The sequence below is a fragment of the Streptomyces sp. NEAU-sy36 genome (assembly GCF_013423905.1).
GTDB lineage: Bacteria > Actinomycetota > Actinomycetes > Streptomycetales > Streptomycetaceae > Streptomyces > Streptomyces misionensis.
In genome coordinates, this window is sequence record NZ_CP058977.1 from 6,684,223 (window position 1) to 6,740,704 (window position 56,482).

The following is a 56,482-nucleotide window of genomic DNA, read 5'->3' on the forward strand; positions in this document are numbered from 1 at the left end:
TGATCGACGCGTCGGTGAGCGCGATCTCGTGCGCGCAGCCGCCGTCCTCGTCCGGGAGGATCTCGTCGAGCAGTACGGTGTCGACCCGCATCCAGTCGAGGGCGCGGTGGTGGTCGATGGAGAAGTGCCGCACGCCCGAGTAGCGGATGCGCAGGCCCTCGTCGTGCTTCCACCGGTTGGGCGCGAACTCCAGCACCAGCACGCCGCTCTTGTCGGTGGCCGGCCGGATCGCGGCCAGCTCCAGGTCCTTCACGCAGCGGGTGGCGGACGGGATGTCGTAGTGGCCGGGCGCACAGGCGAAGGCGCGGGCGCCCGGCGGCAACCGGGCGCCGAGGCGCGGGAGTTCGTCCAGGTAGGCGCGCGGGTCGAGGAAGAAGCCGTGGTCCTGCCAGACGGCCGTGACGTACTTCATCGGCAACCTTTCGAGGTGCGAGGCGGTCGTTCCCGATTGTCCCCGGTGACGCCCTCGGCGGTCTCCTGCCCCCTGGGCGCTCAGTCCGACGTGCGGTCGGCGAGGAAGGCCGCGGCGATCAGGGCCGCGGTGAGGACCAGGGCCGTGTTGGCGGCGACGGCGGTACGGATGCCGGGGAGGATGCCGGAGGCCCCCGTGGCGATCGCGCTCATGACCGGGGTGCCCATGGTGATGCCGATCTGCTGGCTCATGGTGGCCAGTCCGGTGGCCATGCCCTGCTCCCGGTCGGGCAGACCGCTCGTGGCGGTGACCATGAAGCCGACGATGAGCATCATGTTGCCGACGCCGCCGACGAACGTCGCGGGCAGCAGCAGGGCGAGGCTCCGCGTGCCGGTGCCCAGGGCGAGCAGGGCGGCGGTCGCGGCGGCTTGCACGAGGGCGCCGCTGATCAGGGTCGTGCGTGTGCCGGCGCGGGCGATCACGCGGGGCGCGACGGTGCCGCCCAGGACCGTGCCCAGCCCCAGCACACCGAAGGACAGGCCGGCGGCCAGCGGCGAGAAGCCGAGGACCCGCTGGAGGTAGAGGGTCAGCAGGAAGACCAGGGAGGTCTCGGTGACGAAGGCGAGGACACCGGCGGTGTTGCCCCAGGCGACGGTGCGCCGGCGCAGCACCCGGACCGGGACGAGGGGCGCTGACGCTCCCCGTTCGACGAGGTAGAAGGCGACCAGCAGCACGACGCCGGCGGCCAGGACGAGCGGCGCCGCGGGGTCGCCCCAGCCGTGTTCGCCGGCCCGGGTGAAGCCGAGCACGACGGCGAGCAGGCCGAGGGTGACCGTCAGCGCGCCGGGCAGGTCCAGCCGGGGCCGCACCTCGGGCCGGGACTCGGCCAGGACCATGGGGGCGATCACCAGGACGGCCGCGGCGACGGGCACGTTGATGAAGAACGACCACCGCCAGGACAGCAGATCGGTGAGCACCCCGCCGAGGACGGCGCCGGTGGTGAAACCGGCCGACATCAGCGCCCCGTTGAGCCCGAGCGCCTTCTGCCGCAGCGGTCCCTCGGGGAAGGCCGTGGTCAGCAGGGACAGCCCGGCCGGGGTGACGGCCGCGGTGGCCAGGCCCTGGAACACCCGGGCCACGACGAGGACTTCGGGTCCGGTCGCCAGTCCCCCGGCCAGCGAGGCCAGCCCCAGCACGGCCAGGCCGCCCAGGAACAGCCGGCGCCGCCCGAACAGGTCCGCGACCCGCCCGAACAGCAGGGTGAACCCGGCCGCGGGCAACGCGAACGCGGTCGCGATCCACTGGAGGCCGGCCAGCGGGAAGCCCAGCCCCCGCCCGATCACCGGAAGGGCCACGTTCAGGATCGAGAAGTCCACCGCCAGCATGAACTGCGCGACCAGCAGCACCACCAGCGTCAGCCGCATCCGCGACGTCAGCCGCCCGGGCCCCGGATCTCCCGGGCCACCAGGCGGCACCGACCGTTCCACCACACCATCGACGACAGACATGGGATTCCCTCCGACAGGCCACGACGGCTTCGACGGAAGGAATCCTGCGACCGTGCGCGCCTGCTACCCAGCCCCCGAAGAGGACTGGTCACGCGCTGGGTGGTCACGCCATGACCACCCGGCGCGGGAAGCACCCGGCCACCGCCGCCGTTGCACCCTGGGCACGCCGCACGTCACCGGACTCACTGGAAGGCACCGCATGCCCGACTTCTCCGAGTTGAGCGACTTCCTGCGCAGCCGCCGCGCCGCACTGACCCCCGAGGAGATCGGGCTGCCGCGGCTGGCGGAGCGCCGCCGGGTTCCCGGGCTGCGCCGTGAGGAGGTGGCGCTGGCGGCCGGTCTGAGCGTCACCCACTACACCCGGCTCGAACAGGGCCGCGCCCAGCAGGTCTCCGACTCCGTTCTCGACGCGATCGCCCGCACCCTGCGCCTGACCCCGGACGAGTACGGCCATCTGATGGACCTCGCCCGACCGGAACCGGCCGCCTCCCGCCGTCCCCCGACGCCCCGGGCCGCCCGCGCCGACCAGGGCATCCGCCGGCTCATCGACAGCTTCACGGACACCCCCGCCCTCGTCCTCGACCGGCGCAACGACGTCCTCGCCTGGAACGCCATGGGCCGGCTCCTGCTGGCCTCGCACCTGGACCTCGACGCCCCGGACCACCCCGCGCGGCGCCCCAACCTCACCCGGATGCTGTTCCTGGACGAACGCACCCGGGCGCTCTACCCGCGCTGGCAGGAGGAGGCCCAGCTCGCCGTGGCGTCACTGCGGCTGGTCGCCGGCCGCCACCCGCAGGACAAGCAGCTCGCCGGACTCGTCGGCGAACTGACCGTCAACAGCGAGGAGTTCGCCCGGCGCTGGGCCAAGCACCCGGTGCGCACCTGCGTCGCCGGCACCAAGGAACTCGACCATCCGCTGGTGGGCTCCCTGGAGTTGTCCTTCCAGAGCCTGCTGGTGCCCGGGCCGTCCGACCAGCGCGTGATCGCCTACACGGCCCGCGCCGGTTCCAGTTCGGAGGCGGGCCTGCGGCTCCTCGCCGCCACCCTGCTCACAGACCCACGATCTTGTTCCACCGGCGAGCGAAGTCCACACGCTCCGCGGAGGTGATGTCGCGGGCGATGGCGAGGCGGGAGCGCATGGTCTCGTCGGGGAAGATCAGGGGGTTGTCGGCGAGGGCGGCGGTGTCCTTGTCCGGGTCGGCGGCGAGGACCTCCTTGGCGGCCGGGACCGGGCAGACGTAGTTGACCCAGGCGGCCAGCTCGGCGGCGACCTCGGGCTGGTAGTAGTAGTCGATCAGCCGCTCGGCGTTGGCCTTGTGCCGGGCCCGGTTGGGGATCATCAGGGAGTCCGACCACAGCTCGGCGCCCTCCTCGGGGACGACGAAGCGGATGTCGGGGTTGTCCGCCTGGAGCTGGATGACGTCGCCCGAGTACGCCTGGCAGGCCAGGACGTCGCCGCTGACCAGGTCCTTGGTGTAGTCGTTGCCGGTGAAGCGGCGTATCTGGCCGCGGCCGACCTGCCGTTGCACCTCGTCGCAGACCTCGTGGAAGTCGTCCGCGGTCCATCGGGTGATGTCCACGCCGTTGCCCTGCATCAGCAGCGCGAAGGACTCGTCCAGTCCGGAGAGGAGGGTGACCCGGCCCTTGAGGTCGCTCGCCCACAGGTCCTTGACGCCGCGGATCTCGCGGCCGAGCTTCTTGTGGTTGTAGGCGATGCCGGTGATGCCCGACTGCCACGGCACGGTGAACCTGCGGCCCTCGTCGAAGGCGGGCGAGCGCAGCAGCGGGTCGAGGTGCCTGGCCACGTTCGGCTGGTGGGCCCGGTCCATCTCCTGCACCCAGCCCAGCCGGACGAACCGCGCGCACATCCAGTCGCTGATGACGATCAGATCGCGGCCGGTCGACTGGTGGTTCATCAGCGCGGGGCTGATCTTGCCGAAGAACTCGTCGTTGTCGTTGATCTCCTCGACGTACTCCACCCGGATCCCGGCGTTCTTCTCGAAGGCCTCCAGGGTGGGCCTGCGGTTCGGGTTCTTGTCGTCGGTGTCGATGTACAGCGGCCAGTTCGCCCAGGTCAGCCGGTGGTCGGTGGCCGAGGTGTCGGTCACCGAGCGGTCGCCGGGGCGGACGTAGGCGGCGGGCACCCCGCAGCCCGCCAGGGCGCCGAGCGCGGCGGTGCCGCCGAGCGCGCGCAGCAGGGAACGGCGGGAGAGGGAGGTACGAGAGGAAGTCTGGGGCACCCCGGAAGGATGCCGTCCCCGTGTCCGGGCACACAATCGACGCTGCGTCGAGCCGGACCGGCCCTGCCCGACACGTTGTCGATCATCCGGGAAACGGCGCGGCCCCCGCGGGCGGGCTCAGCGCCTGCCCGCGGGGGCCACATCGTTCAACGCCTCGGCGAACCGGGGGACTTGGTGCGCGGCCGACCGCCGCGCGCCCGCGGCCGGTGACCGGCCGGACCCCGGCGGGACGTCACGCGTCCAGCGACGTCATCACGTGCTTGATCCGGGTGTAGTCCTCGAAGCCGTACGCCGAGAGGTCCTTGCCGTAGCCGGACTTCTTGAACCCGCCGTGCGGCATCTCGGCGACCAGCGGGATGTGCGTGTTGATCCACACGCAGCCGAAGTCCAGCTTCTTGGACATCCGCATCGCGCGCCCGTGGTCCTTGGTCCACACCGAGGACGCGAGGGCGTACTCGACGCCGTTGGCGTACTCGACGGCCTGGTCCTCGTCCGTGAAGGACTGGACGGTGATGACCGGTCCGAAGACCTCCTTCTGGATGATCTCGTCGTCCTGCTTGAGGCCGGAGACCACGGTCGGCGCGAAGAAGTAGCCCTTGTCGCCGACCCGCTTGCCGCCGGCCTGGACGCGGGCGTGGGCGGGCAGCCGCTCGATGAAGCCCTCGACCTGCTTGAGCTGGTTGGCGTTGTTCAGCGGGCCGTAGAGCACGTCCTCGTCGTCGGGCTGGCCGGTCTTGGTGTCCTCGGCCGCCTTGGCGAGCGCGGTCACGAACTCGTCGTGGATCGACTCGTGGACGAGGACGCGGCAGGCCGCCGTGCAGTCCTGGCCGGCGTTGAAGAAGCCCGCCATCGAGATGTCCTCGACGGCCTTGGCGATGTCGGTGTCCTCGAAGACGACGACCGGGGCCTTGCCGCCCAGTTCCAGGTGGACCCGCTTGAGGTCCTTGGAGGCGGACTCGGCGACGGACATGCCGGCGCGCACGGAGCCGGTGATGGAGGCCATCGCCGGGATGTCGTGCTCGACCATCATGCGGCCGGTGTCGCGGTCGCCGCAGATGACGTTGAAGACGCCCTTGGGCAGCACCGAGCCGATGATCTCGGCGATCAGCACCGTGGAGGCGGGAGTGGTGTCCGAGGGCTTGAGGACGACCGTGTTGCCCGCGGCGAGCGCCGGGGCGAACTTCCACACGGCCATCATCATCGGGTAGTTCCACGGCGCGACCTGGGCGCAGACGCCGATCGGCTCGCGGCGGATGATCGAGGTCAGCCCCTCCATGTACTCGCCGGCCGAACGGCCCTCCAGCATCCGCGCCGCACCGGCGAAGAAACGGATCTGGTCGACCATCGGCGGGATCTCCTCGGAGCGGGTGAGCCCGATGGGCTTGCCCGTGTTCTCCACCTCGGCCGCGATCAGCTCCTCGGCGCGCTCCTCGAAGGCGTCCGCGATCTTCAGCAGGGCCTTCTGGCGCTCCGCGGGCGTGAGGTCGCGCCAGGCCGGGAAGGCGCGGTCGGCGGCCGCCATGGCCGCGTCCACGTCCGCCTGTCCGGACAGCGGCGCGGTCGCGTACGCCTCGCCCGTCGCGGGGTTGACCACCTCGGTGGTCCGTCCGTCGGCGGCGTCCCGGAACTCACCGTCGATGTAGTTGCGCAGACGACGCAGCTCGGTGCTCACTGCCGGCCTCCTGATCTGGTTCGAGGGTTCGAGCTGACCAGCACGGACAACCGCGAGGCTGTCCAGACGCTGAGACACCCCACCCTAGTCGGCGCCCCCACGTTTTCAACACCCCCGACGCACTCACTTCTGCGAAATCCGCAAGCTTTCATCTCTCAAACAACGAATTTCATCGATCGGGGCTTGCAAAACTGACGAGACCTCGTGCAGAGTGACCACGTGGCCAGTCGAAGCGCAGACCAGAGGGACTCGTCCCGCGAGTCCAGGAACGGCACCCCCCAGCTGGATGCCGTCTCCCTCGCCATCATTCAGCAGCTCCAGGAGGACGGCCGCCGGCCGTACGCCGCGATCGGCAAGGCCGTCGGTCTGTCGGAGGCGGCCGTGCGCCAGCGCGTCCAGAAGCTGCTGGACCAGGGCGTGATGCAGATCGTCGCCGTCACGGACCCGCTCACCGTGGGCTTCCGCCGGCAGGCCATGGTCGGCATCCACGTCGAGGGCGATGTCGAGTCGATCGCCGACACGCTGACTGACATGTCGGAAGTCGAGTACGTGGTGATGACCGCGGGCTCGTTCGACATCCTCGCCGAGATCGTCTGCGAGGACGACGACCACCTGCTGGACGTCATCAACAAACGCATCCGGGCGCTGCCCGGCGTGCGCTCCACCGAAAGCTTCGTATACATGAAGCTGAAGAAGCAGACCTACATGTGGGGAACCCGATAACCGTGACCCAGAAGGACCTCAGCCGCACCGCGTACGACCACCTGTGGATGCACTTCACCCGCATGTCCTCGTACGAGAACTCTCCCGTCCCGACCATCGTCCGGGGCGAGGGCACCTACGTATTCGACGACAAGGGCAAGCGCTACCTCGACGGTCTCGCGGGCCTGTTCGTGGTCCAGGCCGGGCACGGCCGCACGGAGCTCGCCGAGACCGCGTCCAAGCAGGCCCAGGAGCTGGCCTTCTTCCCGGTGTGGTCGTACGCCCACCCGAAGGCCGTCGAGCTCGCCGAGCGCCTCGCGCACCACGCCCCGGGCGACCTGAACAAGGTCTTCTTCACCACCGGCGGCGGCGAGGCGGTCGAGACCGCCTGGAAGCTGGCCAAGCAGTACTTCAAGCTGACCGGCAAGCCCACCAAGCACAAGGTCATCTCCCGCGCGGTCGCCTACCACGGCACCCCGCAGGGCGCCCTGTCCATCACCGGCCTGCCGGCCCTGAAGGCCCCCTTCGAGCCGCTGGTACCGGGCGCGCACAAGGTGCCCAACACCAACATCTACCGCGCGCCGATCTTCGGTGACGACCCGGAGGCCTTCGGGCGCTGGGCCGCCGACCAGATCGAGCAGCAGATCCTCTTCGAGGGCCCGGACACCGTCGCCGCGGTCTTCCTGGAGCCCGTGCAGAACGCCGGCGGCTGCTTCCCGCCGCCGCCCGGATACTTCCAGCGCGTGCGCGAGATCTGCGACCAGTACGACGTGCTGCTCGTCTCGGACGAGGTCATCTGCGCCTTCGGCCGCCTGGGCACGATGTTCGCGTGCGACAAGTTCGGCTACGTCCCGGACATGATCACCTGCGCCAAGGGCATGACCTCGGGCTACTCCCCGATCGGCGCCTGCATCGTCTCCGACCGCCTGGCCGAGCCGTTCTACAAGGGCGACAACACCTTCCTGCACGGCTACACCTTCGGCGGCCACCCGGTCTCCGCGGCCGTCGGCCTCGCCAACCTCGACCTGTTCGAGCGCGAGGGCCTCAACCAGCACGTGCTGGACAACGAGGGCAACTTCCTCCAGACGCTCCAGAAGCTGCACGACCTGCCGATCGTCGGCGACGTCCGCGGCAACGGCTTCTTCTACGGCATCGAGCTGGTGAAGGACAAGGCCACCAAGGAGTCCTTCAACGACGAGGAGACCGAGCGCGTCCTGTACGGCTTCCTCTCCAAGGCGCTGTTCGACAACGGCCTGTACTGCCGCGCCGACGACCGCGGCGACCCGGTCATCCAGCTCGCCCCGCCGCTGATCTCCAACCAGGAGACCTTCGACGAGATCGAGCAGATCCTGCGCGCGACCCTCACCGAGGCGTGGACCAAGCTGTAATCAGCTGACGGTGTGACCGCGACCGGCCCCGGAGCCGTCCGTTCGAGTGAGAACGGCGGCCCGGGGCCGTGTGCTGTCCGGCCACCGTGCGGCGGCTGCCTAGCGTTCCAGTGACCGATCGGCCCTGCCTTCGTTCCCCCGTACGGGGGAACAGGCACGGGAAAACGGATCAGAACCGAGGTGTACGCCCATGGAGGCTCCGCCGGACAACGACGTGCTCTGGGCACGCTCCCTGCACTTCACGCACCCCGACGGCTCCCCCGGACTCGCCGGGGTCTCGCTCGCCGTGCGGGAGGGCGAGATCCTCGCCGTCAGCGGGCCCCGCGGCAGCGGCAAGACGACCCTGCTGCGCTGTCTGTCCGGGCTGGTGCCGGTCCGCGAGGGCGAGGTGTGGTTCAACAGCACCCCCCTGCACACCCTCGGCCCCGCGTCCCGCGAGCGGCTGCGCCGGGACCGCTTCTGCTGGATCGGCCCCGAACCGGGCCTGGTGCCCGAGCTGAACGCCTGGGAGAACGCCGCGCTGCCGCTGATGCTGCGCGGCACCAGCCGCCGCCGGGCCAAGACCACCGCGCTGGAGTGGCTGGAGCGGCTGGACGTCGGCGAGATCGCCCGCAAGCGCCCGCACCGGCTGCGGCAGGCCGAACGCCAGCGGGTGTCGATCGCCCGCGCGCTGGCCCCGGCGCCCACGGTGCTCTTCGCCGACGAGCCGACCGCCCCGCTGCACCGCGCCGACCGGGGCCATGTGCTGCGCACCCTGACCAGCGCCGCCCGCTCGCACGGCATCACCGTGGTCCTCGCCACCCACGACCCCGAGACGGCCGCGCTCGCCGACCGCACGGTGAACCTGCTGGACGGGCGGCCGGTGCGGACCGTACACCTGCCGGAGGTCCCCGACGCGGAAGGCCGGGCCGCGTGCTCGATCTCCGTCTGACCCGAGCGGCCCGGCCCGCCGTCCAGCTGCGCCGCCTGCTGGTGGCGGCGGCCTCGGCGGGCACCGGGTTCCTGCTGCTGTCCTGCCTCGGCTACGCCCTGCGCCACCCCGGCGCGGCGGGCGCGGGGGCGCTGCGGCTGGCCTGGTGCGTGGTGCCGGTCGCCGCCACGGTGTACCTCGCGCTGGCGGTCGCCCGCACCGACCCCGGCACCCGGCCGCGCCCCGGCCTGTCCGCCCTCGGACTCGGACCGGCCCGCCTGATGGCGATCTCCTGCCTGGCCACGGCCCTCGCCACCGCCCTCGGCTCCACGGCGGCCCTCCTGCTCTTCCTGCGCCTGCGCGGCGATCTGCCGGGCATGCGGTCCGCCGGTGCGAGGGCCGCGTTCCTGGCGGCCGGGGAGCCCCTGCCGCTGCCCGCCGTCCTGACCCTGCTGGCGGTCGTGCCGGTGGTGGCCACGGCGGCGGTCGCGGTGGTCCTGCGGCCCAGGGACCCGCAGCCGGTGCGCCGGCCACAGCGCAGGTACCTGCCGTTCGGCCGGTCCGGGCCGGCACCGGTGCGCACCGGTGCCACCGTGCCCGCGCCGGGCCCCGCGGAGGGCGTCTCCCCGGCACCGTCCGACCAGGCCGGCTCCGAAGCCCCCGCACCGTCCCCCACCCTGGCCGAGAAGGCCGTCCTGCCCGGCCTGCCCTGGGCCGTCGCCCTGCTCGCCGCCGGCCTCACCGCCCAGGCGTACGCCGGCCGCACTCCCCCCGCGCACGCCCCCACCATCGCCACGCTCCCCGGCGAGGCCGTAACGGTCCTGCTCGGCTGGGTCCTCACCGCCGTGGGCCTCGTGCTGGCCGCCCCCGGCCTCACCCACCTGTGCGGCCGCCTCCTCCAGTGCGCCCGCCCCGGCGCGCTCCGGCTGCTCGCGGGTCGCGTCCTGATGGCGGAGGCCACCAGGATCGGCCGTCCCCTCGGCGTGGTGTGCGCGGTGGCCGCCGCCGGCTACGCGACGACCACCCTGTACGACGCCCCCGCCCGGGCCTTCGGCCCGCTGAGCGCCCTCGGTGCGCTGGTCGTCGCCGGCTGCGCCGTCGCCACCCTGCTGACCTCGGCGGTGGAGGCGCGCCAGGGCCGGGCCGAGACGACGGACGCCCTGCTCCGCCTCGGCGCGCCCAGCACGGTGCTGCGCGGCGCCGCCGCCCTGCGCGCGTTCGCCCTCCTGGTCCTGTTCACCCCGCTCACCCTGGCGATCGCCGTGCTGGCGGCCTTTCCGCTGACCCACTGAGAAGCCGCGGGAAAAAATCTCCCGGGCACCGATGAGTTCCGTCGCGGCCGGGTGTCTACCCCTGCGAATCGAACAACGTGCGACCCGGGAGACGACGCCATGTCCCAGCAGATGATCTTCGTGAACCTGCCCGTGAACGACCTCGACGCCTCGAAGAAGTTCTTCACCGAGCTGGGCTACACGATCAACGCGCAGTTCAGCAACGAGAACGCCGCCTCGGTCGTGATCAGCGACACCATCGTCGCGATGCTGCTCACCCGGCCGTTCTACGCGACCTTCACCAAGAAGGAGATCGCCGACGCCACGACCACCAGCGAGGTGCTGATCTGTCTGAGCGCCGAGAGCCGCGAGAAGGTCGACGAGCTGGTCGGCAAGGCGCTCGCGGCGGGTGGCACGGAGAGCGGCCCCGCCCAGGACCAGGGCTTCATGTACGGCCGTGCCTTCGACGACCTCGACGGCCACACCTGGGAGATCATGTGGATGGACCCGGCCGCGATCGAGGGCTGAGCCGCTCCCTAGCATGGGCGGGTGCACCCGACACCCGCTCCTCCGTCCCGCGCCGCCCACGGCCGTGAGATCGCCTCGCTCGCCGCGTTCGACCAGGTGGCCGCCGAGCGCGGCTCGCTCGCCGGATGCCGCGTCCAGGCCGTGGACCTGACGGACCGTACGAGCGCGCTGCTGCGCCTCGACACCGCGGACGCCGTCTTCCTGGGCTGCCCGATGGCGCCGGAGGCCGCCGCCCGGGTCCGCGCGGCCGACGCCCTGGTCTTCCCGCCCGTACCCGGTCTGCCCTTCGACCCGTACCGGGGCCGCCCGTACACGCCGGAGGAGTTGTTCGCGTCGCTGGAGGAGGGGTACGAGGCGACGCCGGACGCGCGGGCCCACGCCTGGTCCCGGCGGACGACGGGGGACGGTGACGTCTTCGCCTCGATGCTCCGCGCGATCCACGACGACGCGGTCTCCGACGCCCTGGACGAGATCCTCGACGGCTGCCGGGTGGTCGGGGTGATGGGCGGCCACGCGACGGAACGGGGCTCGGTCGAGTACGCCGGTGCCGCGCGCCTCGGCCGGTCGCTGGCCCGCGCCGGGTTCACGGTCGCCACCGGCGGCGGTCCCGGCGCGATGGAGGCGGCGAACCTGGGCGCCTACGCGGCCCCGTTCGCGAACTCCATGCTGGAGGAGGCGCTGGTGCTGCTCGCCAAGGCGCCCTCGTTCAGGCCGTCGGTGACCGAGTGGGCGCGGGCGGCCTTCGAGGTCCGCTCGCGCTGGCCCGGCGGCGGCACCTCGGTGGGCATCCCGACCTGGTTCTACGGCCACGAGCCGCCGAACCCCTTCGCCGCGCACATCGCCAAGTACTTCGCCAACGCCACCCGGGAGGACGGCCTGCTGGCCCGCTCCACCGCCGGGGTGGTCTTCCTGCCGGGCGCCGCCGGGACCGTGCAGGAGATCTTCGAGAACGCGACGCCGAACTACTACGAGTCGCTCGGCGAGCCGAGGCCGATGGTGCTGGTGGACCGGGACCACTGGACGCGGGAGCTGCCGGCCTGGCCGCTGCTGCGCTCCCTCGCCGCGGGGCGGGCGATGGAGTCCCGCATCGCCCTCGTGGACGGCATCGACGAGGCACCCGACGCGCTCGTGCGGCTGAGCGGGTGACCGCCGGGCCCGCCTCCGGAAGACCGGAGCGGGCCCCGTCGTCCGCCGGCTCAGCCGAAGCTGGCCTGCTCCAGCCAGCGGTCCAGCACCTCGCGCTCGCCCACGACCTCCAGGCCGGGCGAGTCCGGCGGCAACCTGCGGTAGAAGGCGAGCAGCACGGACGTCAGCGGGCCGCGCAGGGCGACCGTCGCCTTCTCGTGGCCGCGCCGCCAGGACACGCCCTCGTCGCCGACCTCGACCAGCCACTCGGCGTGCAGCGCCGGATCGGCGTCGGTGGCGTGCAGATGGATGCTGCGGGCCGGTCCGCGCAGCCCTGTGGCCCACTCGCGCGCCCCGGTGCGCTGCGCCCACTCCACCAGTTCCAGCCACTCGTCCAGCGCGTCGGCGGCGATCTCGGGCGCGACCTCGTAGGGCACCTCGACGCTGAGCGCGGCGTCCGCGCGGTGGACGGTGATCTCATGGGCCATCCGGCGGGCCCAGAATCCACTGGTGTTCACACCGGTCCAGGTCCAGACCTTGGTCTCGGGGCCCGCCTCGCGCAGCGCGCCGACGATCAGTTCCCCGGTCTCCGCCAGCCAGGCGTCCAGCGCCGCCGGGTCGCCCTGCGCCTCGGGACCGCCGCCGAGCGGGACCTGGCCGGGCGGGATCATCTCCTGGGCCTGCGTCCGCACCATCGTGCCCGCCCAGCGCAGCGCGCCGCCCATGTGCCGCACCAGCTGTTCCAGCGACCAGTCCGGACAGGTCGGCACGCGGGCCGCCAGATCGGCTCCGGAGGTGACCATTTCCCTCAACTGGCTTACCTGGTGGGCGATTTCGTCACAGTAACGTTCGTGTGAGAGATACGTCATGGGCTCACCCTAGGCGGCGGACCCTCACCCCAGCACGACGATTTCGGCCGCGTCGAACTCCGCGCCCACCACGTCACCGGCCGCCGGCGCCTCCCGCAGCGCGCAGGCCGCCTCCAGGCGCGGGCCGCCGCCCTCGGGCTGGAGGTGCACGGCCACATGGGTGCCCTTGAAGGTGCGGGCGGTCACCGTGCAGGGCAGCCCGGCGTCGGCCGCGGCCAGCCGTACCCCGGCGGGCCGCACCAGCAGCGACCGGCTGCCCTGCGGCACGCCCTCGGGCACCGGCAACTTGCCCCAGGGGCTGTCGGCGACGGTCCCGGCGACGGTCGCCTCCGTCACGTTCTCGAAGCCGAGGAAGCGGGCGACGAACGCGTCGGCGGGCCGCTGCCAGACCTCCAGGGGCGTACCGGACTGCGCGACGCGCCCGTCACGCATCACCACCACCCGGTCGGCCAGCGCGAACGCCTCGCCCTGGTCATGGGTGACGGCCAGCACGGTCGTACCCAACCGGCCGAAGAGTTCCCGCAGTTCGACGACCAGCCGTTCCCGCAGCGAGCGGTCGAGCTGGCCGAGGGGCTCGTCCAGCATCAGCAGCCGGGGCCGGGGGGCGAGCGCACGGGCGAGGGCGACGCGCTGCTGTTCGCCGCCGGACAGCCCCGCCACCGCCCGCCGGGCCGCCCCGGGCAGCCCGACCAGTTCCAGCAACTCCCCGACCCGGCCGTCCCGTTCGCCCTTCGCCGCGCCCTGCATGCGCAACCCGAAGGCCACGTTGGCGCCGACGTCCCGCTGCGGGAAGAGCTGGTGGTCCTGGAACATCAGGCCCACGCCCCGCCGGTGCGCCGGCACCCCGCCCTGGTCGCGCCCGGCGAGCGACACCCGCCCGGCGTCCAGGGGCTGCAACCCCGCCACCACCCGCAGCAGGGTGGACTTGCCGCTGCCGCTGGGTCCGAGCACGCACACCACCTCGTGCTCGGCGACCTCCAGGTCCACCGCGTCCAGCACGGCCCGACCGCCGAAGCGCACGGTCGCACCCTGGAGACTCAGCATCAGAACTCCCCCGTCCGGTCGGTGCGCAGCCGCTCCAGGATGAGCAGGGCGGCGGCGCACACCACCATCAGAATGGTCGAAAGGGCCATCGCCTGGCCGTAGTTGAGGTCACCCGGGCGACTGAGCAGCCGGGCCACGGCGACCGGCAGGGTCGGGTTGTCGGGCCGGGCGATGAACACGGTCGCCCCGAACTCGCCGAGCGAGACGGCGAACGCGAACCCGGCCGCGACCAGCAACGCCCGCCGCACCAGCGGCAGATCGACCTCCCGCCACACCTGCCAGGGCGAGGCGCCGAGCACGGCCGCCGCCTCCCGCAGGCGGGCGTCCACCGCGCGCAGCACCGGCAGCATGGTGCGCACGACGAAGGGGGCGCCGACCAGGGCCTGGGCGAGCGGCACCAGGATCCAGGACTGGCGCAGGTCCAGCGGCGGCTTGTCGAGGGCGATCAGGAAACCGAAGCCGACGGTCACGGCGGAGACGCCGAGCGGCAGCATCAGCAGCGCGTCGAAGCCCCGCACCAGCCGGCCGGCGTCCCGGCGGGCCAGCGCCGCGGCGGCGAGGGCGCCGACGACCACGGCGATGGCGGTGGCGGCGACGGCGTACTGGAGCGAGGTCCACACCGCGTGCACCGGCGCCACCAGGAACGTACCGCCGTCGGTGCGGGTCAGCGCCCGGTAGTAGCCGAAGCCGGGGGCGTCCAGGGAGCGCCGGACCAGCACGGCGAGCGGCAGCACCAGGAGCAGCGCGATGGTGAGGAGGACGCCGGCGAGCAGCGCCCGCTGTCCGGCGCCGCGCGGCCGGCGGGCGGTCACCTTGGGGTCGACCAGGCGCAGAGCGGTCTCGCGGCGCCGTACCGTCCAGGCGTGCACGGCGAGGATCGCGCCGACCGCGGCGAACTGGACGAGGGTGAGGACGGCGGCCGTGGACAGGTCGAAGACCTCGGAGGTCTGCCGGTAGATCTCCACTTCGAGGGTGGAGAAGGCGGGGCCGCCGAGGATCTGGACCACGCCGAAGGAGGTGAAGGTGAACAGGAAGACCATCAGCGCGGCGGCGGCCACCGCGGGCGCGAGGGCGGGCAGCGTCACCTGGCGCCACGCCCGCAGGGGTGAGGCGCCGAGCATCCGCGCGGCCTCCTCCTGCCGGGGGTCGAGCTGCGCCCAGAGCCCGCCCACGGTGCGCACGACCACCGCGTAGTTGAAGAAGACGTGCGCGAGCAGGATCGCCCACACCGTGGTGTCCAGTCGTACGCCCCACAGGTGGTCGAGCAGCCCGCCGTGGCCGACCAGCGCCAGGAAGGCGCTGCCGGCGACGACGGTGGGCAGCACGAACGGGACGGTGACGACGGCCCGCAGCACCTGCTTGCCGGGGAAGTCGAGGCGGGCGAAGACGAACGCGGCGGGCAGCGCGAGCAGCAGGGTGAGCGCGGTGGAGGCGAGCGCCTGCCAGCAGGTGAACCAGAGCACGTGCCGGATGTCCGGCTGGGCGACCACGTCCGCGATCCGCCCGAACCGCCAGCCGCCGTCGGCCCTCAGCCCGCGCGCCACGATCGCGGCGACGGGCCAGGCGAAGAACACGGCGAAGAACGCGACGGGCAGGGCCAGCAGCCCCAGCCGCGCCGCGCTCCCGCGCGACCCCCGCCTGCGGGTGGTCACTTCAGTACGAGCGACGTCCACGCCTTGACCCACTGATCACGGTTGGCGGCGATCTTGTCGGGCGCCATGGTCTCGGGGTGCTCGGCGGCCGGACCGTACGCGGTGAAGTCGGCGGGCACCTTGGCGCCGGCCACGACCGGGTAGACGAACATGTTCAGCGGCATGTCCTCCTGGAACTCCTTGGAGACCAGGAAGTCGAGGAACGCCTTGGCGCCCTTGGGGTTCTCGGCGTTGGCGAGCAGCCCGGCGAACTCGACCTGCCGGAAGCAGGTGCCGCTCGCCACGCCGGTCGGGGCGGTGGCGGGCCGCTTCTTGGCGTAGATCACCTCGGCGGGCGGCGAGGAGGCGTACGACACGACGAGCGGCCGGTCGCCGCCGGCCTTCCTGCCCTCGGAGGACCCGGAGAACTCCTGGTAGTAGGCCTGCTCCCAGCCGTCGACGACCTTCACGCCGTTGGCCTTGAGCTTCTTCCAGTAGCCCGGCCAGCCCTGGTCCCCGAACTGCGCGGCGCTGCCGAGCAGGAAGCCGAGGCCGGGCGAGGAGGTGGCCGCGTTCTCGGTGACGAGGAGGTTCTTGTACCGCGGCTCGGCCAGGTCGGCGAAGGACCGCGGAGGCGCGAGGTGGTGCCGGTCGAAGTAGGCCTTGTCGTAGTTGACGCAGATGTCGCCGTAGTCGACGGGCGTGACGCGGTGCTTGGCCCGGTCCAGCTGGAACTGGGCCCCGACCTTGTCCAGGCCCTTGGCGGTGTACGGCTGGAACAGGCCGTTGTCGAGGGCGCGGGACAGCAGGGTGTTGTCGACGCCGAAGAGGACGTCGCCCTGGGGGTTGTCCTTGGTCAGGATGGCCTTGTTGACGGCCTGTCCGGCGTCGCCGTCCTTGAGGACGCGGACCTTGTACCCGGACCGCTTCTCGAAGTCCTTGAGCACGCTCTTGGACACGGCCCACGAGTCGTGGCTGACGAGCGTGACGGTCTTGGAGTCCGCGGCGCTCTGCCCGGTCGAGCCGCACGCGGACAGCGTGACCAGGCCGAGCCCGACCGCCGCGGCCACGAAGGTCTTCTTGTGCACTTGATGGTCCTCCTGGGTTGGCCAGGAAGAACGCGGCCCTGTCCGGAATGTCCGGACAGGGCGCAACAGCTTGAGTAGTGACCGAACTTCCTACCCAGAATGACCTGGGCGAGGTTCAGAGGGTCTGCGGCCTGACTGCCGCACTCTCAGCGCTGTGGCGCTCCCCTGTCGGAATATGAAGATGTGATGGAACGGGCCCAGATTACCGCTCGGTGGCCGCGAGCTGGCCACACGCTCCGTCGATCTCCTGTCCACGGGTGTCCCGGATGGTGACGGGCACACCGTGCGCGGCGATCGCCTCGACGAAGGCCTTCTCGTCCTCCGGCCGGGAGGCGGTCCACTTCGAGCCCGGAGTGGGGTTCAGCGGAATGAGGTTCACGTGCACGGGCCGGCCCTTGAGCAGCCGGCCGAGCCGGTCGCCGCGCCAGGCCTGGTCGTTGATGTCGCGGATTAGCGCGTACTCGATCGACAGCCGGCGCCCGCTCTTCTCGGCGTACTCGAACCCGGCGTCCAGCACCTCGCGCACCTTCCACCGCGTGTTCACGGGGACCAGGGTGTCGCGCAGCTCGTCGTCCGGGGCGTGCAGCGAGATGGCCAGCCGGCACTTGAAGCCCTCGTCGGCGAACCGGTGGATGGCCGGCACCAGCCCGACGGTGGAGACGGTGATCCCGCGCTGCGACAGCCCGAGCCCGTCCGGCGCCGGATCGGTGAGGGCGCGGATGGCTCCGACGACCCGCTTGTAGTTGGCGAGCGGCTCCCCCATCCCCATGAAGACGATGTTGGACAGCCGCGCGGGCCCGCCGGGCACCTCCCCGTCGCGCAGCGCGCGCATCCCGTCCACGATCTGGTGGACGATCTCCGCGGTGGACAGGTTCCGGTCCAGCCCCGCCTGCCCGGTCGCGCAGAAGGGACAGTTCATCCCGCACCCCGCCTGCGAGCTGATGCACATGGTCACCCGGTCCGGGTACCGCATCAGCACGGACTCCACGAGGGTGCCGTCGAACAGCTTCCACAGCGTCTTGCGGGTGGTGCCCTCGTCGGTCGACAGATGCCGGACGACGGTCATCAGCTCCGGGAACAGCGCCTCGCGCAGCTTCTCCCGCGAGCCGGCCGGAATGTCCGTCCACTGCTCCGGGTCGTGCGCGTACCGCGCGAAGTAGTGCTGCGACAGCTGCTTGGCACGGAACGGCTTCTCACCGATCCGGGCCACCGCTTCCTTGCGCTCGGCAGGCGTGAGATCGGCAAGGTGCCGCGGCGGCTTCTTGGCTCCGCGCGGCGCGACAAAGGTGAGTTCTCCGGGCTTGGGCATGGTGGTACCAGTGTCGCAGATCCACCGAGGTGGCCCGGGGCCCGGCGGTCGCCGGGGCCGGCGGCGGGCCGGGCGCCCCTGCCTTTTGACTTCGAGTACTTGAAGTTCCTACGGTCGACGAAGTGAGTGCACGAACCGCCCAGCGCACATACACGATCAAGGAAGTGGCCGTCCTGACCGGGCTTCCGGCCAGCACGCTGCGCTACTACGAGTCGATCGGGGTGATCGCCCCGATCAGTCGCGGTGCGAGCAGCAAGCACCGGATCTACGACGAGGACGACCTGGACCAGCTGATGTGGGTCGCCTGCCTGGCCGCCACCGGCATGTCGGTGAGCGACATGCGGCAGTACGTGGCGAACGGGCAGCTCGGGCCCGCCGCCGCGGGCGAGCAGATCGAGCTGCTCGCGGAGCAGGAGCGGCGGCTGGCACGCGAGGCCGAGTACATCGCCCTGCGCCGGCGGTACGTCCGCCTGAAGATCGACTACTGGGGAGCGGTCCAGTCGGGCGACGACGCCCGCGCCCGGACGCTGTCGGAACAGGCGCGCACGCTCGCCGACGAGCTGAAGCGGGCCAGGAAGCAGTAGCCCCGCCGCGCGCCGCGCGGTCCCGCCCGGCTGCCCGCCGGACGCGGGCGCGGCCGCCGCGTGCGCACTCACACGCCCCCACCCACCCCACACCCCCCACGACACCGAAGACGAAGGAACGCTTCTTCATGCGCGTCAACGCCTACGCCGCACCCGCCGCCGGTCAGCCCCTTACCCTCACCACCATCGAGCGCCGGGACGTCGGACCCAACGACGTACTGATCGAGATCGAGTACGCCGGCATCTGCCACTCCGACATCCACACCGTCAACGGCGACTGGGGGCCGCAGCCCTTCCCGGTCGTGCCCGGCCACGAGATCGTCGGCATCGTCACCGAGGCCGGATCCGCCGTCACCCGGCACCGCGTGGGCGACCGCGTCGGCGTCGGCTGCATGGTCAACTCCTGCGGCGAGTGCGCCAACTGCCAGGCCGGTGACGAGCAGTACTGCGTCAAGGGCATGGTCCCCACCTACGCCGGCACCGACCGCGACGGCACCACCACCCAGGGCGGCTACTCCACCCACGTCGTCGTCGACGCCGACTACGTCCTCTCGGTCCCCGAGAGCCTCGACGCGGCCGCCGCCGCACCGCTGCTCTGCGCCGGCATCACCACCTACGCCCCGCTGCGCCGCTGGGGCGCCGGCCCCGGCAAGAAGGTCGCCGTCGTCGGGCTCGGCGGCCTCGGCCACATGGCCGTCAAGATCGCCCACGCCCTCGGCGCCGAGGTGACCGTGCTGTCGCAGTCGCTGAAGAAGCGGGAGGACGGCCTCCGCCTCGGCGCCGACCACTACCACGCCACCTCGGACCCCGGCACCTTCGAGCAGCTCGCCGGCCGCTTCGACCTCATCGTCAACACCGTCAGCGCCGCCATCGACCTGAACGCCTACCTCGGCCTTCTCGCCGTCGACGGCACGCTGGTCAACGTCGGTGCGCCGGCCGAGCCGCTCAGCCTGCACGTCATGACGCTCATCGGCGGCCGCCGCTCCTTCGCCGGGTCGCTGATCGGCGGCATCGCCCTGACCCAGGAGATGCTCGACTTCTGCGCCGAGCACAACATCGGCGCCGAGGTCGAGGTCGTCCCCGCCGACAAGGTCAACGAGGCGTACGAGCGGGTGCTGGCCTCCGACGTCCGCTACCGCTTCGTCATCGACGTCAAGACCCTCGCCTGACCGGCCGGCGCGCCACCGGCACCGCGCGAGCCGCGGGGCCGGTGGCGCGTCACCGCGGGGCCGGCCTGATCATGGCGAAGGGGGCGCCCTGCGGGTCGGCGACCACGGTCATCCGGCCGGCCGTCATGTCGAACGGCGGGGCGAGGACCGTGCCGCCGCGTTCGACGAGGGCGTCCACCGTGGAGTCCACGTCGTCGACCGCGAAGTACGCCAGCCAGTGGGGCGGGGTGCCCGGCGGGTCGTCGGCGAGCCGGGTGGCACCGCCGACCGTGCGGCCGCCGGCCCGCAGCTCCCAGTAGGAGTCCGTGCCCTCCATCGGCATGATCTCGATGCCGAACGCCTCGCCGTAGAAGCCGGTGGCGGCGGGCACGTCGCTGGTGTGCAGCTCGTTCCAGATCAGCGCCCCGGCCTCGTTGACCACCCCGGCGCCGAAGAACTCGCCGGGCTGCCAGACGCCGAAGACCGCGCCCTGCGGATCGGCGGCGATCAGCATCCGGCCGAGTCCGCCGACGTCCGTCACCGGGACGAGCAGCGTGCCGCCCGCGGAGACGATCGCGTCCTGGGTGGCCTGGGCGTCCGTCGTGGCCAGGTAGGAGGTCCACACGGTCGGCGGCTCCTGCGCCCCCTCGGGCGCGTGCTGCGGGGCGATGCCGGCGACGGGCCTGCCGTTCAGCTCGCACACCGCGTAGCCGCCGTACTCGGCCGGGCCCGCCTGGCCCTGCCAGCCCAGCAGGTCGCGGTAGAAGTCCAGGGCGGCCTGCTGGTCGGGCGCCATCAGATCGACCCAGCACGGGGTGCCGGCCGGGTACGGCTCGGTGACTTCGGGCATCTCTCGCACTCCCTCGCTGGGGGCCGGGCCAAGGGCCGCTCTGCCCACCATCGTGTCGCCGAACGCGGCCTCCCGCCTCTCGTGGGCGGGGTACGCCGACGGGCCCCCGTCCTGTGCCAGGACGGGGGCCCGTTCGGGTGTAACGCGGCGGGTCAGGAGCCGACGAAGAGGACCAGCAGCAGCCAGACCACCGGGGCCGTGGGCAGCAGGGAGTCCAGCCGGTCCATGATGCCGCCGTGACCGGGCAGCAGCGTGCCCATGTCCTTGATGCCCAGATCGCGCTTGATCATGGACTCGCCGAGGTCGCCCAGGGTGGCGCTGGCCGCGACCGCGAGGCCCAGCAGCAGACCCTGCCACCAGCTGCCGCCGTCGATCAGGAACTGCAGGCACAGCGCGCCCGCGACCATCGAGAACAGCACCGCGCCGAACAGACCCTCCCGGGTCTTGCCGGGGCTGATCCGCGGGGCGAGCTTGTGCTTGCCGAAGCGCCAGCCGACGGCGTACGCGCCGGTGTCGCTGACCACGGTGAGGATCAGGAAGGTCAGGACCCGCCAGGGGCCGTCGTCGGCGGTCAGCAGCAGCGCGACGAAGGTGGCCAGGAACGGCACGTAGAACGCCGCGAAGACACCGGCCGTGACGTCCTTGAGGTAGCCCTCGGGTGGCTCCGTCATCCGCCAGACCAGGACCGCGAGCGCGGTGAGCGCCATGGCGACCCAGGCGCCCTCGGCACCGCGCACATAACCGGCGACCACCATCGCCGCGCCGCCGACCGCGAGCGGCACGAGCGGCGCCTTGATCTCCTTGCGCTCCTGGAGCCTGCTGGTCAGCTCCCACAGGCCGACGACGACCGCGACCGCGATCACGCCGACGAAGACGGCCTTGACGATGAACAGCGACGCGATGATCACCACGCCGAGCCCGACGCCGACCCCTATGGCCGCGCTCAGGTCCCGGCCCGCGCTCTTCTTCTGCGGCGCCGGCGGCTGCTGCGTGGCGTCGGGCATGGGCTCCGGATTCTGGATCGGGCTCGGGGCCGGGGGCGGCTGGGGCGCCCCGTACGGGGGCTGGGGCGTCCCGTAGGCGGCCCCCGGGTCGCCGTGCGGCTGCTGCCGCGGCTCGTACGGCGGCTGCGCTCCCGGTGCGGCCTGCGTCCCGTGGGGGTCGTACGGCTGCGGCGGTGCCGACGGGTGCGGGGTGCCGTACCCGGGCTGCTGCTCGTACGGCGGCTGCGTCCCGTAGGGGGGCTCCGCGCCGTACTGCGGTGGTGTTCCGTACTGCGGCTGCGGTTCGTCCCGGAACAAGGGGCCGCTCAGCCGAGCGGCCCCCCGGTCGTCGTCCTGGTCTCCGCCATACGCGGGTACGTCGGGCACGATGGGCATGGGGCGCGTCTGCTGCGCCTCGGGCGCATCGTACGCGGGACCCGCCGGGGCGGCCCCGCCCTGGACGGGCCCACCGTCGGTGGGCCCCCAGTAGCCGGCCTGCCCCGCCGTCGGCGGCGCCCCCCAGGAAGAGTCGCTCATCAGACTTCGAGCAGCTCCGCTTCCTTGTGCTTGAGCAGCTCGTCCACCTGGGCGACGTACTTCGCCGTCAGGTCGTCGAGCTCCTTCTCCGCACGGCGGACCTCGTCCTCGCCGGTCTCCTTGTCCTTGACCATCTTGTCGAGGGCGTCCTTGGCCTTGCGGCGCACGGAGCGGATCGAGACCTTCGCGTCCTCGCCCTTGGTCTTGGCGACCTTGATGTACTCGCGGCGGCGCTCCTCGGTCAGCTCCGGGAACACCACTCGGATGATGTTTCCGTCGTTGCTGGGGTTGACGCCCAGGTCGGAGTCGCGGATCGCCTGCTCGATGTTGCGCAGCGCGCTCTTGTCGAACGGCGTGACGACCGCCATCCGCGGCTCCGGCACGGAGAACGAGGCCAGCTGGTTGATCGGCGTCAGGGCACCGTAGTAGTCGGCCACGATCTTGTTGAACATCGCCGGGTGCGCACGGCCGGTGCGGATCGCGGCGAAGTCCTCCTTGGCGACCACGACGGCCTTCTCCATCTTCTCCTCGGCCTCGAGGAGGGTCTCTTCGATCACCACTTGCTCCTGCGTGTCTTGAGTAAGGCCCGGCTGCGGTTCCTCGGTGGTCCGGCGGCCGGCTGCGTCGCGTCTTCTTCCTGCACGGTTCCCGACCGGCAGGACATTGTCCATCCCCCGGCCAAGGTGCGTCCCGTCCGTCCCTCGGACAGGTGCCGTACCCGGGCGACGGGGGGCGTTCCGGTCAGTCCCGGCTGCCCTGGTCACCCACCAGCGTGCCGATCTTCTCACCCTTGACGGCACGGGCGATATTGCCCTCCGCGAGAAGCTCGAAGACGAGGATCGGGAGCCTGTTGTCGCGGCACAGCGTGATGGCGGTGGCGTCGGCGACCTTCAGGTCCCGGGTGATGACCTCGCCGTAGCCGAGGGCGTCGAACTTGACGGCGTCGGGGTTGGTCTTGGGGTCGGAGTCGTAGACCCCGTCCACACCGTTCTTGCCCATGAGCAGCGCCTCGGCGTCGATCTCCAGGGCACGCTGGGCGGCGGTGGTGTCGGTGGAGAAGTAGGGCATGCCCATACCGGCGCCGAAGATGACCACGCGGCCCTTCTCCAGGTGGCGCACGGCGCGCAGCGGGATGTACGGCTCGGCGACCTGGCCCATGGTGATGGCGGTCTGGACCCGGGACTGGATGCCCTCCTTCTCCAGGAAGTCCTGGAGGGCGAGGCAGTTCATCACGGTGCCGAGCATGCCCATGTAGTCGGAGCGGGCGCGGTCCATGCCGCGCTGCTGGAGTTCGGCGCCGCGGAAGAAGTTGCCGCCGCCGATGACGACCGCGATCTGCGCCCCGTCCCGCACGACGGCCGCGATCTCACGGGCGATCTTGTGCACCACGTCCGGGTCGACGCCCAGGCCGCCACCGCCGGAGAAGGCCTCTCCGGACAGCTTCAGCAGAAACCGGCCGCGTACTTTGCCGTCGTCGCTCTTCTGGGCCTTGTCGGTCATGGGAGATCCCGCCTCTTTCACGTGTTGCACATACGAAGAAGGCCATTGCCGATGGGGTCGCTTATCGCTCCCATACGCGGCAATGGCCTCCTCGTCAGATCTGCTGCCGTCCGCCTCGCACCCGGGTGTGGCGGTGTGCGCGGGCGGCTGCTGTCGACCCTATCGGGATTTCTCCGCGGGTCGCGCGCCGATCGCGGTACGGACTCAGATGCCGACCTTGATGCGCGTGAAGCGCTTCAGGGTGACACCGGCCTCTTCCAGCACCTTCTGGACCGACTTCTTGTTGTCCAGCGCGTACGGCTGGCCGAGCAGCGTGGCGTCCTTGAAGAAGCCGTTGAGGCGACCCTCGACGATCTTCGGCAGGGCGGCCTCGGGCTTGCCCTCGGCGCGGGTCGTCTCCTCGGCGATGCGACGCTCGGACTCGACGACCTCGGCCGGGACGTCCTCCTTGGAGAGGTACTTCGGGGCGAACGCGGCGATGTGCTGCGCGACACCCTTGGCGATCTCGGCGTTCGGCTTGTCGAGCTCGACCAGGACACCGATCTGCGGGGGCAGGTCGGGCATGGTGCGGTGCATGTAGGCGGTGACGTAGCCGTCGGAGAACTGCGCGAAGCGGTCCAGGACGATCTTCTCGCCGAGGTTGGCGTTGGCCTCGTCCACGAACGCCTGGACGGTCTTGCCGGCCTCGATCTCGGAGGCGAGCAGGGCCTCCAGGTCGGCCGGGGAGGTCTTGGCGACGTGCTCGGCGATGGCCTTGGCCACGGCCTGGAACTTCTCGCCCTTGGCGACGAAGTCCGTCTCGCACTTCAGCTCGACCAGGACACCGGAGGAGTTGTCGTCGGCGATGATGGAGACCACGGCGCCGTTCTCGGCGGAGCGGCCCTCGCGCTTGGCGACGCCCTTCTGGCCCTTGATGCGCAGCGCCTCGACGGCCTTGTCGACGTTGCCCTCGGCCTCGTCCAGCGCCTTCTTGCAGTCCATCATGCCGGCGCCGGTGAGCTCACGGAGCTTCTTGACGTCGGCGGCGGTGTAGTTCGCCATGAGTCTGTGAGTCTTTCTCGAAGTCTGGGAGATCTTCAGGCCGGTACGGAGTGCGTTCCACATGTGCGCGCGGACCGCGTACGTCGTACCGACCTACGGGTGAACAGCGGGGGCGGACTTGATGGCACCGCCCCCACTGTCGAACGCTGACGCGGCAGGTCAGGCCTGCTCGGCCTCGGCGGCCTTCTCGCCCTCGGCCGGAGCGGCCTCGGCGGCCGGCGCCTCGGCGGCGGGGGCCTCGGCGGCCGGGGCCTCGGCAGCGGGGGCCTCGTCCTTCTTCTCACCCTCGAGCAGGTCGCGCTCCCACTCGGCGAGCGGCTCGCCCGCGGCCTTCTCGCCCTTGTCACCGGCGGCCACGCCGGAACGGGCGATGAGGCCCTCGGCGACGGCGTCGGCGATCACACGGGTGAGCAGGGTGACGGAGCGGATCGCGTCGTCGTTGCCCGGGATCTTGTAGTCGACCTCGTCGGGGTCGCAGTTGGTGTCGAGGATCGCGACGACCGGGATGTTCAGCTTCCGGGCCTCGCCGACGGCGATGTGCTCCTTCTTGGTGTCCACGATCCAGACGGCGCTCGGCACCTTCTGCATCTCGCGGATACCGCCGAGGGTCTTCTCCAGCTTGGCCTTCTCGCGGGAGAGGACCAGCAGCTCCTTCTTGGTCAGACCGGAGGCCGCGACGTCCTCGAAGTCGATCTGCTCCAGCTCCTTGAGGCGCTGCAGACGCTTGTAGACGGTCGAGAAGTTGGTGAGCATGCCGCCCAGCCAGCGCTGGTTGACGTAGGGCATGCCGACGCGGGTGGCCTGCTCGGCGATGGCCTCCTGCGCCTGCTTCTTCGTGCCGACGAACATGACCGTGCCGCCGTGGGCGACGGTCTCCTTGACGAACTCGTAGGCGCGGTCGATGTACGACAGCGACTGGAGCAGGTCGATGATGTAGATGCCGTTGCGCTCGGTGAAGATGAAGCGCTTCATCTTCGGGTTCCAGCGACGGGTCTGGTGACCGAAGTGGACGCCGCTCTCCAGCAGCTCCCGCATCGTGACGACGGCCATGGCCGTATCTCCTTGAGTTTCTCGGTTGTGCCGCGTCCGCCGGACGGCGGTCGCGCCTGACGCCCGTGCGCGCCGTGCCGCGAAGGACCGAGAGGCGCTTGGTACGAACCGTTTCCGGATGCCGTACCGGGGCGTGCGAAGTCGACCCGGTGACCCGGATCGCCAGAAGAAGTGTACGGGACCGCCGGACCACCGGGTGACGCCACTGTCCACAACCCGCGGGTAGCACACAGGCGACGGCCCCCGGCGGCGGGGGTGCGCCACGGTGGGGGCATGCGACGAGTTCTGGCCCGCGTGGCGTTGTGCCCCGCCCTGATCATGGCGTCCGTACTGCTCGCCCCGGCCCCTTCGGCCCGGGCGCAGCCCCCGGCCGTCCCGGCCCCGCCGACGGACGTGCCCGCGGTCGCGCGCCTGTGGCCGGTGGGGGCGCGCCCCCTGGTCCTGCGCGGCTGGCAGCCCCCGGCGACGCCGTACGGCCCCGGCCACCGGGGTGTCGACCTCGCGGCCGGCGCCGGCTCGCCGGTGCGCTCGGTGGCACCCGGCCGGGTGTCCTTCGCGGGACGGGTGGCGGGACGAGGCGTGGTTGCCGTGGAACTGGCGGGGACGGACCTGCGCACCACGTACGAACCGGTGGCCCCGTCGGTGCGCGCGGGGGACGAGGTGGCGGCGGGCGAGGTGATCGGGACGGTGGAGGCGACGGGGTCGCACTGCGGCGCGCCGGCCTGCGTCCACTGGGGTCTGCTCAGGGGCGGGACCTATCTGAACCCCTTGTCGCTGCTTCCGCCGTGGCTGCTGGGGCGGGGGCCGTCGAGACTGCTGCCGGTCCTCACCGCCTGACCCTGGGGCGGCCTCAGCCGCGTACGCCCCGCAGCACCATCGCCACCGCCGCGTCCGTCACGGCCGCCGCGTCCTCGGCCGCGCCCAGCTCGATACGCCGTACCGCCGCGTCCACGACGCCCTGCACCAGCATCGCCGCCAGCCGCGGCTGCGCGTGGCCCAGCTCCCCGAGCGCCTCGACGATCATCGCGACGAGTTCCCCGTGCGCCGCCCGGATCTTCTCCCGCGCCCCGGCGTCCAGCTCGCTCGCGGAGATCGCCACGACCGCCCGGTGCCGCCGGTCCCCGACCAGGGCCAGCTGCCGGCGGACGTACGCCTCGACCTTGCCCTCGGGCGTCCCGGCCAGCTCCATGGCCGCGGCCACCTCCGCCGCCCACAGCGGGAAGTCGGCCTCGCACAGCTCCTCGACCACGGCGGCCCGGGACCGGAAGTACTCGTACACGGAGGAACGCGCGAGCCCCGTCCGCTCGGCCAGCGCGGGGAAGGTCAGCGCCTCCGTCCCGCCCTCGGACAACAGGGAACGAGCCGCGTCCAGCAGGGCGGCTCGCTGCATCGACCGGTGCTCGGCCACGGAGGCCGCTCGAATCCTTGGCACGTCGACCACTTTAGGACGCCGTGCACGGACGGGGCCCGGTCAGCGCCCGAAGCCGGCCAGCTTGGCCCGCAACTGGAGCACCGACTTGGTGTGGATCTGGCTGACCCGGCTCTCGGTGACCCCGAGCACATTGCCGATCTCGGCGAGGGTGAGGCCCTCGTAGTAGTAGAGCGTGACGACGGTCTTCTCCCGCTCGGGCAGCGTGTTGATGGCGCGTGCGAGGAACCGCCGCAGCTCCCGGTCCTCGGCCACCTCCACGGGGTTGTCCGCGGCGGTGTCCTCCAGCGTGTCCATGAGGCTGAGCCGGCCCCCGCCCTCGGCGCCGACGTGCAGCAGCTCCTCCAGGGCGACGACGTTGGCGAGCGACAACTGGCTGAAGACGGCGTGCAGTTCGTCGATCTCCATGCCCAGTTCGGCGGCCACCTCGCTCTCGGTGGGGGTGCGCCGCAGCCGGGCCTCCAGGGTGGCGTAGGCGCGCTCCACGTTGCGCGCCTTCTGCCGCACCGAGCGCGGGATCCAGTCCAGTGCCCGCAGCTCGTCGATCATGGCGCCGCGGATCCGGGTGATCGCGTACGTCTCGAACTTGATCTCCCGGTCGATGTCGAACTTCTCGATCGCGTCGATCAGCCCGAACACCCCGGAGGAGACGAAGTCCGCCTGCTCGACGTTGGGCGGCAGGCCGACGCTCACCCGGCCCGCCACGTATTTCACGAGCGGCGAGTAGTGCAGGATCAGCTGCTCCCGCAGCCGGTCGTCCCCCGTCGCCTTGTACGACCGCCACAGCTCGTCGAGCGTCGAGGGAGCGGGCGGCCGCACGCTGCCACCGTCGCGGGCGGCTGGGGGGATCGCCGCCCGGTCGGACCCGGAGGTGTGCTGGGGCATTCGTCGCCTTGTGCCGTTCTGCCGTGAAGTGCCGTGAAGTGCCGTGACTGTGCGTGGGTGCGGGGTCGTGGCCCGGAGGGGCCGGCTGGGTGAGCTGTCGGTCTGATGTCGAGTTGGTGCGGTCTGTGGAGGCGTTTTCGTGAGCGTAGCGTGACTGGGGAGTCGCGGTGTGCGAACGGCGAGGCACCACCCCTGCGCGCGGTCCCGGCAAGCGCCTCGCCACCACGCTCCGCAGCTCGCTCTGTGTGATGGCCGACGGGCATCAACTCCGGGAAACCCCAAGGGTGTCGGGTGTTCCCCCGGACGGCCGAACACGCTCGGTCAACATGGGGGGCGACCCGCGCGGGCCGAGATCATCGCCTGGCGTGTCAACTTCCAGCCATCGCCGTGTCGTTCGACGTATCCAAGTGCTCGGAGTTCGTACAGTCTGGCGATCGCCTCGTCCGGCGTGGTGCCGGCGCCCAGGGCGATCTCCCCGGCGGGGGCCGCGCGGTCCCCGGGCAGGGCGGCGAGGACGGTCCGGGCCGCCGGTGCCAGCAGGTCGCGGGGCAGCACCGGGCCGGTGCGCGGCGGGGCCAGGTCACCCATGTCGCCCACCAGCTCGGTCACCTCGGCGGCGTCGGTGACCAGGGCGGCCTCGCCGCGCAGCAGTTCGTGCACCCCGGCGGAGAGTGCGCTGGTGACCGGGCCCGGGACGCCCATGGTGTGGCGGCCCAGGCGCTGGGCGGCGCGCGCGGTGGCCAGGGAGCCGCTGCGGCAGGCGGCCTCCACCACGACGGTGCCCCTGGTCAGGGCGGCGATCACCCGGTTGCGCAGGATGAACCGGCTGGGTGTCGGATGGTCGCCCGGGGGCAGCTCGCCGACGACCAGGCCCTGCGCCGCGATCCGCTCGATCAGGGCGGTGTGACCGCGGGGGTAGGGCCGGTCGACACCGCTGGCCAGGACGGCGATGGTGGCTCCGCCCGATGCGAGGGCGCCGCGGTGGGCGGCGGCGTCGATGCCATAGGCACCGCCGGAGACCACGACCCAGCCCCGTTCGGCGAGACCGGCGGCGAGGGTGGCGGCGACATGCGTGCCGTAGGCGGTGCAGGCCCGGGCGCCGACCACGGCGACCGATCTCAGCGCCCATATGCGCAGGCTGGGCCGGCCGCGGACCCAGAGCCCGAGGGGCCGGGCGTCGGCGAGGTCGTCCAGTTGCCCGGGCCACTCCGGGTCTCCCGGCACCACGAACCGCGCGCCCGCCGCCCGGGCCGCCGCGAGATCGCGCTCCGGCTCGGCCCGGCCGGCCCGCGCCACCAGCCCGGCCCACCGCACCGCGCCGACGCCCGGGAGTGCCGCGCCGCCTTCCCTGAGCCGCCGCACCACCTCCCCCACCCCCAGCTCGCGCACCCACCGCCCGCCGGTCTCGTCCCCCGGCTCGATCACCCGCGCGAGGAACGCCCGCCCGAGCGTGTCCTCGTCCGGCTCCCGGGCCCGGCCCTGGTCGGCGCCGCTCATGTCAGCGCCTCGATGGCCATCGGGACCCCTCGGGGGACGCCGGTGCGCAGATGCAGGGCGAGGGCGACGTCGGCCGCGTCCGGGCGGTCGTGTCCGACGAGGTCGGCCACCGTCCAGGCGACGCGCAGCACCCGGTCGATGCCGCGGGCGGTGAGCACGCCCCGCTCCAGGCTGCGCTCCGCCTCGTCCATCGCTCCGGCGGCGGCCTGGAAGCGTCCGCGCAGCTCCCTGCCGGGCACCTCGCCGTTGGTCCGCCAGGGCGTGCCGGCGAGGCGGGCGGCGGCCCGCTCCCGGGCCTGCCGCACCCGGTCGGCGACGGTCGCCGTGGACTCGCCGCGGGCGCCCGGCGCGGTCAGCTGGGCCCGGGTGACCGGATCGACCTCGACGCGCAGGTCCACCCGGTCGAGCAGCGGCCCGGAGAGCCGGGCCTGGTAGCGGCGGATCACCGAGGGCGGGCACTCGCACAGGGTGTCGCGCTGCGAGAAGCGTCCGCAGGGGCAGGGATTGGCGGCCAGCACCATCAGGAAGCGTGCCGGAAAGCGGACCACGCCCGCGCTGCGCGCGATCACCACGTGCCCGGACTCCAGTGGCTGCCGCAACGCGTCCAGGGTCTGGCTGTGGAACTCGGGTGCCTCGTCCAGGAAGAGAACGCCACGATGGGCGAGGGAGACCGCGCCCGGGCGGGCGACGCCTGGGCCGCCGCCCACGAGTGACTGCATCGTCGCCGAGTGGTGCGGGGCGCAGTAGGGGGCGACGTCGATGAGCGGTTTGCCCGGTGGCAGCAGCCCGGCCACCGAGTGCACCGCCGTGACCTCCAGGGACTCCTCCCGGGTGAGCCCCGGCAGGACGGCGGGCAGCCGTTCGGCGAGCATCGTCTTGCCCGCGCCCGGCGGCCCCTCCAGGAACAGGTGGTGCCCGCCCGCGGCGGCGACCTCCACGGCCGTGCGGGCCGAGGTCTGGCCGACCACGTCGGCCAGGTCGTGCTCGCTTTCGTGCTGGGCGGCGCCGAGGCTGTGCATGCCGGTGGCGGCGCCGGTGCCCGGTACCCGCAGTCCGGCCAGCAGCGGGTCGGGACGGCCCGGCTCGTCGGGCTCCTCGGGGACGGGTTCCTCGGCGAGCACCGCGATGAGCTGGCGCAGGCTGCGCACGCCGAGCACCGACACCCCGGGGACCAGCGCGGCCTCCGCGGCGGCGCACTCCGGCACGACCACCTGCTCGTACCCGGCGTCGGCGGCGGCCAGCACGGCGGGCAGGATGCCGCGCACCGGACGCACCCGGCCGTCCAGGCCCAGCTCGCCGATCATGACGATGTCGGCGAGGACCCGGGGGTCGATCCGCTCGGCGGCCCCGAGCACCGCGCACGCCACGGCCAGGTCGAAACCGGAGCCGGCCTTCGGCACCGAGGCGGGGCTGAGGCCGACGGTGAGTTTCTTCTGCGGCCACTCGGCGCCCGAGTTCACCACCGCCGCCCTGACCCGGTCCCGGCTCTCGGTCAGGCTCTTGTCGGGCAGGCCGACCAGGGTGAACGCGGCCACGCCCGGTTCGAGGTCGGCCTGGACCTCCACGACCACGCCCTCGACGCCGACCAGGGCCACGGAGCAGGTACGGGCGAACGCCATTCAGGCCACCCCCCGGGCGTGCTCGACCAGGGGTGCGCCCCGGCCGGGGACGAGGACGCCGACCAGGTCGATGCGGACGCCTCCCGGTGGGGCCCCGCCGTGGGCGTGGATCCAGCGTTCGGCGAGGTCGCGCAGTCTGGCGGCCTTCTCGGGGGTCACCGCGGCCATGGGGTGTTCGTAGCGGCCGCCCGCGCGGGTCTTGACCTCGCAGACGACCAGGACCTCGCCGTCCCGTGCCACGATGTCGATCTCGCCCCTGCGGCCGGCGCGCCAGTTGCGCGCCAGGACCGTCATCCCGGCCTCGGTCAGCCGGCGGGCGGCCAGGTTCTCTCCGTACCTGCCGATCGCTTCGCGTGCGTTCATGTCGGCACCACCTCCGGCGCCAACGGTCACGCATCCCGGCCCGGCGAGTGGATCTTGGTGGACCACCGGGCGGTTGTGGAAAACTCCCTCACCCCGACGGGTGACGGGAGGAGAAGCCGCAGGTCATCAGCCGCCCGGGAGTTCCAGGTCGCTCTTGTTCAGCTCCTCGATGTTCACGTCCTTGAACGTGAGCACGCGCACCTGCTTGACGAAGCGGGCCGGCCGGTACATGTCCCAGACCCAGGCGTCCGCCATCGACACCTCGAAGAACACCTCGCCCTGGACCGAGTGCACCTGCATCTCGTAGTCGTTGGTGAGGTAGAAGCGCCGCTCCGTCTCGATCACGAATTTGAAGAGACCGACGACATCTCGGTACTCCCGGTAGAGCTTCAGCTCCATCTCGGTCTCGTACTTCTCGAGGTCCTCGGCGCTCATGGCATGTTCCCCTTCAGCCGTGCGATCCCCCCATTGTGCGCCAGTTCCACCGGCCCTCAGACGATTTCGGTGTCGAGGGTCACGGGGCCGGCCGGGGGACCCTCGTCGAGCAGCGTGCGCAGCAGCTCGGCGAGTCTGGTCGGATACACCGTCTCATGTGCCCGGGTCAGTTCCCGGCACGTCCACCAACGCGCTCCGACGACGCTGCGCCGCTCCAGTTCGGTCAGGCCCGTCGCCGCGGTCGCGGTCTGGGTGGTGCGGGCCAGGTAGTACCACTCGTCCTGGTCCCAGCGGCGGCCCGCGAACGGGAAGGAGCAGCGGCGCCGCCACAGCACCGGGCCCAGCTCGACCTCGGTGATGCCGGTCTCCTCGGCGAGTTCCCGCAGCGCCGCCTCGGCTCGGGTCTCGGCGCCCTCCACGCCGCCGCCGGGGGTGAACCACCAGTCGTCGGCGGGGTCGTCGGGCTCGTGGCCGTGCAGCAGCAGGATGCGGTCGTGGGGGTCGAGGAGGACCACGCGGGCGACCTTGCGCAGGCCGCCCTCACCGGGCTGCTCGGCCGCGGTCTCAGCGGACACCGGCCGCCTCCGTGCCGGTGGCGCGGGCCCGGGAGCGGCCCGCGCGCTTGGCGATCGGGCCGTAGGCGCCGCCGCCGAGGACCAGGACGGCGCCGGCGACGATCAGCAGCCCGATGGTGCGCAGCGGGCCCGGCTGGGAGAGCGGGCCGAGCGCCTCGAAGCCGGTGGGGCGGCCCAGCATGCCCCTCCAGGGCCACGCGACGGCGTCCACGCGGGCCTTCACCGCGTCGGCGGCGACGGTGCCCTTGGCGGCGTCCGTGAGGTGGGCGGTGGAGTCCAGGGAGCCCTGGCGTTCGTCGCCGAGCAGGAAGAGGCGGCCACGGGGGACGGTCACGGTGGGGAAGTTCTGGTTCTCGGCCAGACTGCCCTTGGGCAGGTACGGCTCCTGGATCTGCTTGCCGTTGACGGTCAGCTTGCCGTCCGTGCAGCAGGAGACGGTGTCGCCGCCGACCGCCACCACGCGCTTGACCACGAGGGAGCCGGTGACCCAGCTGTCGTCGCGGAAGACGACCACGTCACCGCGGCGCACCTCGCCGCCGTCCACGCGCTCGGCGAGCACACGGTCGCCGGCGTCGATGGTGGGGGTCATGGAGCTGGTGGGCACGGTGTAGGGCCGGTAGGCGACGGCCGCCCAGCCGAAGCCGCCGAGGAACAGCACCAGGCCCAGGGCCACGGCCGCCCCGGACAGCCGCTGGCCGAGCCGGCTGCCGCCGACCGGTGCCGTCCCGGTGCCACCGCTGTGCGGGGCCGTACGCGTCGTGCTCTCGCCACCCATGGACCCGCACCCTACCTGTCGGTACCGAGCGAGGTCAGCCCCTCCTTCACCAGCCGGGGCAGAGCTTTCCCGGAGCTTCACACGGGGGCCGGGTCCAGGGCGGCGACGGGTTCAGCGCCGTCCGCTCGCCGCCTTGGACAGGGCGTCGGACCGCAGCCGGTCGGCACGCCGGCGCCGCCAGATCACGACCGGCGCGACGGCCGCGACGGCGATGCCCTCGGGGGCGACCGTCAGGGAGGCGGCCGAGGACGCCTGCTGGTTGTTCAGGCCGGGCTGGTCGAAGGTGTCCGGGACGGGCAGGGTGCCCCAGCGGTTGATGGGCCAGGCCTTGACGATGGCGCGGCCGACGACCTTGTCCACGGGCACGAAGCCGTGGTTCTTGTCGTTCTGGTTGTAGCGCGAGTCGCGGGAGTTCTGACGGTGGTCGCCCATCACCCAGATGAAGCCCTTGGGGACCTTCACCTTGAACTGGCCGCCCTGGTCGTCCAGGCTGCACGGCGTGTTGCCGGGGTAGACGTACGGCTCGTTCAGCGCCTTGCCGTTGACCAGCAGCGGGCCCGAGTTCTTGCACTCGATGGTGTCGCCGCCGACGCCGATGACCCGCTTGATCAGGTCCTTCTCATTGGCCGACGGCATCAGCCCGATCCAGCTGAGGACCTTCTGCACCGCGTTCGGGTTCGGCGCGGGCTCGCCCTCCAGCCAGTTGTCGGGGTCGTGGAAGACGACGACCTCGCCGCGCTCGGGCTTGGAGCCGAACCAGGGTGTCAGCTTGTCGACCAGCACCCGGTCGCCCACCTGGAGGGTGTTCTCCATGGAGGCCGAGGGGATCGAGAACGCCTGCACCAGGAACGTCTTGATCAGCAGCGCGAGGACCAGCGCGATGACGATCAGGATCGGCAGCTCCTTCCAGAAGGAGCGCGGCCTGGGCGGCGGCGCGGACTCGCCCGCACCGGCGCCCGGTTCGTCACGCGGCATGCCGTCGTCTCCCGCCGTCGCGTCGTTCCCGGTGGTCATGGCGCCGTCCGGATCCGAGCCATTCGCCTCCGCGGGGTTTCCGCGGTGCTCCTCGCCGTCGTGTCCCGACCGTGCGCCAACCGCCACATCCCCCACGCCAACTCCTTACTCCGTGCCGCCGCCCGCGCCACAGACGGCGCAGGCCCACCACTCCCATAACGAGCGGGAGTTCCGCAGGGGTCGGGAGCCGGGTCATTCCGTTCGGATTCTCGTGGTCAACCCTATGCGACGGCGGCGGGGCCGCAGCGGTCCCCGTCCCGGCCCGGCCAACGCTTGCAAAGGTTTTAGGTTCCTCCAGGCGCGTCCAGTGGCCGACCGGCCAGCCGATCCACATGGCCCGGCCGACCACGGAATCCACCGAGACCGTTCCGCCGAACGGGGAGTCCCGGTGGAAGCGGGAGTCCGCGGAATAGGCGCGGTGGTCGCCCATCACCCACAGCCGGCCCTTGGGGACGGTGACGTCGAAGGGCGTGGCGGAGGGCGCGTTGCCCGGGTAGAGGTAGTCCTTCTCGTCGAGCGGGACGCCGTTGACCGTGATGCGGCCCTTGGCGTCGCAGCACTTCACATGGTCGCCGCCGACCCCGATGACCCGTTTGATCAGGTCTTTCTCGTTGTCGGACGGGAGCAGCCCGATAAAGCTCAGGCCCTCCTTGAGCTGTTTGAGGACGACCGGGTCGGACGTGGTCGTGGACTGCTCGCCGTCCAGCCAGCCACCCGGGTCCCGGAAGACCACGACGTCCCCGCGGTGCGGCTCGGCGCCGAACCAGGGGGTGAGCTTGTCGACCAGGACGCGGTCGCCGATCCGGATCGTCTGCTCCATGGAGCCGGACGGGATCACGAACGCCTGGACGAGGAACGTCTTCAGGACCAGGGCGATGAGGACCGCGACCCCCACCAGGAGGGGGATCTCCCGCACGGCCGAGCGCCTGCGCTTGCGTTTGACCTTGCGCTGGAGCTTGCGCCGTTCGGCGCGGCTGCGGCCGCCGGGCGCCGAGGTCCGGCGGGTCCCGCCGGACGCGGAGGCGCGGCCCCCGGCGGGCCGCCGGCGGCCGGCGGGGGTGCCGGACCCGGCACGCGGCCTCGCGCGGCTACCCATGGGCGCCACCCGCCGCGGCGGGCACGCGCGCGTAGGCGGACGGCCGGGTCAGATGGGCCCAGTGGGGGTACGGCCAGATGATCCAGTCGGCCCGGCCGATGACGTCGCCGACGGGGATCATGCCGCCGCCGGGCGAGCCGAGGTGGTCGCGGGAGTCGCTGGAGTCGCTGCGGTGGTCACCGAGGACGAAGAGGGTGCCGGGCGGCACCACGATGTCGAAGGGCACGCTGGAGGCGCTGTCCCCGGGGTAGAGGAACGCCGACTCGTCGACCGCGCGGCCGTTCACCTCGATCCTCCCCTGCTTGGTGCAGCAGACCACGTGGTCGCCGCCCACCCCGACGACACGTTTGATGTAGTCGCCGTCCCCGAAATACCCGGTTCCGTCGAACACAATCACGTCCCCGCGGCCGGGCCCGGCACCGAAACGGTAGACGAGCTTGTTGACGAGGACGCGGTCGCCGATCCGCAGCCCCTGCTCCATGGATCCGCTGGGGATCTGGAAGGGCTGCACCACGAAGGTGCTCAGCAGGAGCAGGAACGCCAGGCAGGCGAAGAGGGTGAGGGTGACACGGCCGCCGGGCAGCCACTCGGCGATCCGCGTCGGCAACGAGGAACGCGACCGCTCCTCCGGACCCGGGGATTCCGGGAGGGAGGTGCGGTCGCGTTCCGTCGGCTGTGCTTCGGTGTCCATCGGGGCGAGATGTTATCCGGCCCCGCTGTGACTCCGGGGAGGCACTCAGCTGTCGCGCTTCTCCTTGATCTTCGCGGCCTTGCCGCGCAGCTCACGGAGGTAGTACAGCTTGGCGCGGCGCACGTCACCACGGGTGACCAGCTCGATCTTCTCGACGATCGGGGTGTGCACCGGGAAGGTGCGCTCGACGCCGACGGAGAACGAGACCTTGCGGACCGTGAAGGTCTCGCGGACACCGGAGCCCTGGCGACGGATCACCACGCCCTTGAACTGCTGCACACGGGAGCGGTTGCCCTCGATGACGCGGACGTGCACGTTGACGGTGTCACCCGGGCGGAAGGCCGGGATGTCGCTGCGCAGCGACGCGGCGTCGACGGTGTCGAGCAGGTGAGACATTTCGTCTGCTTTCTTCGCTGATGCCACAGGTCATCAACGGGAGATGGATGTACAGGAACGCCGTGCGGGTCGGGACGCGCGTCGTGTCCCCCTGTGGCAGGGGCGCACGCCGGACGGACGCACAACAGCCGCTTATTCTTCCATGCCGTCGGCCCGGCGCCAAAATCGGCCGTACGGGTGGCCGTCCGGGTCCGGTTCCCAGCCCAGGATGGACAGCATCTCGCGGTCCTTCTTGTCGAACGCCTTGGGGTCGCAGCGTTCGATCAGGTCGGGCCGGTTGCGGGTGGTGCGCCGCAGGGCCTCGTCGCGGCGCCAGCGGGCGATCTTCCCATGGTGGCCGCTGAGCAGCACGTCGGGGATGTCCCGGTCGCGCCAGACGGGCGGCTTGGTGTAGACGGGGCCTTCCAGCAGGTTGGCCATGGCGCCGGGGGCGAAGGAGTCGTCGCGGTGGGACTCGGCGTTGCCGAGGACGCCGGGCAGCAGCCGGGCGACGGCCTCGGTCATGACGAGGACGGCCGCCTCGCCGCCGGCGAGGACGTAGTCGCCGATGGAGACCTCGTACACGGGCATCCTGGTGGCGTACTCGTCGAAGACGCGCCGGTCGATGCCCTCGTAGCGGGCCGGGGTGAAGATCAGCCAGGGCCGCTCGGAGAGTTCCACGGCCAGTTCCTGGGTGAAGGGGCGGCCGCTGGGGGTGGGCACGATCAGCGCGGGCGCGTGGGCGCCGCTCTCGTAGCCGTCGGCGAGGACGGTGTCCAGGGCGTCGCCCCAGGGCTCGGTCTTCATGACCATGCCGGGGCCGCCGCCGTACGGCGTGTCGTCGACCGTGTTGTGCCGGTCGTACGTCCATTCCCGCAGGTCGTGAACGTGCACGGCGAGCTGTCCGCGGTGCCGGGCCTTGCCGACGAGGGAGACGTTCAGGGGGTCGAGGTACTCGGGGAAGATCGTGACGACGTCGAGGCGCATTACGACTCGTCCCCCGGCGCGCCGGGCTCGTCCGCCGGCTCGCGGCTCGACGCGATCTCGGCGCGGTCGTCGATCAAGCCGGGCGGGGGCGTGATGACGGCCCGCTGTTCCTCCAGGTCGATCTCGGTGACGATCTCCTCCACGAAGGGGATCATGACCTCGGTGCCGTCCGGGCGCTCGACGATGAACAGGTCCTGCGAGGGCAGGTGCGAGATCTCGGTGATCCGGCCGACCTCCGTGCCGTCCTCGGTGACCACGTCGAGGTCCATGAGCTGGTGGTCGTAGTACTCGTCCTCGCCCTCGGGCAGCTCCTCCGGGTCCACCTCGGCGATCAGCAGGGTGTTGCGCAGGGCCTCGGCGCCGTTGCGGTCGGTGACGCCCTCGAAGCGCAGGAGCAGACGGCCGCTGTGGACGCGGCCCGTCTCGATGGTCAGCGGTCCCGCGGAGGCGGGATCCGTGGCGAGTACGGCGCCGGGGGCGAGTCTCAGCTCCGGCTCGTCGGTACGTACCTCGACGGTGACCTCGCCCTTGATGCCATGGGCACGGCCGACCCGTGCGACTACCAGCTGCACCTGTCCAATTCTCCTGTCATCTCCTGCGCGTGTCCTGCTCATACGACTGCGGGCCGGGGACGGCCGAGTGGCCCTCCCCGGCCCGAGCCGGTTGCTTTGAAGCGTCAGCGGACGTTGTCCACGTCGACCAGGTCGACGCGGACACCGCGACCGCCGATGGCGCCCACGACGGTACGCAGAGCGCGCGCGGTACGGCCGTTGCGGCCGATCACCTTGCCGAGGTCGTCGGGGTGGACCCGGACCTCCAGCACGCGCCCGCGGCGCAGGTTGCGCGAGGCGACCTGCACATCGTCAGGGTTGTCGACGATGCCCTTCACGAGGTGCTCAAGCGCCTCTTCGAGCATGCTGCTCAGGCCTCGGTCGACTCGGACTCAGCCGCGGCCTCGTCCTTCTTCTCAGCCTTCTTCTTCTGGGTGATGGCCTCACCCTTGGCCTCGTCGTCACCGCCGAGGGCCTCGAACGACGGACGGGCCGGCTTGGGCTCGGCGACGAGCAGCGGCGCGGGAGCCGGCTCGCCCTTGAACTTCTGCCAGTCGCCGGTCTTCTTCAGGATGGCGAGGACGGGCTCGGTCGGCTGGGCGCCGACGCCGAGCCAGTACGCCACACGCTCGGCGTCCACCTCGATGACCGACGGGTTGTAGGTCGGGTGGTACTTGCCGATCTCCTCGATGGCCCGGCCGTCACGGCGGGTACGGGAGTCGGCGACGACGATGCGGTAGTGAGGCGAACGGATCTTGCCCAGACGCTTCAGCTTGATCTTGACTGCCACGGGAGTGGGTTCTCCTGGATTTGACGTGGTAGGGCACGGCGAGCTGCCGCGTGGGGTTGCGGTACCCGAGTGCCCGATGGACGCGTCAGCCGGAGGAGAGAGGGGTCCTGTGCGGCTGTCGAGTACAGCTAGCCATTGTGCCATACCGGCGGGTCGCTCCCGGCCGCGGGGGTGGGCCGTGGCCGGGCACGCGCGCATGGCCCCGCGCCCCGCCGGCCTGGGGCTGCCGACGGGACGCGGGAGGGGGTCGTGGTGTGGGGTCCGGCACCCACGAGATGCCGGGAACGACGGGGTCAGGCCGCGCCGGCGATCTCGGGGATGCGGAAGGGTTTGCCGCAGCCGCCGCAGACGATGGGGGCCTGGGCGAGGACCGAGGGGACCACGCGGACGTTGCGACCGCAGTCGCAGACGGCCTTGACGCGGACGCCGCCGCCCGAGGAGCCGTGCCGGGCGGCCGGGCCCCGGAAGGTGCGGGAGGTGTCCTCCGTCGTCGCCGCCGAGTGCGCCTTCAGGGCGCGCTGGAGGCGTTCGATGGTCGGGCGGTAGCGCCGCTTCGCCTCGGGGTTGAGCGTGACCAGCGAGAAGCCGCTGCTGGGATGCGGCTCCTCCGGGTGGTCGAGGCCCAACTCCTCGGCGATCGCGAGGAACCGGCGGTTGTGGTAGCGGCCGGCACGGGAGGTGTCGCGGACCCCGCGCGCGGCGGCGATGCCGTGGACTGCCTCATGGAGCAGCCGTTCGAAGGAGAGTTCGTGCCCGCACGCGGACGACGACTCTCCGATCAAGGACTCTGGCGCGGCAAGGTCCGGCAGCTCGGGGTGGTACCGCTGAATGTCGGCCCACGCCTGTGCCAGCTCTGCGGCGAGAACAGGTGGTGTCTGTGTCGTGCTCACGTAATGACAACGAGCGGAGGGCACGCTGTGTTCCTATTCCGGGGCATCCCAAATAATTTGCACGTACCCGTCAGTTGCCGCTGATGCGTCCTGACGCGGGCGGGTGCGCTGATCTGCGGAGAAGCCTCACAGCTCCTCCCAAGCCGGTGCGTAGACGGCACTACGATCCGCGTGGTACGCCCTGTCGCGGCGATGGTCGACGGATGCGCAAGGGGCGATTCGGCCGCTCTTGACGCCACGTCTCACCTCGGTCGGCGCCCGTGACGGTCGCGACGTTACCGTGCGCGACCGCACCCCCCGGCACCGGCCCGTCCTCCGGCGTGCACACCGTAGGGCCACCCGGGTTGCCGGGATGTGAATTCTCGCCACACCCGTGCCGTGCACCCAAGCGATCCCCCACGCCCCCTGGACGGGGCCGCGCGCCCGCAGTTACCTGGCATACGTGGAAAGTGCGCACGCACGGACACGGGGGCCACACACGATCCGGCACAGCGGCGAACCGTCGGCGGATGGGAGCGCTTGTCCATGACAGCTTCGCTCGTGCGGCACCGTCCGCCGCACGCGGACACCGAGACCCGGCACAGCCCGAGCGCCCGCGCGCGGGACTGGGCCGAGATCCAGGAGCGGATGCTCGTACCGCTCCACGAGGCCGTCCACGAACGGCTCGACGTCGGCCCGGCCACCCGGCTGCTGGGCCTGCGCTGCGGCTCCGGGCTCGCCCTGCTGCCGGCCGTGGCGCGCGGCGCCGCGGTCACCGGCGTCGACTCCTGCCCCGAGCTGCTCGCCCTCGCCCGCGAACGGCTGCTGCCCGCCGACCGGGACGGCGCGGGCGCGCGGGCGGAACTCCGCGCGCGTCTCCCGCGCGCGACGGAGCACGCCCCGTTCACCCTCGTGACCCTCTTCGAGCCCCTGCGCCGGCCCGCGGACGGCTCCGAGGAGCCCGGCCGGCTGCTGGCCGACGCGCTGCCGCTCGCCGCCCGGGGCGCCGCCGTGGTGCTGGCCGGCTGGGGTCCGCCGGAACGCTGTGCCACCTCCTCGGTGCTGCGGGTGGCGGCGAAACTGGCCGATCCTTTGCGCAGGGCGGACGGTTGGCGCCCGGCCGGCCGGGACGACCTGGAGGAGACCGCCCGGCGGGCGGGACTGCGGCCCGACGGCTCCGGGCGGGTCTCATGCCCCTTCGGGTACGCCGACCCGGGCAGCGCGGTCCGCGGACTGCTCGCCACGGGCCTGTTCGACGCGGCCGCCCGGGCGACCGGCGCCGAACAGGTCGACAAGGAGCTGGCCGAGGCCCTGCACCCCTACCGCCGCCCGGACGGCACCGTCCGGATGCCCAACGTCTTCCGCTATCTGATCGCCCGCGTGCCCTGAGGCCCCCGGTCACCGGGGTTCTTCGGTCTCCTTGGCGGGTCGGACGACACCCGCGATCCGGTACGCGTCCGCCTCCTCCAGCGTCTCGTGCTCCAGCAGCGCCCCCGCCAGTGCGTCCAACTGCCCGCGGTGGTCGCGGAGTTTGCGGCGTGCCTCGTCGTAGCACTCGTCCACGATCCGGCGCATCTCGGCGTCGATGACGTCCAGGGTCTGCGGGGCGGCGGCCAGCCCGTAGGCCTGCTGGGCGTCGCTCGGCAGGGCCGACAGCCGGCCGACGCGCTCGCTCATGCCCCAGCGGGCCACCATGCCGCGCGCGATGTTCGTGACCTGCTCCAGGTCGCTCTCCGCGCCCGTGGTGACCACGCCGTAGACGACCTCCTCGGCCGCCATGCCTCCCAGCGCGCCGATGATCCGGCCCCGCAGGTACTCCTCGGAGTGCGCGTACCGCTCGACCTCCGGCGTGGACATCGTCACCCCGAGCGCCCGGCCGCGCGGCACGATGGTGATCTTGCGGACCGGGTCCGCGCCCGGTTGCAGCATGCCGAGCAGCGCGTGGCCGCTCTCGTGGTACGCCGTACGGCGCCGGTCCTCCTCCGGCATCACCAGCGTGCGCTCGGCGCCCAGCTGGACCTTCTCCAGCGCCTCGGACAGGTCGGCGGCGGTCACCCGGTCCTGCTTGCGCTTGACCGCGAGCAGCGCCGCCTCGTTGGCGAGGTTCGCCAGGTCCGCGCCGGTCATCCCGGGGGTCGCCCGCGCCAGCCGGGCCAGGTCGACGTCCGGGGCGAGCGGCACGTCCCGGGTGTGGATGCGCAGGATCGCCTCCCGGCCCGAGCGGTCCGGCGGGGCCACGCTGACCACCCGGTCGAAGCGGCCCGGACGGGTCAGCGCCGGGTCCAGGATGTCCGCGCGGTTGGTCGCCGCGATGACGATCACGCCCTCCGAGCCGGAGAAGCCGTCCATCTCGGTGAGAATCTGGTTGAGCGTCTGCTCCCGCTCGTCGTGACCGCTCATCGCCGTGCTGCCGCTGCGCGCCCGGCCGATGGTGTCGATCTCGTCGATGAAGATGATGGAGGGCGCCACCTTGCGGGCCTCGGCGAACAGCTCCCGCACCCGGGACGCGCCCACGCCGACGATCATCTCGATGAACTCCGACGCCGACGCGGAGAAGAACGGCACCCCGGCCTCCCCCGCCACCGCCCGTGCGAGCAGGGTCTTCCCGGTGCCTGGCGGGCCCGCGAGCAGCACCCCGCGCGGCAGCTTGGCGCCCATCCGGCGGTAGGCGTCCGGGTGCTCCAGGAAGTCGACGACGTCGTCCAGCTCGCCCTTGACCTCGTCGATGCCGGCCACGTCGGCGAAGGTGGTGCGCTCGGTGCCGGGTGCCGGGCCGACCGGCCGGGGCGGCGCCCGGCGGCCGAACAGACCGCCCGCGCCCCCGGACAGCGCCCCGCCGAGCCGCCGGGCGAAGAAGACCCACACGGCGACCAGGATCAGGATCGGGATCAGGGAGAGCAGCAGGTTGGACAGGAAGCTGCGCTCCTGGACCACCGGCCGCGCGGTCACCGTGACGCCGTGGCTGCTGAGGTTCTGCCACAGCCGGTCGTCCGCGAACGCCGGGCGCTGGGTCTTGAAGCGGGTGTACCGGCCACCGCCCTCGGGGTTGTTCCGGGCGCTCTTCAGTTGTCCCTGGATGGCGTCGCCCTTGGAGTAGATCGTGGCGACGTTGCCCTCGGAGACCTGTCTGCTGAACTCGGTGTAGGAGATCGTCGGCTGGTTGCCCTGGCCGAGGTAGTTCAGCCCCACCCAGGCCAGCAGGAAGACGATCACCGCGGTGACCAGCAGCCCCCACCACTTGCCGCCCCGGAGTCCGGGGCCGCCGGAGCGCCGGGGTCCCTCGGGGGTGCCCTCGGCGCGCCACGGCTGCTCCGGGTCCTTGCGCGGGGGCGCCGCATTGCTCATACAGGGACGTTACGGCAGATAGCCGGGCGCGGCACATGCGGAAGGGCGCCCCCTCGTGCGAGGAGGCGCCCTTCGGGGCCGTACGGCCGTCAGCCCATGAACTTCTTGAACTCGTCCGGCAGCTCGAACTCCTCGCCGCCCTGCTGGGGCAGCCCGAACGCGTTCCCGCCCTGCGCGGCGGCCTCGCGGCGCTGGGCCTCCTCCAGCTCCTGCTGCTTGCGCTTCATCGGGTTGCCGGAGCGCTGCTTGCCCTTGGCCTTCTTCTGCTGCTTCTTCTGCCGGCCGGGGCCGCCGCCCATGCCCGGGATGCCCGGCATGCCCGGCATGCCGCCGCCCTGGGCCATCCGGGACATCATCTTGCGGGCCTCGAAGAACCGCTCGACCAGGTTCTTCACCGCGCTGACCTCGACGCCGGAACCCTTGGCGATACGGGCGCGGCGGGAGCCGTTGATGATCGTCGGGTCCTGGCGCTCGCCCGGGGTCATCGACTTGATGATCGCGGCGGTGCGGTCCACGTCGCGCTCGTCGATGTTCTGGATCTGCTCCTTGATCTGGCCCATGCCCGGGAGCATGCCGAGCAGCTTGGAGATGGAACCCATCTTGCGGACCTGCTCCATCTGGGCCAGGAAGTCGTCCAGGGTGAAGTCCTGGCCCTTCTTGGACGCCAGCTTCGAGGCCATCTTGGCGGCCTCTTCCTGGCTGAAGGTCTTCTCCGCCTGCTCGATCAGGGTGAGCAGGTCACCCATGTCGAGGATGCGGGAAGCCATCCGGTCCGGGTGGAACGCGTCGAAGTCGTCCAGCTTCTCGCCGTTCGACGCGAACATGATCGGCTTGCCGGTGATCTGCCGGATCGACAGGGCGGCACCACCGCGGGCGTCGCCGTCGAGCTTGGACAGCACCACGCCGTCGAAGCCGACGCCGTCGCGGAAGGCCTCGGCGGTGTTGACCGCGTCCTGACCGATCATCGCGTCGACGACGAAGAGGATCTCGTCCGGGGAGACGGCGTCGCGGATGTCCGCGGCCTGCTGCATCATCTCCTGGTCGATGCCGAGGCGGCCGGCGGTGTCCACGATCACGATGTCGTGGACCTTGGACTTCGCGAACTCGATGGAGTCCTTGGCGACCTTCACCGGGTCGCCGACGCCGTTGCCCGGCTCCGGGGCGTAGACGGCCACGCCCGCGCGCTCGGCGACGACGCTGAGCTGGTTGACCGCGTTGGGGCGCTGGAGGTCACAGGCGACCAGCAGCGGGGAGTGGCCCTGCTCCTTGAGCCAGCGTCCGAGCTTGCCCGCGAGGGTGGTCTTACCGGCACCCTGGAGACCCGCGAGCATGATCACGGTGGGCGGCTGCTTGGCGAAGCGCAGGCGCCGGGTCTCGCCACCGAGGATGGTCACGAGCTCGTCGTTGACGATCTTCAGGACCTGCTGGGCGGGATTCAGGGCCTTGGAGACCTCGGCGCCGAGCGCGCGCTCCTTGACGTTCTTGATGAACGTGCGCACGACAGGAAGGGCCACGTCCGCTTCGAGGAGCGCGATGCGGATCTCGCGTGCCGTGGCGTCGATGTCCGCCTCGGACAACCTGCCCTTGCCGCGGAGGTTTTTGAAAGTCGCGCTGAGGCGGTCGGAGAGGGTATCGAACACGGTGGCGTCGGTCCTCGGGGTCGGAGTGGTCTGGGCTGCCCTCCAGGGTATCCGGCCCGGCGGGGCATCAGACCCCGCCCGCCGCATTCGGCGTGGGTCACCCCGGGCGCAGTGCCTCCTCCAGCCCTCGCGCGACCGTCCGCGCGTCCGCCGCCGGCAGCGGCTCCCCCGTGCCCGTCGTGACGTAGAAGGCGTCGACCGCGTTGGCGCCCAGCGTGCTCACGTGCATGCTGCGCACGCGTACGCCCGCCTTCTCCAGGGCGGTGCCGATGCGGTGCAGCAGGCCGGGGGCGTCCTGGGCGCGGACCTCGATCACGGTGGCGTGGTGGGAGGCGGCGGGGGCCACGCCGACCCGGGGCGGCGGGGCCGCGGTGCCGCGGCGCCGCGGATAGGCGGCGTCCCGTTCGGCGAGGCGGCCGGCGATGTCCAGGGAGCCGTCGAGGGCGCGGACGAGGTCGGCGCGCAGGCGGGTCGCCTCGGGCAGCGAGCCGTACTCGGCGGCCACCCGCCAGTCGAGCAGCAGCACCGCGCCGTCGCCCTCCTCGTCGCCCATCCCTTCGGGCAGGCGCAGGGTGCGCAGCTCGGCGGTGCGCACGGTGAGCCGGTGCACGGCGAGCACCCCGGCGACCGCGGGCAGCACCGCGGCCTGGTCGGGTACGGCGATGAGCAGCTCGACGCCGAGCGGCTCGGGCGCGCCGGGCGGCTCCTCGGCGGGGAGCGGCTCGGTGCGGGCGCGCAGGGCGAGGACCGGGCCGCCGGTGCGGACGGCCTCGACGGCCAGCCGTTCCTGTTCGGCGGTGGGGGCGGCGGGCGCGGGCTCGTCCGGTACGTCGCCGGCGAGCAGGGCGGCGACGCGGCGGACCAGGTCGGCGACCAGGGAGCCGCGCCAGGCGGACCAAGCGGCCGGTCCGGTGGCGAGGGCGTCCGCCTCGGTGAGGGCGGCCAGCAGCTCCAGGGTGGCCTGGCTGCCGACCGCCTCGGCGACCGAGCGGACGGTGGCGGGATCGTCCAGGTCACGGCGGGTGGCGGTGTCGACCAGCAGGAGGTGGTGACGGACCAGCGTGCCCAGTACGGCGGTGTCGGCGGGGTCGAAGCCGATCCGGGCGGCCACGTCCCTGGCGATGATCTCGCCGGCCACCGAGTGGTCGCCGGGCCAGCCCTTGCCCATGTCGTGCAGCAGGGCGGCGACCAGGAGCAGGTCGGGGCGGCCCACGCGCCGGGTGAGCGCGGCGGCGCGGACGGCGGTCTCGATCAGGTGGCGGTCGACGGTCCAGACGTGGACGGCGTTGCGCTGGGGGCGGCAGCGGACCCGTTCCCAGTCCGGCAGCAGCCTGCTGATCAGGCCCTCCGCCTCCAGTGCCTCCCAGACCTCGACGGTGGGGCGGCCGGAACCGAGCAGGGTGACCAGCAGCTCGCGGGCCTCGGCGGGCCAGGGCGTGGGCAGGGGGCGGGCGGTGGCCAGGCGCCGTACGGCGTGCGGGGAGAGCGGGAGGCCGGCCTGGGCTGCGGCGGCCGCGGCGCGCAGCGGGAGCACGGGGTCGCGCTCGGGGCGCGCGGCACGGGCGAGCACCACCTCGCCGTCCTGTTCGACCACGCCCTCGGCCAGCGGGGAGCGCTCGGCGGCCGGCTTTCCGCCCAGCATGGCGCGCAGGCGCGGGCGGACGGCGCGCGATCGCAGCACGCGCCCTACTTCACGCCAGGTGACGTCACCGGCGTACGAGACGACCCGCGCTGCCTCGTAGACCTGCCGCAGCAGGGCGTCCGCGTCGAGCAGGCCCAGCCCGGCGGCGACCTCGTCCTGTTCCTGGAGCGCGAGCCGGTCGGTGGCGCGGCCGGTGGCCAGGTGGAGCGCGTCGCGCACGTCGAGCAGGCTCCGGCGGGCCTCGGCGAGGCCCTCGCGCGGGGCGTCGGCGAGCCAGGAGGCGGCGACGGCGCGCAGCGCGGTGGCGTCGCGCAGCCCGCCCCTGGCCTCCTTGAGGTCGGGTTCCAGGAGGTACCTCAACTCGCCGTGCCGCTCGGCCCGTTCGTCGCACAGCTCCCGCAGTTCGGGCAGGCGCCGCGGGGCCTGGTCGCGCCAGTCGGCGAGGACGGCGGTGCGCAGGGCGGCGGTCAGGGCGGGATCGCCGGCGAGGTGGCGCGCGTCCAGCAGGCCGAGCTGGACCTTCAGGTCCTCGCCGGCCGTCCGGCGGGCCTCGGCGAGGGTGCGCACGGAGTGGTCGAGGGCGAGGCCGAGGTCCCAGACCGGGTACCAGAGGTGGTCGGCGAGGGCGGCGACGGCGGCCGTGTCGGAGCCGTCGTGCAACAGCAGGAGGTCGAGGTCGCTGCGCGGGGACAGCTCGCCGCGGCCGTAGCCGCCGACGGCGACGAGGCTGACGCCCCGGGCCCGGCCGGCCCCGCCGGTGAAGAGGGCGGCGAGCCAGTCGTCGGTCAGTCCGGCGAGGGCGGCGCGGCGCGCGGGCCCGGGGCGCGCCCCCTCGGTGAGGAGGCGCAGCCGTGCCGCCGCGTAACCGCCGGGTCCGGTGTCCTCGGCCCGTGTCCGCATCTCGTCACCCGTCACAGCGCCTCCTGTTTCCCTGGCCCGCTGCCGTCTCAGAGCGCGTCCGGGCCGCGCTCGCCGGTGCGCACCCGTACGGCGGTCTCGACCGGGACCGACCAGACCTTGCCGTCGCCGATCTTGCCGGTGCGGGCCGCCTTGACGAGGGTCTCGATCAGCTGTTCGGCATCGTCGTCCTCGGTCAGCACCTCGATGCGGATCTTGGGCACCAGGTCGACGGTGTACTCCGCCCCGCGGTAGACCTCGGTGTGGCCCCGCTGGCGCCCGTAGCCGCTGGCCTCGGTGATCGTCAGCCCGTGGACGCCGAAGGCCTGGAGGGCCTCCTTGATCTCGTCGAGCCGGTAGGGCTTGACGACGGCCGTGATGAGCTTCATGCGTCCACCTTCCTGGTCTGCTTGCCGGTCTGCTGCCCGGCCCCGTTGTCGGTCTGCTTCCCGCTCCCCGCGCCGGCCGGGACGGCGGAGCCGAGGACGCCGCCGCCGGCGCCGCTGAAGTCGTAGGCGGTCTCGGCGTGCTGGGCGCGGTCGATGCCGGAGACCTCCTCGTCCTGGGTGACCCGCATGCCGAGGGTCTTGTCGAGGAGGAAGGCAAGGACGGCGGAGACGATCAGAGAGTAGGCGAGCACTCCGCCGACACCGGCGCACTGCTTCCACAGCTGGGTGAAGGAGTGGTCGCCGTAGAAGACGCCGGTGGCGGTGGACTGGCCCTTGCCGCTGGCGAAGAAGCCGACCAGCAGGGAGCCGATGATGCCGCCGACCATGTGGACCCCGACGACGTCCAGGGAGTCGTCGTAGCCGAAGCGGAACTTCAGTCCGACCGCCGAGGCGCAGGCGACACCGGCGATGGCGCCGACGGCGATCGCGCCGAGCGGGGTGACCGCGCCGCCGGAGGGGGTGATGGCGACGAGGCCCGCGACCGCGCCGGAGGCCGCGCCCAGGGAGGTGCAGGCGCCGTGCCGGACCTTCTCGTAGCCGAGCCAGGCGAGCATGGCGGCGGCGGTGGCGATCTGGGTGTTGACGAACATCAGCGGGCCGACGCCGTCGTCGTTGCCGAGCCAGGACCCGGCGTTGAAGCCGAACCAGCCGAACCACAGCAGGCCGGCGCCGAGCATGACCAGCGGCAGGCTGTGCGGGCGCATCGGGTCCTTCTTGAAGCCGACGCGCTTGCCGATGACGAGGATGACGCCGAGGGCCGCCGCACCAGCGTTGATGTGCACCGCCGTGCCGCCGGCGAAGTCGATCACGCCGAGCTTGTAGGCCCAGCCGCCGGTGCCCCAGACCCAGTGGGCCACCGGGAAGTAGACGAGGGTGACCCACAGCACGAGGAAGATCGTCCAGGCGCTGAACCGCACCCGGTCGGCGAGGGCGCCACTGATCAGGGCCGGTGTGATGATCGCGAACATCATCTGGAACACGGCGAAGACGAAGACCGGGATGGTGTAGCCCGGCCACAGGTCGGTCTTGCCTATGCCGGTCCAGCCGACGAAGCCGGAGGACCAGCCGATCAGCGAGCCGTGGTCCGTGCCGAAGCTCATGGAGAAGCCGTAGAGCACCCACAGGATGGTGACGGCACCCATGCTGATGAAGCTCATCATCAGCATGTTCAGGGTGCTCTTGACGCGGACCATGCCGCCGTAGAAGAAGGCGAGGCCCGGGGTCATGAGCAGGACCAGGGCGGATGCGATGAGCATGAAGCCGGTGTTGGCGGCCGACAGCTTGGGGGCGTCCGCCGCGAGCATGATGGCTGGGGCCATCGGCGTCTCCTCGTCGTATGGGTCGGCCCGCGCGGGTGGTGCCGCCGCGCTCCGGTCGGGCGAGGGGTGGGCCGGTTATGCGCCAGAGACTGACGCAGCGCGGTTTCGGCGGGAGCGCCCCGGTGTTTCACGGGGGTGACGAAGGCGTCCTGTGTGTTACGCGTGGGTGAAGCGCGGGTCCGGGCCGCCGGGCGTGGTCGCGGCGTCGACGGGCCGGCGGCGGACGTGGACGCGGTGGCCCCGGCGCCCACAGGCCGGCCGCGGCGCGGACCTCTCGATGACCTGGCGTTGGGGGAGCCGAGTCGGGCGGTTCGGGAGGTCCGGCCGCGGCCGGGGTTCGGGGGGCCGCCGGGGTCAGACGGCCTCGGCGTCCGGGAGGTCGACGGCGAGCTGTTCGGTCAGGTCGACCACGGCGGCGAGGTCGCCGTGGTCGCGCACGGCCGTGTCGACCGTCTTTCGGATACGGTTGTTCACCCGTTCGGAGCGGACCTTCTTGGCCACGGTCATGGCCCGCGAGGCGTACTCCGTGCCGGCCTCGGGCTCGCCCTGGAGCAGGTGCACGGTGGCCATGCCGATCAGGTTGAGCGCGTACGACCGCTGGTGCTCGCCGTCCTTGGCGAACAGCTCCACCGCCCGCCGCATCAGCGGCTCGGCGAGGGAGGCGTAGGCGGGGCTGCGGCCGGCGACATAGGCGAGGTCGCGGAAGGAGTGGGAGTTCTCCGCGTACAGCTCGGCCTCGGAGAAGAAGCGGATCCAGTCGGGGTCCGGCTCGTCCCACTCCTCGGCGTCGGCGAAGGTGTCCTCGGCCATCCGGACCGCGCGCTTGGTCCGGCCGGGCTGGCCCATGTTGGCGTAGGCGCGGGCCTCCATCGCATACAGCATCGCCTGGGTGCGCGGGCTCGCGCAGTCGCGGCTGCCGTACTGCGCGAGGTGGATCAGCTCCAGGGCGTCGTCGGGCCGGCCCAGGTGGATCATCTGGCGGCTCATGCTGGAGAGGATGTACGAGCCGAGCGGCCGGTCGCCCGCCTCCTTGGCGGCGTGCAGGGCGAGGACGAAGCACTTCTGCGCGGTGGGCTGGAGGCCGACGTCGTACGACATCCAGCCGGCCAGTTCCGCCAGCTCGGCGGCGACCTTGAAGAGCTTGCGGGTGGTGGTCCCGGGCTGGGGCTCCTGGAGCAGGTCGGTGACCTCGTGCAGCTGGCCGACGACGGCCTTGCGGCGCAGGCCGCCGCCGCACTGGGCGTCCCACTGGCGGAACATCCGGGTGGTCGACTCCAGCAGTTCCAGCTCCGGCTTGGACAGGCGGCCGGGCCTGCGGGAGTCGAGCGGGGAGTCGGGCTCGGGCACGGCGGGGGCGCCGGGGGTGGGCACCAGCCAGCGCTGCATGGGCTCGATCAGGGAGGGGCCCGCGGACAGGGCCAGGGAGCTGCCGAGGAAGCCGCGCCGGGCGAGCATCAGGTCGCTGCGGGAGAACTCGCCGAGCAGAGCGACGGTCTGCGGGCCGGTCCAGGGCAGGTCGACGCTGGACGTGGACGGCGAGGGACGGGCGGCGCGCAGGCCCAGGTCCTCGATGGAGACCACACAGCCGAAGCGCTCGGAGAACAGCTCGGAGAGGATGCGCGGGATCGGCTCGCGCGGGTTCTCGCCGTCCAGCCAGCGGCGTACGCGGGAGGTGTCGGTGGAGATGTGGTTGGCGCCCAACTGGCGGGCCCTGCGGTTCACTTGGCGGGCCAGCTCGCCCTTGGACCAGCTGCTGCGCACGAACCACGAGCCGAGCAGCTCATTGGGGCGCTTGTCAGCGTTCGTCCCACTACCGCCGTTGCCGCCCACTGGAACGCCCCCATTCCCGAGACCTCTTGTCGCCTGAGTGCGCCAAGCCTTATCAGAATGCCGGTAAATACGGTTCGCCGTCTCGCGGTTCTCACCCTTCGAACGGGCTGTCGAAATGCCTCCGGCATACCCACGGACGCATGTGCCCGAGGCTTCTGCGTACTCACAGTAATCCCACGATCACCGGCTGAGCCACGGGGATCACAGAAACGCCACCATTCGCCACCCCTTCAAGTGAACTCACTGCCCGCCACACACGATTCACTTGACATAGGACGAACGGAAGTAGGCGGAGTGGTGCACGCAGGGGCGCATGTATTCCGGTACACCACCCGACACGCTTCAAGGCGCCACCTTGGCCCCCTGACCCGGAGGGAAGGCGGAGCCGTAGCGTTACGTTCCGCTTCCGTCTCGTTCCGTGTCGTAACCACCGGCGCGCTGGACCCGTTGGAGGGGGCATGGGCTTCACGATCGGCGGCATTCGCGAGATCCGCTCCGGCTCGCGTCGGCGTGGCCGGGCCGCGGAGTGCACCACCGTCGCCGAGTTCACCGGCCTGTGGGGCTGGGACGTGGTGCCGGGGGCGAGGGCCGCGGCGGGCGTCTGCTCCTGCGGGCACCCCGGGTGTCCGGAGCCGGGCGCGCATCCGCTGGAGTTCGCGCCCGAGGTACCGGCCGGCGCCACCCTGGACGAGGTGACCAAGGCCTGGGCGGAGTTCCCGGGGGCCTCGGTGCTGCTGCCGGTGGGCCGCGCCTTCGACGTCGTGGAGGTCTGCGAGCAGGCCGGGCGCCGGGCCCTGGTCCGGCTGGAGCGAATGGGCCTGCCGCTCGGTCCGGTGGCCGTCACCCCCGAGGGGCGCGCCCACTTCTTCGTGGCGGCCGGCGCCGCCGCCGAGCTGCCCCGGCTGCTCTACCGCATGGGCTGGGACGACCCGCGCGCCCTGGACCTGCGCGGCCTCGGCCCCGGTACGTTCATCACCGCGCCGCCCTCCGACCGGGGCGGCCTGGGCCCGGTGCGCTGGCTGCGTCCGCCCGCGCTGGACTGCGCGAGTCGCCCCCCGGCGGCCCGGCTGCTGCTGGGCACGCTGGCGTACGTGGCACACCGCTCACGGGCGCGGGACTGAGCGCGCCCGCGGCGCCGGAAAAGCGAAGTGCCCGTCCTCGACTGCACCTTGAGGGCGGGCACTTCTTCATGAGGTGGTAACGCGGCTACGGTCAGTCTCCGATCAGCGCGTCCACGAACGCCTCCGGCTCGAACGGCGCCAGGTCGTCCGCGCCCTCGCCGAGCCCGATCAGCTTCACCGGGACGCCCAGCTCGCGCTGGACCGCCACCACGATGCCGCCCTTGGCGGTGCCGTCCAGCTTGGTCAGCACGATGCCGGTGATGTCCACGACCTCGGCGAACACCCGGGCCTGCACCAGACCGTTCTGGCCGGTGGTGGCGTCCAGGACCAGCAGCACCTCGTCCAGCGGCGCGTGCTTCTCGACCACGCGCTTGACCTTGCCCAGCTCGTCCATCAGGCCGGTCTTGGTGTGCAGTCGCCCGGCGGTGTCGATGAGGACGACGTCGACCCCCATCTCCTTGCCTTCCTTGACCGCGTCGAAGGCCACGGAGGCGGGGTCGCCGCCCTCCGGACCGCGCACGGTGTAGGCGCCGACCCGCTCGCCCCAGGTCTGGAGCTGGTCGGCGGCGGCGGCACGGAAGGTGTCGGCGGCGCCCAGCACCACGCTGCGGCCGTCGGCGACCAGGACGCGGGCGAGCTTGCCGGTGGTGGTGGTCTTGCCGGTGCCGTTGACCCCGACGACCATCACGATGCCGGGCTTGCGGTCGGCGGGCTCGGTCTTCACGGTGCGGTCGGCATCGGTGCCGACCAGCTTGAGCAGCTCCTCGCGGAGCAGGCCGCGCAGCTCCGCGGGAGTGCGGGTGCCGAGGACCTTGACGCGCTGGCGCAGGCCCTCGACCAGCTCCTGGGTCGGCTGCACACCGACGTCGGCGGTGAGCAGGGTGTCCTCGATCTCCTCCCAGGTGTCCTCGTCCAGGTGCTCGCGCGACAGCAGCGTGAGCAGTCCCTTGCCGAGGGCGTTCTGGGAGCGGGACAGGCGGGTGCGGAGCCGGACCAGCCGGCCCGCGGTGGGCTCCGGGATCTCGATCTCGGGAGCCTCGACGGGGGCGGGAGGCTCTTCTACGACGACCGGCGGGCCGCCTGGGAGATCCACCTCCTCGATCGTCCGGCGCGGTTCGTCGCGCGGCGTCTCGGCCTCTTCGCCGACGTGCGGCTCGGCCGGGGGCGCGGTGATGTCGGGCGCCTTCGGGGGCGGCGGGGGCAGCGACTTCCGGCGTCGGGTGCCCACGATCAGCCCGCCGAGCGCGCCGAGCACGACCACGGCGATGACTACAGCAAGGATGACGGTTTCCATAACGCGTCCAGTATCGGCCATGGGGTACTCCGTCACCGGGCTTGTGACTTCCTCCGAGAGACAAACGCCACGTAAAGCGAGGAGTCGGAGCAAAGTACGATGGTCGCGGCTCCGTTGACGCGCGTAGAGTCCGACCGTCCCACTTCCCCCCACTTGCGTAGGCCCTCCCCCATGAGCAAAACCGTCGAGACCGAAGGCGCTCTCGAGACCCGTGGCATCGAGCAGGTCCCGGATCACGAGCGGACCGGCCGGACCCGTGAGCTGTTTCCCACCTGGGTCGGCGCCAACATCAGCGTGCTGCTGCTGACGATGGGCGCGAGCCTCGTCGTGGCGTACCACCTGAACATCTGGCAGGCGCTGGTCGTCGCGGTGGCGGCGCCCGTCGTGTCGTACGGTCTCGTCGGTCTGATCGGCATCGCCGGCAAGCGGGGCGGGGCGCCGGGCATGGCGCTGTCGCGCGCGGTGTTCGGGCAGCGGGGCAATCTGCTGCCGGGGTCGCTGATCTGGGTGGCGCGCTGGGGCTGGGAGACGATCAACGCGGTGACCGGCGCCTACGCCATGCTCACCATTCTCGACATCCTGTTCGGCATCAAGGCGAACAGCGTGCTGGACATGGTGACGCTGCTGGCGTTCGTCGTGGCGACGTTCGCGATCTCCGGGCTCGGCATCAACGCCGTGCAGAAGTGCAACAAGTACGCCACGTATTTCTTCGGCGTCTTCTCGGTGCTGGTGCTGGTGTACCTGGCGGTGAAGACGGACTGGGCGCGGGTCGCGCACCACAGCGCCGGTTCGACGGCCTCGGTGATCACCGGTATCGGCATGATCGCGGCCGGCGGCGTCAGCTGGATCCCGACCGCGCCGGACTTCACCCGCTACCTGCCGCGCACGGCCTCCTCGAAGGCGATCGTGGGCACGGCGGTCGGCGGCGCCGGTGTGGTCGTGCTGCCGATGGTGCTGATGGGCGCGGTGATGGCGGTGTCCACGCCGGACCTGGCGTCGGCCGCCGACCCGGTGTCCTTCCTCGGCAAGATCCTGCCGACGTGGATCGCGGTGCCGTACCTGTTCATCGCGCTGGTGGGCATGCTGCTGATCAACTCGATGTCGATGTACTCGGCGGGCTTCACCGCACAGACCCTCGGGTTCAAGGTGCCGCGGCACTGGGCGGTGTCGGTCAACGCCGTGATCTCGCTGGTGTTCGGCGGGGTGCTGATGCTGGTGGCGACGAGCTTCATGGGCTCCTTCATCGCCTTCCTGTCGCTGCTGGCGGTCGCGTTCTCGGCGTGGGTCGGCGTGTTCGGCGCGGACATGCTGCGCCGTACGGAGTACGACGGCCGGGCGATGGCCGACACGACCCGTGCCAGCGCCTACTGGTACAAGGGCGGCTTCTCCCCCGCCGCCGTGGCTTCCTGGGCGATCGGCCTGGTCGGGGGCCTGCTGTTCACCACCTCGGACTGGTTCACCGGCCCGCTGGCGAAGAACAACGTCATCGGCGAGTACGGCCTGGGCTGGGTGGCCACCATCGTGATCTCGGCGGCGCTGTACCTGGCCCTTCCGAAGCCCCCGGTGGCCACGCGGTCCCACCTCCCCTCCGACCTCCCCGAGCCGGCCCCGACGGGGGTCTGACACCGGACCGGGCCCGGAACGCCCACGGCACCCGGCCCGCGCACGTCACCTCGCGTCCCCCTCCACCACGCCTGGCGGAGGGGGACTCGTCATGCCCGTCACGGTCGTTCGTCGCGACCCGGCCGCGCAGGGGCACGGCGCCGTGCGGACCGGAGGACGCCACGGCGTCGCGGACGGCCGGCTGCCGTCGCCGTTCGCGTTCGCGGTGCCCGGGGCCACGCGGAGCGTCCCGGTGACCGTGCCGACGGCGATCGGACCGCCGCACGGCCCGCCGCGGCCGGCCGAGGAGATTCGCCGACGAGGAGTTCACCACCGGGAGCGCCGCGCCGGGTACGGCACCGCGGGCCGGATCACGATGCCGCCGCCGCGGCCGCCCTGCCGCACCTCGCCGAGGCCCCGGCCGCGCCCGGGCGGCGTGCCGCCCGGCGTCTCCTGCGCGAGGCCCGCGCCTTCGCCGTGCCCCGTCCCCACCCGGGACCAGATACCGGGCGCAAGACCCGGACACCCTGGGCCGCGCCCGCGCGCGGGCGCCCTGCCCTTCGCGGAGGGGTGGCGCAGCCCGCGGCCGTTCGCGCAGCGGGTGGTGCCGGCGCCGGCGGAGCGAGCCGGGAAACGCCTCCGCCCCCGGACGGCGGTGGCCGTACCGGGGGCGGAGGGAGATGCGAGGAGAGGGGCAGCGGGGTCTTGGGCCCTTCTCCTCGGGTTCGAGGGGGCCGTCAGCCCATCTCCTCCAGGGCCTTGCCCTTCGTCTCCTTGACGAACTTCAGGACGAACGGGATGGAGAGGGCCGCGAACACCGTGTAGATCACGTACGTGACGGACAGGTTCCAGTCGGCCAGCGACGGGAAGCTCGCGGTGATCGCCCAGTTGGCGATCCACTGCGCGGCGGCGGCCACGCCCAGGGCGGCGGCACGGATCCTGTTCGGGAACATCTCGCCGAGCATGACCCAGACGACCACACCCCAGGACAGGGCGAAGAAGAGAACGAAGACGTGGGCGGCGATCAGGGCGACCCAGCCCTGCGTGGCGGGCAGCTTGCCGTCGACCAGGTGGTAGGAGAACGCCCAGGCCTCCAGGGCCAGGCCGACCGTCATACCGGCGGAGCCGATGAGCGCGAGCGGCTTGCGGCCGATGCGGTCCACGAAGATCATCGCGATCACGGTGCCGACGATGTTGATGATGGACGTGGTGAAGGAGTAGAAGAACGACTGCGTCGGGTCGACGCCCACGGACTGCCACAGCGTCGAGGAGTAGTAGAACGCGACGTTGATGCCGACGAACTGCTGGAAGACCGACAGGCCGATGCCGACCCAGACGATCGGCTTGAAGAAGAAGCCGCCGCCGAGCAGGTCCTTGAAGGTGGAGCGGTGCTCGCTCTTCATCGCGTGCTCGATCTCGGCGACGCGCTTGTCCAGGTCGGTGTTCTTGCCCTCGACCTCGGCCAGGATCTCCTTGGCGCGCTCACGCTTGCCGACGGACAGCAGGAAGCGCGGGGACTCCGGGATGGCGAGCGACAGCATGCCGTAGAGGATCGCCGGGATCACCATGACGCCCAGCATGACCTGCCAGGCCTCCAGGCCCATGAGGTGGCCGCGCTGGTTGCCGCCGGCGGCGTTCAGCAGGCCCCAGTTGACCAGCTGGGAGATGGCGATGCCGACCACGATCGCGGCCTGCTGGAAGGAGCCGAGCCGGCCGCGGTAGGCGGGCGGGGCGACCTCGGCGATGTAGGCGGGGCCGATGACGGACGCCATGCCGATGGCGAAGCCGCCGATGATGCGCCAGAAGGCGAGGTCCCACAGCGCGAAGGGCAGCGCGGAGCCGACGGCGCTGATCGTGAACAGCACGGCCGCGATCTGCATGCAGCGGATCCGGCCGATCCGGTCGGCTATCCGGCCCGCGGTGGCCGCGCCGATGGCACAGCCGATCAGGGCGATGGCGATGACCTGGGCGAGCGCGGCGGGGCCGATGTCGTAGCGGTCAC

At 72.1% G+C, this 56,482-nt stretch carries 54 protein-coding genes and 1 riboswitch (2 of these 55 running past the window's edge); of the genes, 13 read left to right on the forward strand and 41 right to left on the reverse strand.

All coding sequences use genetic code 11. The annotated features are described in order from the left end of the window. On the reverse strand, positions 1-412 hold the 5' portion of the coding sequence (locus HZZ00_RS29010; RefSeq protein ID WP_180329200.1) for a hypothetical protein. The gene continues 53 nt to the left of window position 1, outside the view; only the first 412 of its 465 coding nucleotides appear in the window; it begins with the start codon at positions 410-412; its stop codon lies off the left edge, out of view. An 80-nt stretch (positions 413-492) separates the two neighbouring features. After that, a complete protein-coding gene (locus tag HZZ00_RS29015) occupies positions 493-1,920 on the reverse strand; it encodes an MFS transporter (protein WP_180329201.1) in 1,428 nt (475 codons plus the stop codon). A 199-nt stretch (positions 1,921-2,119) separates the two neighbouring features. Between HZZ00_RS29015 and HZZ00_RS29020 the strand changes: the two genes are divergently transcribed. Continuing rightward, on the forward strand, positions 2,120-3,028 hold the full coding sequence (locus HZZ00_RS29020; RefSeq protein WP_180329202.1) for a helix-turn-helix domain-containing protein: 909 nt from the start codon (positions 2,120-2,122) through the stop codon (positions 3,026-3,028). Here the strand turns inward: HZZ00_RS29020 and HZZ00_RS29025 are convergent. Together HZZ00_RS29025 and HZZ00_RS29030 are read right to left on the reverse strand one after the other, a co-directional pair. Then, a complete protein-coding gene (locus HZZ00_RS29025) occupies positions 2,970-4,160 on the reverse strand; it encodes a spermidine/putrescine ABC transporter substrate-binding protein (RefSeq protein WP_180329203.1) in 1,191 nt (396 codons plus the stop codon). The two genes, HZZ00_RS29020 and HZZ00_RS29025, sit on opposite strands and share 59 nt — an antisense overlap. A gap of 232 nt (positions 4,161-4,392) precedes the next feature. Next, a complete protein-coding gene (locus tag HZZ00_RS29030) occupies positions 4,393-5,832 on the reverse strand; it encodes a gamma-aminobutyraldehyde dehydrogenase (protein ID WP_070022262.1) in 1,440 nt (479 codons plus the stop codon). A 204-nt stretch (positions 5,833-6,036) separates the two neighbouring features. Here HZZ00_RS29030 and HZZ00_RS29035 point away from each other — a divergent pair, with 204 nt between their 5' ends. From HZZ00_RS29035 to HZZ00_RS29060, 6 genes are all read left to right on the forward strand, one after another. Continuing rightward, positions 6,037-6,555 carry an Lrp/AsnC family transcriptional regulator gene (locus HZZ00_RS29035; protein ID WP_070022263.1) on the forward strand — a complete coding sequence of 173 codons (519 nt, stop codon included), beginning with the start codon at positions 6,037-6,039 and terminating at the stop codon, positions 6,553-6,555. Then, on the forward strand, positions 6,540-7,922 hold the full coding sequence (locus HZZ00_RS29040) for an aspartate aminotransferase family protein (protein ID WP_180329204.1): 1,383 nt from the start codon (positions 6,540-6,542) through the stop codon (positions 7,920-7,922). Before HZZ00_RS29035 ends, HZZ00_RS29040 begins: the two co-directional genes overlap by 16 nt. A 190-nt stretch (positions 7,923-8,112) precedes the next feature. Continuing rightward, positions 8,113-8,853 (forward strand): ABC transporter ATP-binding protein, encoded by a 741-nt coding sequence (locus HZZ00_RS29045; protein ID WP_070022265.1) that lies wholly within the window; start codon positions 8,113-8,115, stop codon positions 8,851-8,853. Further along, positions 8,835-10,124 (forward strand): hypothetical protein, encoded by a 1,290-nt coding sequence (locus HZZ00_RS29050; protein ID WP_180329205.1) that lies wholly within the window; start codon positions 8,835-8,837, stop codon positions 10,122-10,124. The genes HZZ00_RS29045 and HZZ00_RS29050 overlap by 19 nt, the downstream gene beginning before the upstream one ends. Before the next feature lie 99 nt (positions 10,125-10,223). Further along, entirely contained in the window at positions 10,224-10,631 is a 408-nt protein-coding gene (locus tag HZZ00_RS29055) for a VOC family protein (protein WP_180329206.1), read from the forward strand. 21 nt (positions 10,632-10,652) lie between these two features. Next, positions 10,653-11,777, forward strand: a complete 1,125-nt coding sequence (locus HZZ00_RS29060; protein WP_180329207.1) for an LOG family protein — start codon at positions 10,653-10,655, stop codon at positions 11,775-11,777. 50 nt (positions 11,778-11,827) lie between these two features. Here HZZ00_RS29060 and HZZ00_RS29065 read toward each other — a convergent pair whose 3' ends face one another. From HZZ00_RS29065 to rlmN, 5 genes are all read right to left on the reverse strand, one after another. Beyond that, positions 11,828-12,625 carry a maleylpyruvate isomerase family mycothiol-dependent enzyme gene (locus tag HZZ00_RS29065; RefSeq protein ID WP_180329208.1) on the reverse strand — a complete coding sequence of 266 codons (798 nt, stop codon included), beginning with the start codon at positions 12,623-12,625 and terminating at the stop codon, positions 11,828-11,830. Between the two features lie 24 nt (positions 12,626-12,649). Next, entirely contained in the window at positions 12,650-13,669 is a 1,020-nt protein-coding gene (locus HZZ00_RS29070; RefSeq protein ID WP_180329209.1) for an ABC transporter ATP-binding protein, read from the reverse strand. Then, positions 13,669-15,270: an iron ABC transporter permease gene (locus HZZ00_RS29075; RefSeq protein ID WP_180333760.1), complete on the reverse strand. Its 1,602-nt coding sequence runs from the start codon at positions 15,268-15,270 to the stop codon at positions 13,669-13,671. The genes HZZ00_RS29070 and HZZ00_RS29075 overlap by 1 nt, the downstream gene beginning before the upstream one ends. A gap of 47 nt (positions 15,271-15,317) precedes the next feature. Continuing rightward, positions 15,318-16,388, reverse strand: a complete 1,071-nt coding sequence (locus HZZ00_RS29080; protein ID WP_180329210.1) for a thiamine ABC transporter substrate binding subunit — start codon at positions 16,386-16,388, stop codon at positions 15,318-15,320. Positions 16,389-16,457: 69 nt separating this feature from the next. Next, positions 16,458-16,565: riboswitch (TPP riboswitch) on the reverse strand. Between the two features lie 25 nt (positions 16,566-16,590). Beyond that, complete coding sequence (gene rlmN, locus HZZ00_RS29085; protein WP_180329211.1) at positions 16,591-17,697, reverse strand: 23S rRNA (adenine(2503)-C(2))-methyltransferase RlmN; 1,107 nt, start codon at positions 17,695-17,697, stop codon at positions 16,591-16,593. A 122-nt stretch (positions 17,698-17,819) separates the two neighbouring features. Here rlmN and HZZ00_RS29090 point away from each other — a divergent pair, with 122 nt between their 5' ends. After that, on the forward strand, positions 17,820-18,281 hold the full coding sequence (locus tag HZZ00_RS29090) for a MerR family transcriptional regulator (protein WP_180329212.1): 462 nt from the start codon (positions 17,820-17,822) through the stop codon (positions 18,279-18,281). Between the two features lie 128 nt (positions 18,282-18,409). Next, positions 18,410-19,450: an NAD(P)-dependent alcohol dehydrogenase gene (locus HZZ00_RS29095; protein WP_180329213.1), complete on the forward strand. Its 1,041-nt coding sequence runs from the start codon at positions 18,410-18,412 to the stop codon at positions 19,448-19,450. A 49-nt stretch (positions 19,451-19,499) separates the two neighbouring features. On the opposite strand, the gene HZZ00_RS29100 is transcribed toward HZZ00_RS29095, so the two are convergent. The 6 genes from HZZ00_RS29100 to rpsB all read right to left on the reverse strand — a co-directional run bounded on the left by HZZ00_RS29100 (position 19,500) and on the right by rpsB (position 25,390). Further along, entirely contained in the window at positions 19,500-20,279 is a 780-nt protein-coding gene (locus tag HZZ00_RS29100; protein ID WP_180329214.1) for a VOC family protein, read from the reverse strand. Between the two features lie 152 nt (positions 20,280-20,431). Further along, positions 20,432-21,658, reverse strand: a complete 1,227-nt coding sequence (locus HZZ00_RS29105) for a phosphatidate cytidylyltransferase (protein WP_180333761.1) — start codon at positions 21,656-21,658, stop codon at positions 20,432-20,434. A 140-nt stretch (positions 21,659-21,798) separates the two neighbouring features. Then, positions 21,799-22,356 (reverse strand): ribosome recycling factor, encoded by a 558-nt coding sequence (frr, locus tag HZZ00_RS29115; protein ID WP_070022353.1) that lies wholly within the window; start codon positions 22,354-22,356, stop codon positions 21,799-21,801. A 184-nt stretch (positions 22,357-22,540) separates the two neighbouring features. After that, positions 22,541-23,299, reverse strand: a complete 759-nt coding sequence (pyrH, locus tag HZZ00_RS29120; protein WP_070022275.1) for a UMP kinase — start codon at positions 23,297-23,299, stop codon at positions 22,541-22,543. Positions 23,300-23,503: 204 nt separating this feature from the next. Beyond that, complete coding sequence (gene tsf, locus HZZ00_RS29125) at positions 23,504-24,340, reverse strand: translation elongation factor Ts (RefSeq protein ID WP_070022276.1); 837 nt, start codon at positions 24,338-24,340, stop codon at positions 23,504-23,506. A 159-nt stretch (positions 24,341-24,499) separates the two neighbouring features. After that, positions 24,500-25,390 (reverse strand): 30S ribosomal protein S2, encoded by an 891-nt coding sequence (gene rpsB, locus HZZ00_RS29130; protein WP_180329215.1) that lies wholly within the window; start codon positions 25,388-25,390, stop codon positions 24,500-24,502. A gap of 273 nt (positions 25,391-25,663) precedes the next feature. Between rpsB and HZZ00_RS29135 the strand changes: the two genes are divergently transcribed. After that, a complete protein-coding gene (locus tag HZZ00_RS29135; RefSeq protein ID WP_180329216.1) occupies positions 25,664-26,227 on the forward strand; it encodes a murein hydrolase activator EnvC in 564 nt (187 codons plus the stop codon). A 13-nt stretch (positions 26,228-26,240) separates the two neighbouring features. On the opposite strand, the gene HZZ00_RS29140 is transcribed toward HZZ00_RS29135, so the two are convergent. From HZZ00_RS29140 to HZZ00_RS29220, 17 genes are all read right to left on the reverse strand, one after another. Then, the gene (locus tag HZZ00_RS29140) at positions 26,241-26,798 is read right to left on the reverse strand and encodes a TetR/AcrR family transcriptional regulator (RefSeq protein WP_070022279.1); all 558 of its coding nucleotides are present in this window, start codon (positions 26,796-26,798) and stop codon (positions 26,241-26,243) included. 63 nt (positions 26,799-26,861) lie between these two features. Next, positions 26,862-27,704 (reverse strand): RNA polymerase sigma factor WhiG, encoded by an 843-nt coding sequence (gene whiG / locus HZZ00_RS29145; RefSeq protein ID WP_180329217.1) that lies wholly within the window; start codon positions 27,702-27,704, stop codon positions 26,862-26,864. A gap of 321 nt (positions 27,705-28,025) precedes the next feature. Further along, on the reverse strand, positions 28,026-29,201 hold the full coding sequence (gene dprA, locus HZZ00_RS29150) for a DNA-processing protein DprA (RefSeq protein ID WP_180329218.1): 1,176 nt from the start codon (positions 29,199-29,201) through the stop codon (positions 28,026-28,028). After that, positions 29,198-30,820 carry a YifB family Mg chelatase-like AAA ATPase gene (locus HZZ00_RS29155; RefSeq protein ID WP_180329219.1) on the reverse strand — a complete coding sequence of 541 codons (1,623 nt, stop codon included), beginning with the start codon at positions 30,818-30,820 and terminating at the stop codon, positions 29,198-29,200. The genes dprA and HZZ00_RS29155 overlap by 4 nt, the downstream gene beginning before the upstream one ends. Further along, complete coding sequence (locus tag HZZ00_RS29160) at positions 30,821-31,183, reverse strand: YraN family protein (protein WP_070022283.1); 363 nt, start codon at positions 31,181-31,183, stop codon at positions 30,821-30,823. It abuts the gene before it with no gap. A gap of 126 nt (positions 31,184-31,309) precedes the next feature. Next, positions 31,310-31,618, reverse strand: coding sequence for a DUF2469 domain-containing protein (locus HZZ00_RS29165; protein WP_043444228.1), 309 nt, complete (start codon positions 31,616-31,618; stop codon positions 31,310-31,312). Positions 31,619-31,674: 56 nt separating this feature from the next. Then, a complete protein-coding gene (locus HZZ00_RS29170) occupies positions 31,675-32,193 on the reverse strand; it encodes an NUDIX hydrolase (protein ID WP_180329220.1) in 519 nt (172 codons plus the stop codon). After that, positions 32,183-32,968: a signal peptidase I gene (lepB, locus tag HZZ00_RS29175; RefSeq protein WP_180329221.1), complete on the reverse strand. Its 786-nt coding sequence runs from the start codon at positions 32,966-32,968 to the stop codon at positions 32,183-32,185. Before lepB (HZZ00_RS29175) ends, HZZ00_RS29170 begins: the two co-directional genes overlap by 11 nt. Before the next feature lie 111 nt (positions 32,969-33,079). Continuing rightward, a complete protein-coding gene (gene lepB, locus HZZ00_RS29180; protein ID WP_374028568.1) occupies positions 33,080-33,943 on the reverse strand; it encodes a signal peptidase I in 864 nt (287 codons plus the stop codon). Beyond that, positions 33,933-35,078 (reverse strand): signal peptidase I, encoded by a 1,146-nt coding sequence (lepB, locus tag HZZ00_RS29185; protein WP_257585459.1) that lies wholly within the window; start codon positions 35,076-35,078, stop codon positions 33,933-33,935. Before lepB (HZZ00_RS29185) ends, lepB (HZZ00_RS29180) begins: the two co-directional genes overlap by 11 nt. Further along, positions 35,071-35,769 (reverse strand): signal peptidase I, encoded by a 699-nt coding sequence (gene lepB / locus HZZ00_RS29190; protein WP_180329223.1) that lies wholly within the window; start codon positions 35,767-35,769, stop codon positions 35,071-35,073. The genes lepB (HZZ00_RS29185) and lepB (HZZ00_RS29190) overlap by 8 nt, the downstream gene beginning before the upstream one ends. A gap of 45 nt (positions 35,770-35,814) precedes the next feature. After that, positions 35,815-36,165: a 50S ribosomal protein L19 gene (gene rplS, locus HZZ00_RS29195; RefSeq protein ID WP_020942488.1), complete on the reverse strand. Its 351-nt coding sequence runs from the start codon at positions 36,163-36,165 to the stop codon at positions 35,815-35,817. A 132-nt stretch (positions 36,166-36,297) separates the two neighbouring features. Then, positions 36,298-37,131: a tRNA (guanosine(37)-N1)-methyltransferase TrmD gene (gene trmD, locus HZZ00_RS29200; RefSeq protein ID WP_180329224.1), complete on the reverse strand. Its 834-nt coding sequence runs from the start codon at positions 37,129-37,131 to the stop codon at positions 36,298-36,300. Next, positions 37,131-37,703 carry a ribosome maturation factor RimM gene (gene rimM, locus HZZ00_RS29205; protein ID WP_070022291.1) on the reverse strand — a complete coding sequence of 191 codons (573 nt, stop codon included), beginning with the start codon at positions 37,701-37,703 and terminating at the stop codon, positions 37,131-37,133. Before rimM ends, trmD begins: the two co-directional genes overlap by 1 nt. 104 nt (positions 37,704-37,807) lie before the next feature. Then, positions 37,808-38,047, reverse strand: coding sequence for an RNA-binding protein (locus tag HZZ00_RS29210; RefSeq protein ID WP_029385578.1), 240 nt, complete (start codon positions 38,045-38,047; stop codon positions 37,808-37,810). A gap of 5 nt (positions 38,048-38,052) precedes the next feature. Continuing rightward, positions 38,053-38,472: a 30S ribosomal protein S16 gene (gene rpsP / locus HZZ00_RS29215; RefSeq protein ID WP_070022292.1), complete on the reverse strand. Its 420-nt coding sequence runs from the start codon at positions 38,470-38,472 to the stop codon at positions 38,053-38,055. 293 nt (positions 38,473-38,765) lie between these two features. Then, positions 38,766-39,362 (reverse strand): hypothetical protein, encoded by a 597-nt coding sequence (locus tag HZZ00_RS29220; protein ID WP_070022293.1) that lies wholly within the window; start codon positions 39,360-39,362, stop codon positions 38,766-38,768. Between the two features lie 525 nt (positions 39,363-39,887). Between HZZ00_RS29220 and HZZ00_RS29225 the strand changes: the two genes are divergently transcribed. Continuing rightward, complete coding sequence (locus HZZ00_RS29225; RefSeq protein WP_180329225.1) at positions 39,888-40,730, forward strand: SAM-dependent methyltransferase; 843 nt, start codon at positions 39,888-39,890, stop codon at positions 40,728-40,730. Between the two features lie 9 nt (positions 40,731-40,739). Here the strand turns inward: HZZ00_RS29225 and ftsH are convergent, their stop codons facing one another. From ftsH to HZZ00_RS29255, 6 genes are all read right to left on the reverse strand, one after another. Then, complete coding sequence (ftsH, locus tag HZZ00_RS29230; RefSeq protein WP_180329226.1) at positions 40,740-42,686, reverse strand: ATP-dependent zinc metalloprotease FtsH; 1,947 nt, start codon at positions 42,684-42,686, stop codon at positions 40,740-40,742. Positions 42,687-42,775: 89 nt separating this feature from the next. Beyond that, the gene (ffh, locus tag HZZ00_RS29235; RefSeq protein WP_180329227.1) at positions 42,776-44,326 is read right to left on the reverse strand and encodes a signal recognition particle protein; all 1,551 of its coding nucleotides are present in this window, start codon (positions 44,324-44,326) and stop codon (positions 42,776-42,778) included. A gap of 97 nt (positions 44,327-44,423) precedes the next feature. Then, the gene (locus HZZ00_RS29240; RefSeq protein ID WP_374028569.1) at positions 44,424-46,868 is read right to left on the reverse strand and encodes a [protein-PII] uridylyltransferase; all 2,445 of its coding nucleotides are present in this window, start codon (positions 46,866-46,868) and stop codon (positions 44,424-44,426) included. 47 nt (positions 46,869-46,915) lie between these two features. Further along, complete coding sequence (locus HZZ00_RS29245; protein ID WP_180329229.1) at positions 46,916-47,254, reverse strand: P-II family nitrogen regulator; 339 nt, start codon at positions 47,252-47,254, stop codon at positions 46,916-46,918. Next, positions 47,251-48,633, reverse strand: a complete 1,383-nt coding sequence (locus HZZ00_RS29250) for an ammonium transporter (protein ID WP_180329230.1) — start codon at positions 48,631-48,633, stop codon at positions 47,251-47,253. Before HZZ00_RS29250 ends, HZZ00_RS29245 begins: the two co-directional genes overlap by 4 nt. Before the next feature lie 354 nt (positions 48,634-48,987). Then, positions 48,988-50,463, reverse strand: a complete 1,476-nt coding sequence (locus HZZ00_RS29255) for a hypothetical protein (RefSeq protein WP_180329231.1) — start codon at positions 50,461-50,463, stop codon at positions 48,988-48,990. Positions 50,464-50,921: 458 nt separating this feature from the next. Here HZZ00_RS29255 and HZZ00_RS29260 point away from each other — a divergent pair, with 458 nt between their 5' ends. Beyond that, positions 50,922-51,584 (forward strand): bifunctional DNA primase/polymerase, encoded by a 663-nt coding sequence (locus HZZ00_RS29260; protein WP_180329232.1) that lies wholly within the window; start codon positions 50,922-50,924, stop codon positions 51,582-51,584. A 91-nt stretch (positions 51,585-51,675) separates the two neighbouring features. On the opposite strand, the gene ftsY is transcribed toward HZZ00_RS29260, so the two are convergent. Next, a complete protein-coding gene (gene ftsY, locus HZZ00_RS29265) occupies positions 51,676-52,878 on the reverse strand; it encodes a signal recognition particle-docking protein FtsY (protein WP_180329233.1) in 1,203 nt (400 codons plus the stop codon). Between the two features lie 171 nt (positions 52,879-53,049). Here ftsY and HZZ00_RS29270 point away from each other — a divergent pair, with 171 nt between their 5' ends. After that, the gene (locus HZZ00_RS29270; RefSeq protein ID WP_180329234.1) at positions 53,050-54,501 is read left to right on the forward strand and encodes a cytosine permease; all 1,452 of its coding nucleotides are present in this window, start codon (positions 53,050-53,052) and stop codon (positions 54,499-54,501) included. Between the two features lie 306 nt (positions 54,502-54,807). Here the strand turns inward: HZZ00_RS29270 and HZZ00_RS29275 are convergent, their stop codons facing one another. Both HZZ00_RS29275 and HZZ00_RS29280 read right to left on the reverse strand, forming a co-directional pair. Then, entirely contained in the window at positions 54,808-54,972 is a 165-nt protein-coding gene (locus HZZ00_RS29275; RefSeq protein ID WP_180329235.1) for a hypothetical protein, read from the reverse strand. A 245-nt stretch (positions 54,973-55,217) separates the two neighbouring features. After that, positions 55,218-56,482 carry the 3' portion of a sugar porter family MFS transporter gene (locus tag HZZ00_RS29280; protein ID WP_180329236.1) on the reverse strand. 154 nt of this gene lie beyond the right edge of the window, so 1,265 of the gene's 1,419 nt are visible here — the last part of the coding sequence; its start codon lies beyond the right edge, outside the window; its stop codon occupies positions 55,218-55,220.

Coding starts and splice junctions, on each gene's coding strand:
- HZZ00_RS29015 (WP_180329201.1), bottom strand. CDS start 1,920: ATGTCTGTCGTCGATGGTGTGGTGGAACGGTCGGTGCCGCCTGGTGGC.
- HZZ00_RS29020 (WP_180329202.1), top strand. CDS start 2,120: ATGCCCGACTTCTCCGAGTTGAGCGACTTCCTGCGCAGCCGCCGCGCC.
- HZZ00_RS29045 (WP_070022265.1), top strand. CDS start 8,113: ATGGAGGCTCCGCCGGACAACGACGTGCTCTGGGCACGCTCCCTGCAC.
- HZZ00_RS29055 (WP_180329206.1), top strand. CDS start 10,224: ATGTCCCAGCAGATGATCTTCGTGAACCTGCCCGTGAACGACCTCGAC.
- HZZ00_RS29065 (WP_180329208.1), bottom strand. CDS start 12,625: ATGACGTATCTCTCACACGAACGTTACTGTGACGAAATCGCCCACCAG.
- HZZ00_RS29070 (WP_180329209.1), bottom strand. CDS start 13,669: ATGCTGAGTCTCCAGGGTGCGACCGTGCGCTTCGGCGGTCGGGCCGTG.
- rlmN (WP_180329211.1), bottom strand. CDS start 17,697: ATGCCCAAGCCCGGAGAACTCACCTTTGTCGCGCCGCGCGGAGCCAAG.
- HZZ00_RS29095 (WP_180329213.1), top strand. CDS start 18,410: ATGCGCGTCAACGCCTACGCCGCACCCGCCGCCGGTCAGCCCCTTACC.
- HZZ00_RS29100 (WP_180329214.1), bottom strand. CDS start 20,279: ATGCCCGAAGTCACCGAGCCGTACCCGGCCGGCACCCCGTGCTGGGTC.
- HZZ00_RS29105 (WP_180333761.1), bottom strand. CDS start 21,658: ATGCCCATCGTGCCCGACGTACCCGCGTATGGCGGAGACCAGGACGAC.
- pyrH (WP_070022275.1), bottom strand. CDS start 23,299: ATGACCGACAAGGCCCAGAAGAGCGACGACGGCAAAGTACGCGGCCGG.
- tsf (WP_070022276.1), bottom strand. CDS start 24,340: ATGGCGAACTACACCGCCGCCGACGTCAAGAAGCTCCGTGAGCTCACC.
- rpsB (WP_180329215.1), bottom strand. CDS start 25,390: ATGGCCGTCGTCACGATGCGGGAGCTGCTGGAGAGCGGCGTCCACTTC.
- HZZ00_RS29135 (WP_180329216.1), top strand. CDS start 25,664: ATGCGACGAGTTCTGGCCCGCGTGGCGTTGTGCCCCGCCCTGATCATG.
- whiG (WP_180329217.1), bottom strand. CDS start 27,704: ATGCCCCAGCACACCTCCGGGTCCGACCGGGCGGCGATCCCCCCAGCC.
- dprA (WP_180329218.1), bottom strand. CDS start 29,201: ATGAGCGGCGCCGACCAGGGCCGGGCCCGGGAGCCGGACGAGGACACG.
- HZZ00_RS29155 (WP_180329219.1), bottom strand. CDS start 30,820: ATGGCGTTCGCCCGTACCTGCTCCGTGGCCCTGGTCGGCGTCGAGGGC.
- HZZ00_RS29160 (WP_070022283.1), bottom strand. CDS start 31,183: ATGAACGCACGCGAAGCGATCGGCAGGTACGGAGAGAACCTGGCCGCC.
- HZZ00_RS29165 (WP_043444228.1), bottom strand. CDS start 31,618: ATGAGCGCCGAGGACCTCGAGAAGTACGAGACCGAGATGGAGCTGAAG.
- lepB (WP_180329221.1), bottom strand. CDS start 32,968: ATGGGTGGCGAGAGCACGACGCGTACGGCCCCGCACAGCGGTGGCACC.
- lepB (WP_374028568.1), bottom strand. CDS start 33,943: ATGCCGCGTGACGAACCGGGCGCCGGTGCGGGCGAGTCCGCGCCGCCG.
- lepB (WP_257585459.1), bottom strand. CDS start 35,078: ATGGGTAGCCGCGCGAGGCCGCGTGCCGGGTCCGGCACCCCCGCCGGC.
- lepB (WP_180329223.1), bottom strand. CDS start 35,769: ATGGACACCGAAGCACAGCCGACGGAACGCGACCGCACCTCCCTCCCG.
- rplS (WP_020942488.1), bottom strand. CDS start 36,165: ATGTCTCACCTGCTCGACACCGTCGACGCCGCGTCGCTGCGCAGCGAC.
- trmD (WP_180329224.1), bottom strand. CDS start 37,131: ATGCGCCTCGACGTCGTCACGATCTTCCCCGAGTACCTCGACCCCCTG.
- HZZ00_RS29210 (WP_029385578.1), bottom strand. CDS start 38,047: ATGCTCGAAGAGGCGCTTGAGCACCTCGTGAAGGGCATCGTCGACAAC.
- HZZ00_RS29225 (WP_180329225.1), top strand. CDS start 39,888: ATGACAGCTTCGCTCGTGCGGCACCGTCCGCCGCACGCGGACACCGAG.
- ftsH (WP_180329226.1), bottom strand. CDS start 42,686: ATGAGCAATGCGGCGCCCCCGCGCAAGGACCCGGAGCAGCCGTGGCGC.
- HZZ00_RS29240 (WP_374028569.1), bottom strand. CDS start 46,868: ATGCGGACACGGGCCGAGGACACCGGACCCGGCGGTTACGCGGCGGCA.
- HZZ00_RS29245 (WP_180329229.1), bottom strand. CDS start 47,254: ATGAAGCTCATCACGGCCGTCGTCAAGCCCTACCGGCTCGACGAGATC.
- HZZ00_RS29250 (WP_180329230.1), bottom strand. CDS start 48,633: ATGGCCCCAGCCATCATGCTCGCGGCGGACGCCCCCAAGCTGTCGGCC.
- HZZ00_RS29260 (WP_180329232.1), top strand. CDS start 50,922: ATGGGCTTCACGATCGGCGGCATTCGCGAGATCCGCTCCGGCTCGCGT.
- ftsY (WP_180329233.1), bottom strand. CDS start 52,878: ATGGAAACCGTCATCCTTGCTGTAGTCATCGCCGTGGTCGTGCTCGGC.
- HZZ00_RS29270 (WP_180329234.1), top strand. CDS start 53,050: ATGAGCAAAACCGTCGAGACCGAAGGCGCTCTCGAGACCCGTGGCATC.